The following is a 47,878-nucleotide window of genomic DNA, read 5'->3' as shown; positions in this document are numbered from 1 at the left end:
GAAGTAAAAGAATATTTGCCGAATTTTCTTATGATTGGAGATAATGGTGGAGGGGTTGCCATTCTGATGGATAATAAAAATCAAAATATTTTTGCTGTCAGCATGGGAGTAATGAGTGAAGACTCCTTAGAAAAAATATCATCTTCTTTAGAAGACTTTCTATTAGTAAAAAAAGGAATGTTTAATTATTAGTAGGCCGTAGCCCGCACAAAATCTTCAGTCCTGACGTAGGGGACGTGCGGTACGTACGCGGTTTCGCCTATCAAAACCACATCAACGAAGACGGAGAAAGCCGACAACAATCTCACTACTTCCACACCGACCAAATCGGCATACCGCGCGAGATAACCGACATCCACGGCAATCTGTTATAGTACGGCGAATATACCACATGGGGTCGTCTGAAAAAGGACAGGCGGGTTTACAAGGATGCACATTAGCCGTTCAGACTGCAGAACCAATACTTCGAAGAAGAGACGGGACTGCATTAAAATCTGATGCGCTATTACGAGCTTGAGGCGGGTCGGTTTGTGAATTAAGTTCCGATTGGATTGATGGCTGGGGAAAATTTATATCAGTTTGCACTGAACGAACAAAGATGGAACGACCCTGAAGGCTTGGCATTCGAAAGATAGGTGTAACAGGAAAAAATAATATGGTAAATGATAGAATTTCAAGTTTTGACGCTTTTTTAGAATGTAAAGATCTATCAATCAATGACTTATTAGAAAAACTACTACATTCTAATACTACTATTCAATATGAAGCAGCAAAAAGACTACAATTTTTTCAGTATAAAGAGATTATTGATATAATCAGAAATATCCTCTTAACAAGTCGATATAGTAAACATAGAGAAATTGCAAATTTTATCTTGGGACAAATACAAGAAGAACTTGGCACTACGGAATTGAAAGAAATTTTCTCTATATTAATTTACTCTATTCAAAATGACAAAAGTATTAAAGTGAAATCATCTGCAATATCTTCTTTAGGACATCTATTCAAAAAATATAATCTAGGAGAAGAAGAGTTTCGCACTATAGAAAATAATATTAGTTCTATTTGGAATATAAATAGATATTCTATAATTATTTCTATTGCATTTAGTTCTGCATATTTCCCAAAAAGAAATTATATAAAAGAATATCTTATAAAAAATTTAAATAGCAAGCATCACAAAATTATCTCATGGATATTATATGGATTGAAAGAAAAACATTATAAATCAGAATCAATTGAAAATTTACTAATACATAAACTAAGCCAATTTAATGAAAAATCTTATATTTACAATGAAATTATTGCATTTTTAATTTCAATTAGTTCTAAAAAAGTTATCCCTTATATTGAAAAGACACTATTCACTCAAAGTAAAATCGATGATGAAATTTATACTGAACTTAAAAATAATCTATCGGATGAATTTGCGGAATTAAGAAAAAAATTATTAGAAGAATTTAAATAGTTTCTTGACGTACGCCTCAACTGCAAACCTGTTTTCGTCTTCAATGCCAGTAAAACCAACCGCCTTCCGCCTGCAAAACCAGTACGCTGACCGTGAGACGGGGCTGCATTACAACTTCTTCAGGTATTATGAGCCTGATGCAGGGCGGTTTGTGAATCAGGATCCGATTAGGTTGTGGGGTGGGGAGAATCTTTATTTGTTTGTGCCTAATGCAAATGTCTGGGTTGATCCATTAGGATTATCCGTACAATCAGAGAGTGCTCAACGTGGAATTGATAAAGCAACTAAGTATTTAAAAAGTAGAGGTTTTAAAATTTTATCAGATGAAGTAACAATTAAAGTTTTCGATAGAACATGGAAAAAAATAATACAGGACGATTAACGAAAGGTCAAAAGAGATCAGGGTTATTCAATTTGAAAAAACGCACAATGCTGGAGGAAAATGTCCGAAGGCTGCATATATGGTTTCAACAAAAATAAGGATAAGCAAACGGATGTGGGTTCATCCAAAGGCGTTGCTCGCTTTATGACTTTAGTATTCAAAGATTGATTTTAAGGACGATAATTATGAAAAGTAAAGAATTTATTCAAGGTCTTATTGAATATTTGAAAAATAATTTGAATATTCCTGATGCTAATTTTCTAAAAGATAGAATTAAATTTAAAAAAGGAAAATATGTTTATGGTGAAATATCCTTTAGCAATTCTCGTACTTTCGAGGGGGTCATACTTCACCTATATGCATACAATTCTGAAATGGGAAATTTTTTCTCCCAAAATGTTCCTCCTTATGATAAATCGTCAAATCCTTATGATTTAGTATTTGTACAACCATCTATCTCGCAGGCGCATTTTTTTAAAGCTCCCCCTATTACCTCATTTCCTTATGGAGATACCATTAAATTACCTGAATCTGAGAATGATGCAAAAAACATCTATCCAGATGTATTAAAGCATTTGCAGCAAAATCATATTCCAATCATTATGGCCTTCCATTCCGGTAGCAAAGAAGTTTTAAAATATTTAGCACTTTATCCAGAGGCTTTTCGTTTTAAAGCATTAACTGCTATTTTTATTGTAAATAAGAATGAATTACCACTAAATGATCCTTTAATACAGAATATTTTATTGTTTGATAAAAAAGTATTAGAAAATGATAATGGATTGTTTAGCAAGCATGATTTGATCTTCCTGGAAAATTCTTTTGACCAAAAATTAAAACAACAAATTATGCAATAATTAGTCCTTGTAACAAGCCGTAGCCCGCACAAAATCGAAGTAGATACGATATGACTGATTCAATCGGGCCTAGACAGAAATTTAATTATGGTCATGACTGACCTGTAAAATATACATTTGACATTGTTTCATTTTTATTGAGGAGTTGTATGCTATGAATTTAGATGCAGTTAATCCAGAATTAGAATCAAAGATTAATGATTTAGTCTGTGAGGCTTATAATAAATCTTTTTTAGAACAAGAAAAGTTATTAAAAGAAGCATTTGAGCTAATACCCAAGCCAGTAACTCAATGGGCGCATCCAACGACAATGGTTACGATTGCTTTGTTTGAGTTATATTATAAAAATCAAAAATATGAACAGGCTAAGGAATGGCTGCGTATTGCTTTAAGTGTTGCTGACTTAGGAACCACTAATGCAGGGACGTATCTGTTAGCTGGTATTTTTTATTATGACCTTGAAAAATATGATGAAGCTTATAAATATTTTGATATTGCTTATAATGATGCTGGATATTATCCATTTAGTATTGAGGACAAAAAATATTGGCAGTTTTATAAACAGCGTAAAGACGAATTAAATCCTAAGAAAAAAAACCAAAAGTAAGATTCGATATTTTCAGACGACCTCTACCAAATCGCCATCAATATCACCGACACCGTCGGTTACACCACCAGCTACGGCTACAACGCCTGATGGCTGCCCGAAACCATTATCGACACTTACAATACGACAGCTACGACCCCTTGGCACAGGTATGCAACTGGACCAACGAAGACGGCGAAAGCCGCCAGCAAACCCGCTACTTCCGCTGCGACAAAATCGGCATTCCACGTGAGATGACCGATAAGGACGGCAACCTCATATGGTTCGGCAACTACACCGGCTGGGATCATCTGAAAAAAGATGAGTGGGTTTACAAGAACATGCACCAGTCGTTCAGACTGCAAAACCAGTATGCCGACCGTGATACGGGGCTGCATTACAACTTCTTCAGGTATTATAAGCCTGAGCGGGTCGGTTTGTGAATCAGGACCCGATTGGCCTTTCGGGCGGAGACAATCTGTATCAGTTTGCGCCTAATGTGTAGGATCGTTGTTGGTCATCCTCGCCCTCATAATGAAATGCATAATAGAAAATTTCATGAAAAGGTACGAGATAGATTAAAAAATGTAAGACTTAAGGAGGTAGCAGGATGAATTATTCTGATGATATATTTGAAAAGTTAGTTGCTACAATCGAAGAGGCAACAAGTCAGGCGGCTATAGATTTGTTCAATTCGACAAATGAAACTTTTTACTTCTTTGTGTTAAGTACCATAGGTGAGGCACTTGCTCCTTTTGTGAGTGCTTGGTCATATGAAGCATTAAAAAAACAAAGCATTGCTCAAAATTGGGATGCTTACGATATTGCAGATTTTAAATGGTCTTCGATAGATAGTCCTTACTTAGAGTTTGGTTCACAATATTTCCATCAAGTAAACCAAGCTTTCTTAGATCGTATTGATATTCACTCATTAAAAACAGAAGTGGAATATGAAAAAGAATTTAATTTCCGGATTAATGTGATGGAGGAAGCACTTCATCGGTGTGATATGAAGGGAATATTCTCCTTAAATCAAGCTCGTTCAGAAATAATGATTAATGTTGAAGTATTACCACCCGATTATACAAATACTATTCGTGCGAAAAAATTAAATCCTATCGAATCAATCCAACTTTGGTTAAAAGAAGCTGCTGAAACTGTGGAATAATTAACTTTTCTTGATAGTAAGTAAGCCGTAGCCTGCACAAAACTTCCAATTCCAACGTAGGGTGTGGGCGGTACGAACGCGGTTTCCGATTTTCAGACGGCCATACAGATTCCTGAGGTTACAGTTTTCAAATCAGACGACCCCAAAACTCAAGGTCGTCTGAAAAAGGATGAGCGTGTCTATCGACATTCCCATCAGCCGTTTAGACTGCAAAACCAATACTTCGATGAAGAAACCGGACTGCATTACAACCTGATGCGGTATTACGAGCCAGAGGCGGGGTCGTTTGTGAATCAGGATCCGATTGGTTTGTGGGGAAGAAGCAATTTTTATAACTATTCTCAAAATGTATAAGCTTGGGTAGATTTATATGGATTGTCGTCTGGTTGTAATGACGGAGATACAAAAGATAGTAAACTAATTAACCAAAAAGAATTGAAATGGATTTTAGATCAAATAGGCTCAGATCCACATGCGTTTAAAGCTGATTATGTTGGTAAACGAGCCGTATCTCATTATGATATTTATAAACAAAATAAAACTGGAGAACTTTTATTAAGAAGAAAAAATTCTTCTGAATTTATTAGAACAAGAATTGGTTGCGATGATGCTGAATAATTCAATTGAAGTAACATTTTATATGGAATCAAATGATTATATTAACATGAGAGAAATAGACAAAATACTTAATATTAAAAATGCTGAGTTTTATAGTAAGGGAGATTTATTTACCTCACCAAACAAAAAGGTTCAATTTATAATTGAACACTCTTACTATTCTTTTGGTATAGATAAAGAGGAAAATTTAAATGAAAAAATTAATAAAATTATACAAAAAATAGAAGACATAAAGAAAAATTTAGACTATATATTTAAAAAATATAAGCTAAATAAAGAGCTTATAATTTACAGCTGGGCCAACGATGAGGCTACTCGTGAATATAAAATCTCCTTAAAACAAATTCAATTATTATCTGAGTTAGGAATAGAGTTAAAAATCATTCATTATAATATTTAGTATAAGTGTGGATTAATTTCAAGATCTAACAAACCCCAAAAGCAGTCTGAAATTCTAAACCCTCACTTATCCATCCTTCAGTAAGCCTTCCTAATCGAAAGCCTTATACTATATATAGGGTTCTGAAACCAATTGATAATGTAGCTGCAAGTAAAATTATGCCGTTATTCGGAGAGATTGGATTAGGGACACAGTATGAATTACCAAAATCTGTTAAATCATATAGAATCCGGGCATCTGGAAGAGGTGAAAATAGGAAAATGTTAAAAATTAATGAATTGAATTCATATCTTAAAAATAAAGGAGTACCAGAAGATAGTTACTCAATCAATGAAGTAAATGATGAATCATTATGTATTGTTGAAGAAAATAAAAAATGGCATATATTCTATTCTGAAAGAGGATTGAGAACCGAAGAATATTGTTGCCAAGATGAACATTTGGCAATTCTATATTTTATAAATCGGTTATCAAAAATGTTAAAATTTTCTTTCGAATGAAAAAAAGCAAACTGTAGCCTGTATGAAACCTCCAGTCCCGACGTAGGGTGTGTGCGGTGCGCACGAGATTTCTATTTTTCAAACGATCTCTACCAAATCGCCTCCCCCGACGATGGCTACGGCGATTTTACCGCCGTTTACGGACGGGACGGTAAAAAACTGAACGGTTTTGCCTACCGCAACTACGTCATGGTCGATTACAGACACAAGCGCGACAGCGTGTACAAGATTTACAAGAAAGTTTGAAAAAACGGTTGAGTAAGTCCATATCTGTTGGAGGATGTTCATCTACCAACTCACCCAAACGATTAGATTAGGAGGAAAGTATGAAGAAATTAATGGTGTGGGGATATAGCGCACAAAGTTTAGATGAGTTAGCGAAAAGAAAAGTGCCTAAGGTTTCCTTAGGGGAAGTAGGGATATCAGAGGAATTTAACCCTAAAAAAACGCATCCTGATTTTGACTTTCCATGGAGTTGGTTCGTAAAGGGGCAAGAAATTCCTCCAATGCCTGAAAAGGTTTATGTCTGCTTAAAAAAAGCAAGGAGTGTTACTTTTGATTTTCTTCCATATAATGATTTCTTTATCATGTCAGCGCGTTTTTTGGAATTTATTAAAAAATACGGATTTGATCATGATTTTGGAATGAGTAAAGCAATTATTGTCAATACAAAAGGTGAGTTATTGACAAATGAAGTCTATTATTTGGTAAGAATAGTTAGCTGGGAAATTGAGGATGAAATTGTTTACCCGGATTTAGGAAGAGATGAAAAAGGTTTTTCGCTGGAGGCATATACTAATTCGGATAAGGATATTTTGCTGTCTTCCAAATATAAGTATATGGAAGCATTTATGGTGTCAGAAAATTTAAAAGAAAAAATATTAGAAATGTTCTCCTTACCTTTTCTTTATACTTTGAAGGAATGGAAGGAGCAAAATGATTATGAAATTATTGGATTTGATAAATTATAATAAAAAGGAAACTTAAATGTCAAAATTACTTTTTACTTCTTCTAAAACGCCACATAGTATTGGTTATATTGGAGGAGGACCTGAACATATTCCGTTAGAATTATGGCCTAAAGTTCCAAATTCTGATGCCTATCAAACGCATCTGTTTACTCTTTATTCTGATTTTTTACCTGAAAATGTATTCCCTCGCAGAAATTATTATATCTCTGTTTTTATTTCCATAGAGGAGCATGCACTAGGAGGGGTGAAAGACTCTATTTCATCTAAATATACTGTTAATTGTCAGGATGATTTAATTTTACTAAATGATGGTTTTAGTTGCGCTGTCCTTTATGAAAGGGAAGAAGCTATCAACAAGCAAGATTTAGGAAATATTTCTTTGGAAAGAAAGTTTTTTGAAAGGCTTGATGAAATTGATAAAGCAGCTGATGCAAAATACAATGAAGATGAACATTTATTCTTTGAAGATAATGGAATGGGATTGGATGTATCCAAAATTTTGGGGCAATCCTTATTTTGAACAAGATATAATATATCCTTCTCCTAAGTTTAATTTTTGCTTGCAATTATTAGAAGAAGATATAGATAAAAAGTTACATATTTTTCAGAATGGTATTGGTTATTTTTATTATGACCAAAATGTTAAGAAAAAACTTCTATCTGGAAGTCAAGCAGGTATTTTCTTTATTCAAAATACTTAATAATTAACATAAAACCTTCAGTCCCGATGTAGGGTATGTGCGGTACGCACACACGGTTTCTGTTTTTCAGGCGACCTTTGTTGTGCCGTAATTAACCGCTGCTACGCTTACGACAAAGCAGGCAAACTGATTCAAAATACTGACAAAAGAAGTGGCACGCTCTATTACGTCTACGACAAAATCGGATGCGTTCAGAAAGCCCAAAACAGCCAAGACGGACATAGCGAAAAATTCGCCTTATCAAAATATGTTGTAAAAAATATCAATCATGCGAAATATACCAAATGATGCAAAAGTTACTCGAAAAGGAATTTCTTGGGGCAGCAAGCAAAGAAATGCACCTTGTTCAAGATGTAAACCAAGTATTGACGGTGCTGGTGGTGTATATGATTAATGAAAGAATGAGTTATGAATATAGAATTACATATTGAAAAAGTACAATCTCTTTTAGATCAAATGGATCTACAAAAGAAATGTAAATTTGCAGCTTGGTGCTGTAATGCACTGATCATTGAGAAAAAAATAAATGAAAATATGACTAAAATAACTAATTCAAATGTGAACTACCAACTCTGTGATGCTATTATTAAAGCTGGTTGGTATGATTTCTCCCAAATAAATATTGGAATCTCTCTAAAAGCTATAGAAGATATAAATTGGGATGATGATGATCCATTAAATGATATGGTAGAAACACAAGGAACTATAGAATTATTAGCTTCGATTCGAAATATGTTACTAGGTATACAACAAAAATCATCTGATAGTTATTATTACTTTGCTGCAAGTGCTGAAAACGTAATTAACTGGAAAGATGCTTTAGCGAATTTCCCATACTCCGAAGATGGCAAAATAGAGGACGAAAATTTAAAACGTGAATATGAAATTCAATTGTTATTTTTAGATGATTTAAGAAATAGTATAATTACCTTACAGGATATTAAGAAATATAGATAAATGGATGCAAGCCTAAGTAGATTATTTAGAAAGATAGGAGTTGAGTTGATGGAGTCTGAGGAATTAACTTCTAAAATTTTGCTGGAAAGTGTTTTAGAATGTACAAATTTTGTAGTGAATGAGGTGCCAAACTTATACAGTGCAGTAATAGAGAGATTAAAGCAAGACGATGAAGTGTTCTTTATGAATTTTGTTGAAGATGAGGATGGTCAGGATGATTATTATGGATATGTCTATAATAAAACAAATGGAAAAATCTACGAATATGCGTTCCATGATGACAAATTAGTGAAAAATAGGAAGTTATCTTTTATTGAAAAGAAAATTGGAAAGCTAACAACGAAAGATATTCTTGAATTACCTATAATAGACTTACTGTAATCCTTCTTTGAGGTCATCTGAAATGTTTGCTCTTTAACAACCTTATCACTAGTCAGTATCAAGGTCGTCTGGAATCTAACTTTTAGACGACCTTTGTTGTACCGTATTCAACCGCCGCTACGTCTACGACAAAGCCCGCCGTCTGACCGTCCTCACTAATGAAAACGGCGAGAAACCTACCGTCTCGATTACGACCCGATTACCGGCAACTACACTGGCTGGGGTCGTCTGAAAGAGGAAACCAAGGTAACGGATAGCGGATATCACCCATTCCGCCTGCAAAACTAGTACGCTGACCGTGAGACAGAGCTGCATTACAACTTCTTCAGGTATTACGAGTCTGAGGCGGAGCGGTTTATGAATCAGGACCCGATTGGGTTGTTGGGTGGGGAGAATTTGTATCAATTCGCACCTAATACTTTAATGTGGATCGATTTATGGGGCTATCAGTTCATGGAGGTGGGAGTTGTGGGAGTGTTAGGAAGGCCAGTCCTGAAGGTGAAGTAAATCATATGCCTGCTTATAAGGCTGTTAAATAGGGGGGGATGTCTGGGAGAGTCTCTCACTATAAGAGTCTAGCAACATGGATGACAAAGGCAGATCACCGTAAAACAGCAAGTTGGGGAAGCTGGGCAAAAGCAAGTCAATGGCAATCACAGCCAGCTAAATTAATTGATAAAGATAAATTCGGAAAAGTAATGGAAATGGATATACGAGATATTAAGAGAAAATTTGGGAAAAAATATAATAAAGGTATAAGTGAGATGATTGATTATGCAATTGGTGAAGGGCATATAACTAGGGCAAAGGTCGTAGATTAAAAAGGAAACATACAAAATGTTGAAAATATTGAATAATTCTTTGGATGGAATTGTATTGGGTCAAAAAAAGGCTGACTTTGATGATGTTATTTTAAATAATCCTAATTATTCATTAGAGTTTGATAGAAAACACAAGATACAATCTGATTCAGAATTGATTACTGTATCTTCCTTGAGGAATTGTGATGAATTTTGCTTAAATGGAAAAGTTATTAACTTTTCAAATCTTGAAAAATTTTTAGAAGTGGGAGATCCTCTAATAGAAGTTTCGGATGAAGAAAATTACTTTTATATTTTTCCAAAATATAATTTAGTTTTATATGTTGACTATAAGGATAATTTGTTTCTGCAGATATTAATTTACGATGAGAGTATAAGAGATTTATATGATAATAAAGGGAAAAAGTACTCAGACTTTCAAAAAAGTAAACTTAAAAACCCAACTTTAAATCATAATAAATTAATATTTATTCCTTATAAGAGCATAGGCGATTTTGAATTAAATTGTTCTCTATCAGATGTTATAAGAAAATATGACATATCAAATAATGTTATCCCGAAGGTAAAAAATATTATAGAGATAAACAATTTTGTACTAAGGTTTGATAATGAAAAGTTAACTGAGGTTACAATTTTCAATGATAAGAAAGTAGAGTTTGCAATATACTATAATGAAATGGATATATCATCAAAAAAAGGGCTTACTGAGTTATTAAGTCAATATGAAGTTATTGAGAGAACGAAATCTAAATATCTTTTCAAAGAATTAGGTCTAGTTGTAGAAAAAGATCTGTCCGAATTTCGTTTTTTTGAACAATCATTATTAAAATTTTGGGTAAATTTGCATAGACCTATTACTAGCTGGTAATTACAAGTAAGCCATAGCAAACCGTAGCCCACAAAAAATCTTTAGCCCTGACGTAGGGTGTGTGCAGTACGCACGTACGTGGTTTCGCCTATCAAAACCACATCAACGAAGACGGCGAAAACTGCCAACAAACCCATTACTTACATTGCTACCAAATCGGCATCCCGCGTGAGATGTCCGATAAGGACAGAAATCTCTTGTGGTACGGCGAATGCACCGCCTTGGATCGTCTGAAAAAGGATGGCGGGTCTATCGGAATGCACATCAGCCCTTCCGCCTGCAAAACTAGTATGCCGACCATGAAACGGGGCTGCATTAAAACTTCTTCAGGTATTATGAGACTGATGCGGGCATGTTTGTGAATCAGGATTCGATTGGGTTGATGGGGGGGACAAACTTTTATCAGTTTTCGATGAATGCGCTGGGAGGGGTTGATCCATTAGGGTTAGCTAGAAATATCCATCAGATAAACCATCAAATAAAGTCCGAGAAGAAGGACGAGTATTAACAAAAATGGAAAAATTCAACTTAAAATTTGGCAAATGTGCACAAGTATTCCCTGGATTAAGTAGCTTAACAACCAGATTTATAAGTTGAGTAAGTCTTTTGTTATTGCCTAATTCAATTAGCCAATGTCAAGATTTAGATTTTCCATGAAAAATCCAGATAAATGTGGGGCAAAAAAGAAATGAATCTACATGACAAGGAAATTGTTGGTTTTTTATATAAGAAAAATGATCAATTACTCGTATTACTTTCATCTGATGAAAATAATATCTTTTTTAATTCAGTAATTTTTTTTCATTTTAACAACGTTTCGGACCAAAATATTATTTTTGATATATATGAATGGGGAAAAGAAGATATTCCAAATGAAATTATTAAACTTTTTCCTTGTATAAATCCCTTTATAGAAGATAAAGAAATATATAATTTTCATTATATAAATTCATCTGTTGGACTAGAGGGTATTGTTATCACTAAAAAATAACATTTCTGCGCAAAATATCGTTATGCTGAGATACTACTGACGTCTAAAGAGACCTTGACCTACGATAACCGGCTATCAGAAAAACGACTTAGAAGCTTCCAATGACAGCAGCTATTACTACGGCTACTTCGATGACCTGACCCACTGGGAACTAGCCAACGTAACGGGTGTCGTTGCATTATCGGAAAGCGATACATGTACAGGAAAATGCCAGGAAGAAAAAAACGTAAGAAATGTTTAGATGCTACAGTAGACAACATTAAAATGGTTACAGCAAAAACATCTTATCTAACATTACAAAAAGGTGTTTCCATCCCTGCTGTTGCGAGATACAACCAGACCCTATAGATTGGTGGTAATAAAAATGATATCAAATGACATTCAAGAATTACTTAAAAATATTACAAAGTCTCTAATTAAAATCGAAACAAAAGAATTAGATGCTTTAATTTCTAGACAGTTAACCCATATAGATAATATTGATTTTCACAGATACGAAATATCCCATAGGAAAATTGAAAGTCTCAAATTTTCTTTCTGTTCATTTCGTGGTGCTTTCATAAGCTATAGTTCCTTTACTAATTGTAATTTTATTAATTGTTCTTTTATTACGGCAATAATTTGTAATACAAAATTTACTAATTGTACATTTATTAATTGTGTATTCAGATCAATGCATATACAAGATAATTTAATATCTAGCTGCTCTTTTCAAAACTGTCATATAGAAGATAATATATTTTCTACAAATAAAACATAATATGAGGATACATCCTAAAACTGGCGAAAAATATGTAGGCCAAGCCAAATCTGGTCAATGTCTAGACCGATTGGAAGAAAATCACATTAAATTACAAGGCGGTATCAAGAGTCGAAGAGGACCTTTGGCCAATAAACGTCATCAGATGTCTGAACCTCGCTACCGTGCAGAAGGTGGAAAAATTCCCATGCCTTATTGAATTGCAGAAAGGGACTTTAAAAAATGGCAAGAAAAAAACAGAAATGGCAGGTAGGTGATTATTTTGGCATTCCCATAGAAGATGATTTTTTAGCTGTTGGACAGATTCTTGGAAGATATGATTGGATAGGTGTAGCCTGCTTAATTACCAAAATGAAAATTTCCTCAAAAAACCTTCCTTTATATGAAGATATAAAAATAGATAAAAACGATGTTATTGCTGCTATGTTTATTACTGAAGAATCGTTAGATAAAGGATTCTGGCCAATTATTCAACAAGGTATAGTAAATAAAAATATACTGAAACAATATTTTCCTAATATTGTTTTAATTGAACAAGGAAATATTATTGGTATTAATACCGAAGGTTCAGCTATTATTGATGATTATATTAAAGCTTATCCTGAAAGTAAAATGCTTCGTACCATTTGAACACAAAATACTAGCCGTTCCAATTGCAGAACCAATATGTCGACCGTGAGACGTGGCTGCATTATTGAAGGTAAAGCTGCACCTCAAGGTTTGGGGTTACGTGGTGGACAAACACAAAAATATATTAATGACTTAAAAAGGTTAATAAGACAATGAATCAGGAGCAATTTATAAAAAAGATTAATATAGTTTTAGTTGAAATTGATAAAATGATTAATAATTGTGATGAATATAGTTATACAAATAAACAGCAGTTGATTTCTATAAAAAATGAACTATATGACATGATTAATTATCTAAATTCAGAAAGTATTTTTCAACAAAAAAAAGGAAAAGAATTTTTATTGTCTCGGATAGTAATTGATTCTTGGCCATTTAATAATGAAGTTGGTAAACTCCTTGTAGAATTAGAAGAAGATTTCAATTCTTTGACAAGAGAAAATATAAAAATGTCTAAGTTGAAAATTTTGAATGAAACTCCTTTAGACTTTCAAGAAAAAAATTTTTTTGACGAATGGGAAGTCAGTTACCTTGATTTGATGGAAGTAAATCAAGGTTCTCCCTTAGTTGGAAGTCTATCCATTAACGGTCAATTTATTATTAAAGAACAGGGTTTTGGAGGACCTTTGTTGTATTTCAATAGAAAAATATATATTCCAGTTTTCATTAGACGATTTTGCGTTGTTGGATTTAGGCTTGCAATATTAAATTTAGATGATTTATCAATTGAGTATATTGGGGGGATTGAAGACTTGGTTTATCTGAAAGAGATAAAAGATAATAGAATTTATTTCTATACAGATATATATAAAAGCACAGAAAAGAATTTAACTTTATATGAACAAATATAACTCAAGGATATGCTATAAACATCATAGCCAAAGGACTTCCATGTTAATTAAAAAAATAGGAAATTAAGTATAACAAAGCTCAAACAGATAGATATATGAGTAAGCAATTAACTAGAATTGGTGGTAAGGTTTTTGGAAAATACGGATCACGTAGTCAATGTGCATAGAAACTAATTGATAACAAAAACTTATAAAAGGAACATTAAAATGAGTATTTTAAGTAATTATATAATTCAAGATTTAATCCAGAATGTATCTAAAGGAGTTACAGAGACATTTAAATTTGTATTAGAAAGATATAATTCTAATGAAGTTTTTGCCTATACATTATATATTGATGACTATTGTTCATATCTGGGTTGGGCTGCTAATACTATTTCTCACTACGAAATAGAAAAAGTAAACTACCCAAAAGAAGACCAGCCTTTTATTAAATGGTATTACCCTCAATTTGCAATAGGACTTGGAGAGGTTCCTGAGAAAATAGATAGTATATTTAATAATGAGATTCAAAATATTCTTAATGATGCAAATACATTAATATCAGAAGATAATTTTGAGCAATATCAGGCAGAAGTATATGATTCAATTATAGAAGGATTTAAAAAAGCGATAGCAAGCGTGGATAAGGAAAAAAGAAATAATGTAATATTTTTTGTTTCTATTGCAGATAGTGATAATGCTGAAATTATGGAAAATTATTCTGCTGAGCAATTGAATTCATATGATAAATTTCTTACGTTCAAAAATAGATTTCAAAGCAACCCGTAGCCCGTATGAAACCTCCAATCTCGTTTTTCATTAGACGATTTTGCGTTGTTGGATTTAGGCTTGCAATATTAAATTTAGATGATTTATCAATTGAGTATATTGGAGGCGTGAGTTCTGATACGACCAAGCTTTAAAAGAATTATCAAGAAGAGGTATTAAATGATTAGCCAAGAAACAATGAATTTGCTTATTAAATATTTTCAAGATGAGCCTGAGCTTAAAGGGATACCCGCTAGTAATGGGGAAATTAAACATGCTGAAAATATTTTAGGAATAAAATTTCACGATGATTACATTGAATTTATTAAAAAATTCGGTGGAGCAAGCGCTGGTTTGGATATCCATGCTTTCCATAATTCAACATTAATTGGAAAAGAAACAGTTATTGAATTAACTCAGGGATTTCAAAAACTTTTAGAATTACATGAACAACCAATGAATAAACTTTATGCAATATCAGATGATGGTTCAGGCAATCCCATTTTAATGGATCAACAGGGACATATTTTTATTTATTACCATGATTCATCGGAAATGGAAATGTTATATGAATCACTTGATAGCTTATTTAAAGAAACATTGTTGGGTGAATAGCAAGCTGTAGCCCGTATGAAACCTTCAATCTCGACGTAAAGTGTACGCGGTACGCACGCGGATTAGCCAATCGAAACCACATCAATGAATACGGAGAAAGCCGCCAGCAAACCCACTACTTTCACTGCGACCAAATCGGCATCCCGAGAGAGATGACCGATAAGGACGGCAACCTCTTATGGCTCGGCAACTATACCGGCTGAGGTCGTCCGAAAGAGGAAACCAAGGTAACTTAAAATGACTAACTTTATATCAACAGGTAGTACTTATTGGATTTCAGATGAAGAAATTCATATTCTCGAAGAGAAGGCCATTAATGGAGATAAAAACTCAGCATTTAAATTGTATCAATATCATATGTTTGTATCTTTAGATCAAGATTTGGAATTTAAATGGCTAGAAATCGCAGCAAAAAATGGACATCCAATTGCCCAATTCAATTTAGCTGATTTATTTTTCACACAAGGCAATAAAGAAAAAGCCATATTTTGGGCTAATAAGGCATATAGAAATGGTGCCAAACTACCAGACGAATTAAAAATATTGATAAATATCAATTAATTAATAAGATTTAGCGAATTATCGTTACAAACCTAAAACTTCTGGAGGATGATTAAGAAAAGAAGCCAAGAAATTTCTTAGAAAATTGAAAAGAGTAGGTAAGAAATGCCCTTAAGTTTTTAGGAGAATTTAAATGGAAAAAAATGGATACGTTAATTTTAACTTTTCAGATAGTAAACCCAATATAAATAATATATTAGTTGGGCTAGATTTAGACTATTCAAATAAAGTGATAGCGCCAGATGGTCATGAGTTAACATTGATTGCTTTTATGCCAATTGAAAATTTATTGACTATTGCACCTCAATTTAAAACAGATTTTCAGAATAAGGAATATAAAGATAAAGCAATTTACGTTTTTTCTTATTATGATAAAGAAGATTATTTTCTTGACTACATTACTGAAATTGACGATGCCATCCAAGGATACACGAAAGTTATCATTGGAGATAAAAATCAGTTCAAATTTAACCTAGATAAATTTTATCCGATTAATCCTATTGAGAATTTAGATGAAATGAGTTTTCTAGGAGGACAACCTGAATATTTACAACAAGAGAGTGATGATTTTCTAGAAAAATATATTTTCATAGGTCAAATCTTAGGAATGGATCTACCTGAAGAAGTAAATGAAATTTTTTATCTAACTGAGAACATAGGATATATTTTTATAAATCGAGATCTATCTGGTGGATTGTTCTTCGTACAAACGACTTAAACAAAACTAAAAAGGATTAAATTATGAATGAAAGTATTGAAACAGTATTAAATAGTTTTCTGATCTCCAACATTCAATCCGAATAACGAGAAAATCATTGAAATAGAAGAAAAAGGTAGCTCTATAACTGTAAAAAGTGATGTGCTTTACGCTGGAATGGAAGCGCAAAGACTTTATAAATTCAAAAAACAGGCAGGTCTCTGGAAATTAGATAATGTAAAAGAATTTGATAGTTATGATGGGAAATGGCATTCTATACATATCTAAATTAAAGTAATTAGCAAACTGTAGCCAATATGAACCCTCTAATCGATAGAGGGTTCTTTTTTATGTTATCCTTCATGCTTTGTATTTGAAAAATTATTTCTATTTATAGTATGATTACTTTATATGTTTTTATTCTGTAGAAAGGAGCTCGTATGAATCGACTTAGTTTCTCGCGAACTCAGATTTTAATTCTTGTCAGCGTGTGGCTAACATTTTTGATTAGCTTTGTTATGCGCTTATCTTGGGCATCTTTGATGCCTATTGTTAACGAGGCATTGAATTTCACGCCTCAAATGGGTACGGCCTATTTATCCGCCTTTTATATGGGCTATGCTATCATGGTTCTACCAGGTGGTATCTTAGCGGATCGCATTGGTTATCGTTACACCATTTTGGTAAGCTTACTTGCCATGGCAGTTATTACGGCATTGATGAGTACCATAGATAATTACACCTATGGATGGGTATTACGATTCTTATTAGGTATCGTATCTGGTCCTGTACAAGCATCTTGTTTAAGTGCTATTGGGGATTACTTTGGTCCTAATCAACGTGGTGCTGCAGTTGGTATCTTTATGTCCTGTACATCCCTTGGATTGACCACTGTAAACCTTTATGCACCATATGTGGCAACTAACTATGGATGGCAAAATGCATTTCTTTTAACAGCTGTATTACCAATCCTTGTTTTCATTCTTAGCTACTTTACAGTTCGTAAACCAAGTGCTGACATCTTGGCGCAACGAGAAGCAGAGGTGAGTGCTGCATCTGCTCATGTAGGTGAAACAACTTCCTTAAAGGAAAATTTGCTACATGTTTTAAAAAATCGCAACATTTGTTGCCTTGCCTTTGCAGGCTTCTTTGCTACCGGTGCTACCTGGGCCGTAGCGCAATGGTCAAACTTGTACATGGTTAAACAGCTCGGCGTTAATGCCATCTATGCAGGTCATGTGATGTCCGCCTTTGGTTTAGCCGCGCTTATTGCGAAACCGACTATCGGTATTTTGTCCGATATTTTACCGATTAAGAAAAACCATTTGGTAGCGCTTGTTATGTTCTTATTTGCACCAGCATTGATCCTCTTTGCGAGCACCACAAATCCAGATATGCTCTTTATAACAGGTCCAATTCTTGGTATTGGTGCTTTCATGCATAGTGCTTTAACAAATGCTCTCGTAATTCAATCCGCAGAACCTCATTTACGCGGTACAACTGCAGGCTTTGTAAACTTGTTTAATCAAATCGGTGTTATGTTAGCACCTATGATTTTAGGTAGCATGTTGACTGCTACAGGTAGTTATCAATCTGCATTGATGACCCTTGCTATTGCTCCAGTTATCGGTGCTATTGCATTGTTCTTTGTACGTCTTAAATAATGTGAAAGCATTATACAATAGGTTCATCTGATTGTATGGAAACAAATAAAATATGAAACAAAAGAGACTGAACTAGATCTCCTAAATAGGGGACAGTTCAGTCTCTTTTTATACGTTACGAGTAACTATATTTTTTGATTATGGTTTTTGCGGTGCATGATAATCAGGTTGAGGCCTCCAATCACTCATAGGTGTATTTGGATCGGGCATGTCCTGATTTTGAATGTCGAGAATCCAATCACTAGGTCGGGGCCCTTGAGGCGGTGGTGGTGGAACGGGTCCATATATACCTAATTTAGAAGGAAATAACCGTGGTTGATTAGATGTATAAGGAGATTCTAATTGGTTTAGCGGTTTATAGATACCTTCTGGTGGCTGAACTCCAAATAATGGCCTACCTTCTGTTGGAGCCGGTGTACTTAATGGTTTATATGGACGAGGTGGTACGTATGGGTTCTTAGATGTATAGGTAATACGCTCTAATTCCAATGCATTATGTAAAATAAATTGACCTATTTCAGCTACAGGAGAACCCTTTGTAGCGACGTGAGCACCTGTAGATAGAACAGAACGTTGATTGTTAGCAGTTCCTATAGGTGCGCCATTTACTTGGTAGAATTTCGCCGGTGCTACATGCCAATCCATGAGGTAAATATCTTTAGATGTGTTACCACGATGGTATGTATAATTAGTTGAATAATCAGCAATAATATTCTGCTTTTTATATAGACTAATTGTACGAGCGTGAAGCGTACTATATGTAGGACCTGACTGTGCTAGACTAAGTGTACTTAAGTCGATATACACAGTCTCCGAAGGGCTATTATAAGCAACTTGGTATTGAGTAGGCTTGTTCTCTAATTCATATTGTGAAATCGCACTAGCTGATTGTAATGTTGCTAATGCTAGTATTAAAAAGGGATATAGTTTTCTCATCTTTGACCTCTCTTATGTGGAATTAGTATACCATAGTCAAACATGTAATTCTATAAAAAATGCATATAAAAATCCATAGTATGTATATTGTATATAATTGTCATTTTGTTATATGATTAATGCATAGTACAGGAGGTCTAGATATGGAAATTATCTGTTTTGGCGATAGCATCACCCGCGGTTATGATGTGCCTTATGGCCAAGGTTGGGTTGAAATTTGTGATGCATCTATAGAGGGTGTACATTTTACAAATTATGGTGAAGACGGCTGCTCCGTTCAGGGCATGATTTATAACATTGAAAAATGGCTACCTACAGCTGTAGCTGATTCAACGCGTCATATCTTCTTAATGTGTGGTACTAATGATATTTTGCAAGGTCGAGATAGCACATATGTGTTCAAGACCTTGGTGAAAGCTATTGAACTAGCGAGCACAAAGGGGAAGGTTATTATTGGTTTAGAAACACAAATCGATAGTGATATGGATGGACTCGACATTGTGGTGCGAGAGGTCAATGAACAACTGAAAGCCTATGCTGCAGAGCATGATTTAAAGGTTATAGACTTTTATACATCATTATACGAAGCAGATCAAATCGGGCAAATTGTCTTTGCCGGTGAAGTACATCCTAATGCAAGAGGCTATCGTTTGATGGCTTATAAAGCGTTAGAAGTATTTACAAGATTATCGTAAAAAAATAAATCTAAGAATTCAATTGGTAAGATGCATAAAAAAGCCCCGAATAAGATACCTCATTCGGGGCTTTGGTGATTTATATAGTCTTTATGTGTGAAGGCTTGTAGCTTTCACATTATATTTAATTCGTCACGAATTAGTCGTTAGAATTAGCGAGTACGTGCGTTAGATACGCGAGCAGATTGTGCAATTGCGTATGCAGTACCTTTAACTAAATCGTAAGCATCAGCAGTGTTGCCAGATACTGTTACAGCAGCTACAGTATCGTCAGTTACTGCGAACAATGCAGTTGCATAAGGGTGTTGTGCACCGTTTGGTACAGTTACAGCACCAGATTTAACAACGATGTAACGGTTGCCGTTGTTGAATACGTCGTAATGAGCAGCTTGTTTTACACCATCATAGCTTTCATTGTAAGCGAACAATGCAGCTACTTCACCGCCTGCTACTTGACCAGTTTGTTGCATGGAACGCAATTTAGCAGCTGCTACAGCTGTTGGTTGAGTCATGTTAACAGTGATACGCAAGGAGTTGTTGTTTACAACTGCTTCAGTGATTACGTTTGTAGAGAATACATTTGCAACGCCGTCGCCAGCACGGTTGTAGGAGCTAGCAGTTTTCACTTGGTAGCCGTTAGTGTATGCAGGCAAGTCGTAAGTGTAAGATTTGCCGTTCAACAACAAGTCGAATGCGTTTAATTGGTTAGTTTTATAACGGGAAACATATGCACTGCCGTTACCATTAGCTGTTACGGAAGTTACAGTTTCTTGGTATACAGGTTGGCTGTTAGTAGCGATAGGGTCCATGATTTGAAGACCTACAGCTGTTGTTTCAGGTGCTACGAAGATTGGATCGCCCAATTCTTTGGATACAGGCATTTGTTGAGCCATGTCACCTGCTGTGTAAGGTACCGCTGGCAATGGTTTGTAACCAGGGCGTGGTGCGCTTGTTACATAACCAGATTGGTACGCTGGTGTAGCCGCTTGAGGTGCAGCGTAAGTATATTGCTCAGCTGCAGCGCGTTCGTAAGCGCGTGCGTTAGCATCAACAGATGCTGCGAAAGCAGAGAAAGACATAGTTGTAGCTGCAAATACTGCAAAAGCAGCCGCTAAATGTTTTTTGTTCATAATAGTTCACTCCTAAATACATGATTTTTACAAATAACACAAATACTAACATGTATTATATATGAAATTCTGTTAATTGTAAATAAAATATAAATTTTTTTCTTAATTATAAACAAATATAATCAAATGAGTCAAATTTTGTACAATTAGCTTAAATTAACCCCAGAATTAAGCACAGAATATCATATTACTATATAATAGTATTTATGTATAATGACATTATTATATCGAAAAAAATAGTTTTAGGCTATACCTAAGAACAAGAAATATATAAATAAGATGAAATTTGTGAATTATATAAATTATATAAACTGAGATGGTGAAAGTTTCACTAGGGAGGTCTCATGAATATTAGCGTCTATTATGGACGAGCGGGATCAGGCAAGACGCGTGCCGTATATGAACGGATACGCCAAGTGATGACCGATTGTCCAGGGGAACCTATAATCTTACTCGTTCCTGAACCAGCTACCTATCGGGTGGAGCGGGAACTTGCTGAATTTATGCCTGAAAAAGGCTTTACTACGGTCCGTGTCGTAGGCTTTGGTCGTTTGGGTTACCAAGTATACCAATCAATAGGCTCCAAAGGGGCCGGTCAATCAAGCTTATCTAGCTTTGGCCGGTCTATATTGTTGCGCCTTGTTATGAAGCGAAAACAAAAGGAGCTGGGCCTATTAGAACAGGCTACTAAACGTCCTGAGTTTTCTTCTGTATTGCAACAGCTCTTTTCTGAGTTTCGCGCCTTCCGCATCGGTCCTAATGACCTTGAACGTGGGGCGGAGTCCGTTAAAAATAAAGTATTACAAAAGAAATTGCGTGAACTTGCCATCTGTATGGCCGCCTATGAAGAGGAAATCAGTCGTCATGGGGAGCGCGACATCGATCCTATCATGGAAATCGTTGAGGCGTTGCCTCAATCTCCACTAATGGAAAATAGCCACGTCTTTATCGATGGCTTCCATTGGTTTACACCTACTCACTACGAGTTGATCTATACCTTGTTTGATTTGGCTAAGGAAGCCGTTATTACTATCGATTTGCCAATGGCTCCAAAGGCTTTAAATATTGCACGTCGAGGGGAGCATCTCTTTAGCCGCCCTTTAGAGATTTACGATACCTTAGTTGCCCGTTATGGATCTAGCATTAATTGGGTTGGTTTTGATGGGAAACGGGGCCCTCACATCGTACAAGAATTAGAAGCTAATTACTTTACTAGTCCTAGTAAGCAAAATTCTACTGGTTCTACTATTCCGCTCATTCGTGGTTACAACCGTGAACGGGAAGCCGATGCGGTGGCTCGCCGTATTTTAGCCTACGTAGAATCCTCTCCAGAGGCACGTTACCGCGATGTATGTATCATGCTTCGCGAGTCGGAAACGTACGGGGATACCTTAGAGAAGGTCTTCGGTCGGTATGGCATTCCGCACTTTATCGACCGCCAGCGGCCTATGAAAAATCATCCATTAGGCGAATTGTTGACGGCTCTCTTTGATATCGTGCGCCATAGCTACAGTCGAGACAGCGTGTTCTTATTGCTTAAAACAGACTTGATGCCACTCAGCCGTGAGGTCGTAGATGAACTAGAAAACTACGTGCTCGAGTTTGGTATTGACCATTATAAATGGGAACGTGAAAGCTGGCCGTATTTACGAGGCTTCCATGAAGGGCAAGATGAAGAAGGTCACGCTGACGCACCGCGTAGAGCGCGTGTCAACCAAGCAAGGCAAACCATTATGGACATCCTATCCCCGTGGTTTGATTTTGCCGCTCATAGCGAAGGACACACGGGGGCAGAATGGGGCGAACAGCTGTATGGTTTGTTAGAAACCTTGCAAGTGCCTGAGCGTCTATATGAATGGGCGAAAGATGCAGAAACGGTGGGGGATCAAGAGTCGAAAGCCAGCCATGAACAGATGTACAATGCTGTTATTTCTTTCATAGATGAAATCTCTATGGTCATGAAGGATGAAGTGTTGACCCTAGATGAGATGATGCTACTCCTCGAAGAAGGCTTGAGCGATGTAAATTATTCTATGATTCCTCCGTCCTTGGATCATGTGGTAATCACCACCATCGAACGCGGTTATAGCCAATGGTGGCCTAAGGTGTTTGTCATGGGCCTCAATCAAGGTGTATTCCCACAAAGCATGGGCGATGAAGGTCTTATTAAGGATAAGGAACGTCAAGAATTAGCCGATGCAGGTATTACCCTTGCAGAAGGGGCTTTGCCGAAGGCTTTCAACGAGAATTTCCTATTATACCTAGCTATGACGCGGGCATCCGATTCGTTGACGCTGTCCTATGCAAGTTCTGGCGAAGATGGAACCGGTCTGGAGCCGTCCCTCGTGGTGAAACGACTAGAGTCCCTAGGTTATGTAGATAAGGCTGTAGATATTCCTCTATCCATTGCACCTGATACAGAGGCGGAGTACGTGTGGCGTCCACTGCAAAGTTTATCCCTCTTATCTGAGCGCTGGGGTGCTCTCTTTAGCGGCCAAGAGGTGAATCCATTGTGGTGGGGCTTATATAACTGGGCTCGTAACAGCGATACCTACCGCCCGCGTTTAAGTGAGGTGTCTCGTGGTATTCGAGATAATAATGATGTGCCAGTTATTACGAAGGATTTAGTGAATGGATTGTTCCTATCTAAAGGCTATATGTCTGGTTCTGTGACGCGTCTAGAGCGATATCAGCAATGTCCGTTCAAGTTCTATGCGCAGTATGGTTTGAAACTAGAACCGCGTCGTGTACGCTCCTTTGGTGCTCCTGAAATTGGTACATTCCTTCATGCTAACTTAGAGCGTTTAGGTAATTATCTATTAGATAACAATAAACAATGGCGTGATCTCAATGAAGAGGAGCAACAAAATTTATGTCGTTCTGTAGCCGATGAGATTTTACAAGAAAATCATGGTGGCGAGGAAACGAGCGATGCCTACCAAAAGGCCATTGAGCAGCGGGTACAACGAACATTACATGTGACGGTGGACCGCCTCGTAGAGTGGTCGAAGCGCAGTGATTTTGATACGAAATACTTAGAGCAAGATTTTGGCCGTCAAGGCGGTTGGGATCCGATTCGCGTACCCCTTGGAGAGGATCGCTATTTACGGCTCATTGGCCAAATTGACCGCATCGATGAATATACAAGGGACGGTCAAACCTATGGCATGGTTATCGACTACAAATCGGGCGGCGCACATGTGACGGCCCAAGATGTATACTATGGCCTTAAATTGCAGCTTATGACCTATCTATTGGCCTTGGAATCTGCTTATGGTAAAAACCAAGGCGAGTCTATAGCTCCTGCGGCTGTGGTGTATTCCTATGTGAAAAATCCTAAAATTCCTGCCGATGCACCTATATCTTATGAGGATGCAATAGCACTAGCCAAAGAAAGCGATGCATGGCAAAACAGTGGATACTTCTCTGATGATATCGAGTTGTTGACGCATATCGACAATAAATTTTTGTCCTATGGATCTAAACGAGGACCATATGTACCAATCGCTACGAAAAAGGATCAAACTATTTCTAGTAGAGATTTGCGTAAGGTTAAGAATTCTGGCGAATTTGACGTAATGTGTCGTTACACCAATCACGTAATGGCTGACATCGGTCGCCACATCGGGGATGGTCAATTCCCAATTCAGCCTTACCAGTTAAATAAGAATAGACCTTGTACATACTGTGATTACAATACTGTATGCCGTTTTGACTCTAGCCGTAATAAATATAATTATCTGTCCGGCTTATCTGAAGAGGATGCATTAGAACGGATGAAAGAGGTTCTAAATGACGGAAATGACAGAAATAACAGTAGCGATGTAAATAAAAGTAACTTAGCAGATAGTAGTAACGAAGGAGGTGAAGACTGTGGGTGTTAAGTGGACGCCAGAGCAGGAGTCTGCCATCATAGCGCCTAAGGATTCGTCCTTAGCTAATCAAACCTTGCTTGTGGCGGCTGCGGCCGGCTCAGGTAAAACGGCAGTTCTCGTAGAGCGCATTATTACCCGTTTAAAAGACATGGATAATCCTTTATCTGTGCAAGAGCTCATGGTTGTAACCTTTACAAAGGCGGCAGCTCAAGAGATGAGTGCTCGCATCGGACTTGCCTTGGCAAAAGCCATGGAGTCTACTGATGACGAGGCTATGCAAGAGCGGCTTGAGCGACAGCTCAATCTGTTGCCATCTGCTCATATTTCTACGTTGCACTCCTTCTGCCAATGGGTAATTCGTTCCTATTTCTATAAGCTAGATATTAACCCAACCGCTCGCATTGGCAATGAAGCAGAAATGGCATTGTTACAACAAGAGGTGCTAGCCGATTTATTGACTAAATCTTACGAAGAAGGCCTTTATAATATCTACGAATTGGCGGATTTCTTTAGCGATGATAAATCGGATGCAGGCTTAACAGCGAAGATTATGTCTTTATATAACTACGCCATGTCCCTTGCCAACCCTGATGGATGGTTACGAAAAGCCTTAGAGCCTTATAAAGAGGCCATGACTATTAACCCTAGTGATACGCTGTGGGGTCAATACATGTGGGATAACCATGTAGCTGTTATTGACCGAATTCGTGAGCGCTTAGAGCGGATGGAACAAATCTTGCTCGATCCAATGGGGCCTCATAAATGGCAAAACATTTACGACAACCAACTAGCTGCACTAAGCATGCTTTCATCAGCTGAAAATTGGGATAATATGGGTGAAGCTTGTAAGCACACGGACACCTTTATTAAGGATCAGTTCCGCATGGGGTCAAAAGAGGTACAAGCCTTTGATCCTATATTGGTAGCAGAGTTTAAATCCTTAGGTTCCCAAAATAAAGATGATCTCAAAGCAATGCAAGCATCTGTGTTTACCGTATCAGAAGCTACCTTACAAGAGCAGTTCAAGGCTCAATATCCAATCATCGAAGGTTTAGTAGAGCTAACCATTGCGTTCCATAAGGCGTATCGCGATATGAAACAAGAGCAAGGAATCATGGACTTTAGTGATTTGGAGCATTTATGCTTGGCCCTTCTCGTGGAGCCTGGTATAGAGGATGACCCTCAGCCGTCCGATGTAGCAAAGGAACTGCAAGATACTTTCAAAGAAATCATGGTCGACGAATACCAAGATACGAACGGCGTACAAGAGACGATTATCAATTTGATTTCTCGCGTCGATAATCGGTTCTACGTAGGGGACGTGAAGCAGGCGATTTATAGCTTCCGTATGGCCGATAGTTCTCTGTTTATGGAGAAATATAATACGTACGGCGATACTGATGCGGTAGAACGCCGTATCGACCTAGCAAAGAATTTCCGGTCTCACGAAAATATCTTAGCCGCAACGAACTTCTTGTTCTATCAAATCATGACGGAAGAGGCGGCAGAGCTCAATTATACAGAAGCTGAATCTCTCATTCCTGGCCGCATCGTAGAGGATGCGCCTGAGGATTGGGTTGGGGGCGACGTGGAATTGCAGCTCCTCGATGTGAGTAAGGATACGCTCAGTGCTAGTGAAAGCGACGAAGATGAAGGGGACGATCCTGAAAATAACGAGCGTGAGCTCGATTTCATCATCCAAAAGATTAAGGAAATTCACGCTGCTAAGAAACAAGTACAAAATCCAGATGGTACGTTCCGTCAAATCGAGTGGCGTGACTTTGCTATTTTGCGCAGATCCTTGGCTGGTTGGGGCACTCGTGCCGTAGAGGCCATGCGCCAAGCGGGCATCCCTGCGGTGGTAAACGAACGAGATGGCTACTTTGAAGCACAAGAAATACAACTATTGTTAGCGTTGCTATCTATCATAGATAATCCAGAACAAGACTTGCCAATGGCGGCGGTGTTACACTCTGGTCTCGTAGGTCTTGATGCAAACGAACTAGGTGCACTGCGCCTATCTGGAGAGGGTTCTCTGTGGTCCCTCATGCCAACCTATGCTAAAGAGGCTCAAGATGAGCGTTTATTAGCTTTTATTGGCCATATGGAGCGGTGGCGTACCTTGTCACGCCGTCACGGTGTAACCGATTTGTTATGGGATATTTACGAATCTCAAGATTATGTAAACTATGTAGGTGCTATGCCGAATGGCCTCGTGCGCCGTGCCAACGTGCTCGCCTTATACGACAGAGCAAAAGGCTATGAGGCCTCTGGCTTCCGTGGTCTCTTTAGATTTTTGCGCTTTGTTGAAAGCTTGCGTGATAGCAACCAAGATATGCCTCTTGCCAATGTGGTGAGCGAAGCGGACAATGTGGTGCGCCTCATGACCATCCATAAGAGTAAGGGCCTTGAATTCCCTGTGGTATTCTTATCTGGCGTTCAAAAACGGTTCAATATGATGGATCTTCGTTCAGAACTCCTTATCGATAAAAACGCAGGACTTGGTCTTAAGGGGTACTTCCCAGATATTCGGGTGTCTTTCCCAACTATGCCGTGGTTCTACGTGAAAGACGTAAAAGAAGCAGCCCTTAAAGCAGAGGAACAGCGTATTCTTTACGTAGCCTTAACACGAGCTCGAGATAAATTGTTCCTAACGGGCTTTGTAAAAGGCTTTAAAAAGTCTAGTGGAGGGTTGAATACATTAGGTGAACTCATTAAGAATTCTGCCTCTGTAGAGGGTCGACAACTACCTACGGATATTATCACTCAAGCTAATACGTATCTAGAATGGTTAATTATGGGCTTTGCTCGTCATTTGGACGGTGGTAATCCATTGCGCGTAGCCATTGAGTACGAAGGACCGACCTATTTTGACTTACCAGATAAAAAATGTCGCATCAAGGTCGAAGTCCACGATGGTTCTCTCTACGGTGATCTCGATTATAAAGCAGATATCGATGAAACTACCATCAATAAGGTACGCGAGTTGAAAGCAGTTAATGCTGTAGAATTGCCACAGGAAATCGAAGACCGATTCAACTATACCTATCCATACAGCGATGCTACGCGACGCACGGCTAAGATTTCCGTCAGTGAATTGAAACGACGATTCCAAGAACGGGAACTTGAAGCAGGCACTATTGATACCCTAAACGAACCAATTGTAACGGTCGATACAGGCGCTAAACGAGCTGTTTCAGATGCAATCTTAGGTCAAGCCATTAAGCTAGATGTTTGTAATGCTGATGATTTAGCTAATTCCGTATTCGGTCGCAAGCCGCAAGCACTGCAGTCCGAAGAGGATGTGTTGACAGGGGCTCAATGGGGTACCTTGATGCATGAGGCCATGCAATGGCTTCCTCTTGCGCAGTATACTCAAGCTTCTTTAACGAAAGAGCTTGATGCACTCGTAACGAAAGGGACTTTCACAGAGGAAGAACGAAATCTATTAAGCGATACAAGTCTATATAAATTCTTTAGTTCTGACCTTGGGAAGCGTCTTATCAATGCGAAGCGCATAGAACGTGAAATGCCGTTTAGTATGCTTTTTGAAGGTAAACGCGTATATGATACCTTAGAGGACGGAGAAAATCTATTCCTCCAAGGTATTATCGATACTGCCTTTGAAGAAGATGGTGAGTGGGTTCTTGTAGATTACAAGACCGATCGCGTCAAATCTGGGGAGGACCTCATCAAGCGTTATAAAATACAAATGGACCTCTACAAAGAGGCATTACAACGATTGACGGGAATGCCTGTGAAAGCTTGTTATATTTATAGTTTCCGTTTGCATGATGCTATCATTATAGATTAGCCTTTGATAAGCCTATGATTAATTTAGTGCTATGAATGAGAAATATGCAGGGACTAGGTAGGTATTTCTTATAAGGTAATGAACATAAAAAAGCTCTCTATCCTTGGATAGAGAGCTTTTGTGTTATAGATTGTTATATATTTTGTCTTGTAGATTTCTCTACAATTTATTAAATATGTGGTAGTTTAGGCAAATTTAAAGCCTTTTTCTTTTTGTGTTTTGATGGGGCAAATACTTTTAGAACCCGTGGCAATACTTCGATATCTACCGGCATGGATGGACCTTGGTCGCCGTCCATATTAGTAGGTAGATCACCGGCATTAGATAATAGTTCTATATGAGCTTTTTTTACAGTTAATGAAGTTGTATAACGGGAGTTATAGATGGCACCGCTAATGATGAGTGGTAATACGCTAAGAATATCAAGGATAAAGTATTCCTTGAATATAATGATACGCATATAACCATCGTCTACAGAGGCTTCAGGCATAAAGCGTTCAAAGCTAGATACTACATTGGTAAGTAATGCCAATACGAGTGGTGATTTACAAATGAAATCATCATTTTCTGTTTGGATGCGGTATGTGTAGTCCTTGGTTGTAAATAATGCTTGGCCTGCGCGTAAAAAATAGGCAAGAGGACCTAAAATACTTTTTTCTTTTGGTGTAACCTCTTCGATTACTTTTGGAATAACACCAGCTGCGATATTATTGCAGAAATATTTGTCGTTACAACGACCGATATCAATGGTACGTGTTTGGTTGATATCAATACGTTTGATCGCCTGTGTTGGATTCTGATGAATACCAAGGGCACGAGACATATCGTTTACAGTACCAACAGGAATGAAACCAAAGGTAGATTTAAAGCCACCTTGGGCAATACCGTTAACGGTTTCATTTACGGTGCCGTCACCGCCCATGCAGAACACAGCATCGAATCCGCGTTCGCAAGCATCCTTTGCGAAACGTGTAGCATCGCCTTCACCAGTAGTGAATTTGACCTCAATCGTCTCAAACAAGGTGCTCAATTTCCATTGTAAATCGAGGGCATAGCGACGTGCCGCACCGCCACCTGATACAGGATTTATGATAACTAAACAACGGCTCATGGTACAACTTCCTTACTTTCAAAAATGAGATATAGCTATTATTTATCGTTAAATTGACAGTCTTAGATGTGAGCTCTATAATTATATTGTATGCACTAAATTACATATGACATATTTATTCAAAATACAAAATATATCGTATAATATATTATACTCATTTTAGCCGTTCTTTGAAAGTACGAAAGAGATGACGGGATATAAGGTTAGGGGATAGTAATGGGAAGACAAGATTCAAAAGATAAATACAAATTGTCCGCTGTGGACTCCATTGAAAGATTACCGCTTAGTGAACAAGTTTATTTAACATTAAAAACAGCTATCTTAACAGGCGAATTAATGCCACAAGAAAAGCTTAACGAAGTAAAAATTGCAGAACAATTGCAAGTGAGCGCTACACCTGTACGTGAAGCATTCCGTAAATTGGCTAAAGATAATCTCGTAGTTATTGTTCCTTGGAAGGGTGTTACTGTAAAGGCGGATACTCCTGAAGAGATTATTGCATTGTATCAAGTGCGTGAAGTAATGGAAGGCCTTGGTGCGCGACTTTGTGCCCGTCATGCGACTGATGAACAAATTAAAGAGTTGCGTGAAATTTGTAAAGAAATGCATCAAATCGAAGAGGCTACAGAACGCGTTGAAGTAAATAGTCGCTTCCATACTATGATTGCTCATTATTCAGGTAATGAACGCGTTGTAGAATACTTAGCGAGCTTCCGTGAACGCGTTAACCGCGACATGTACATTAGCTCTTTTAATGCAGTGCGTACCCATGATTGCGACGATGAACATGATCATATCGTAGATGCTATTGAGCGTCATGATGAAGTGGCAGCAGAAACTGCTATGCGTCAGCATATTAATAATGCATTTATCTTCAAAAAAGCAAATGCTGAAGTGCAACACAAAAAACTTAATGAAGTATAATGCCTATTGTTAGCATGCTTTATGAAAGGCTCCGCCGTTGGCGGGGCTTTTTCTGTACGAGCGTTAATACTGTATTTGATTGGCTTAACTTAGCTTTGGCTTAACTTTAGTTAGCGCGCTGTTCCTCGTATGATTTAGAAATTCTAATCGTTTATAGTGTGACGTAAGATGAGCATTGCAACTTTTATAATCTATGATACGCAACCTTACAAGCTGAGCTACATCAATTTGGAATGCTTGAGCGATTTTAAATAAAATTTCTAAAGACATGCCCGATATGCCTGTGCCACACTCTAGCTTGCTCAAATAACTGCGGCTAATCCCAACGTGGCGTGCTAGCTCGTGTTGGGACATATTTAGCGATATGCGAATGTTGGCAATTTTATGACCTAAACACACATATTGATGTTGTAAAAATGGGTCTTCGTAGGTATTTATTCGTAGCTCAGTTAACGGTGTTGTTAGAGGTTTCATAGGGATTCCTTTCTTTTCCCTGCTCTCTAAATATAGTATACTGAGACTGTTGGTCGTTGACTAATATAGAAAATTAGATATTTATCGGTTATTTCAGATAATTACACGGATTGTGAAAATCGTAGGATACTACTGTAAGTATAGGAGGCAATATGGAAAAATACATTGCAGTTGCCATTGGTGGCGCAGTTGGTGCGTTGTGTCGCATGGCTCTTGGCGAATGGGTTATGACAAAGGTGAGTTCCTTTCCATATGGAACGGTTGTAGTAAACCTCATTGGTTGCCTTATTATTGGCCTTGTACTAGGTCTATATATGCAAAAGCCAGATTTATCGCAGTTGGCGAGATTTTTCCTCGTTGTTGGTGGTCTCGGTGCATTTACAACATTTTCAACCTTTGCCTTTGAAATGCTGCAACTCATGATGACGGAGTCTTATGTACAGGCTTTTTTCTATGGCTTTGTACAAATTGTAGGGGGCTTAATCCTTTGCTGGATTGGTGTACTACTTGCGCGTATACTCTGTGCACTCTGATCTTACCAAATAAGGTGACTTGAGTTACAGCATATATAAAGCTATTTTTATATGATTAATACATAAGACTATTTAGGTCTTATTCGGAAGATATTTATAAACTAATTTGCAAGAAATTTAGAATAGGATTAGGTACATTTTGTTGTTATAACATACATTGTATAGAGTTCAGAATTTAAAGTTTGAAGAAAATTTTGAGTATAATACATTACATAGAATTCTAGATTATAAAGGGAGATATTATGAAATCCATTAGAACACAAGATGCCGTGGGGCATGCATTAATACATGATTTAGTACGCATTGTTATCGGTGAGGTGAAAGATACGCCGTTCCGCCGTGGCCATGTTATTACGGAAGAGGATATTCCGAAATTACTAGACCTTGGTAAAGAGCATATCTTTGTGATGGAACCTGAGGATGAAGGATTCTTGCACGAAGAGGACGTGGCACGTGCTTTGTACAATATGGCAGGTGGCGAAAATATGCATGACGGACCTATGGCGCAAGGTAAAATTGAAGCCATTGCAGACGTAGATGGTCTCTTTAAAGTTGACGTAGAGCGACTACATGCTATTAATAGCATTGGCGAGCTTACCATCGTAACAAGATTTAATAATACACCTGTGAAAGCAGGCGATAAATTAGCAGGCATGCGTTGTATTCCATTGTTATTAGAGGAACAACAAGTAGAGGATGCGAAGAGAATTGCTAATGACAAGCCTTTACTCAATGTAAAACCATTCGTACGCAAAACAATGGGCATCGTTACTACAGGCTCCGAAGTATTTGAAGGCCGCATTAAAGATGCTTTCACCCCAATCATTGAAGAACGTTGTGCTGAATTCGGTGTAAAAAAAGTAGCTCATGAAATCGTAACGGATAATACAGACGATATTGTGGCGGCTATCGACAAGGTAAAAGCAGCTGGCGCGGATATTATTTTCTGTACTGGTGGCATGAGTGTTGACCCTGACGATTTAACACCAGGTGCCATTAAACGCTATGCAGATCGCGTAGTGACTTATGGTTTGCCTGTATTGCCAGGTTCCATGGTTTGTATTGCTTACTGTGCTGATGGTACACCGATTCTCGGCGTTCCAGGTGGCGTATTGTTCAGCAAACCAACGGCATTTGATGAAATCTTGCCACGCCTCGTAGCAAATGATGAAATCACAAAAGAGGATTGTATTCGCATGGGCCATGGTGGATTCTTGGGATAATCCTTTTATGGAACATCTAAAAACTGTATAAGTCCATACAAAAAGCGGGTAGATATCTACCCGCTTAATTTGTTAATGCCATTATATTATTAAAATGATTTTTTCCCTAGTGCAGGATGGCTACAACGTTTTAATGTAAGGGTGTCAATCATGTGGACTGCCTCGTCCAACGTAATGTCCTCACGCTTTGTCGGTGTTTCCAGAACTGCCAAAGGATAGTCAGTACCTACCTCACCAGAGGGCAAGTAAATATATTCTTGGTTAATAGTATCGCCAAAAATATAGCCCGCTTGTAAATGTTCTTTATGAATGCGACTCATGGTCTCTCCTTACATAATTTCTTTCAGTCTAAAGTCTAGATAGTCTGCAGATACTAGCTCTAATTTTGTGGAGCCAAACTCCTTTGGAATACGTTTAAATGATATTTGATCGTGTAAATGTCCAAAGATACATGTATCTACATTGTATGTCTCCATGAGATCCGTAAAACCAGAAGGCGTATTGGATTCATTGAATGGAGGATAGTGTAACAATAGGATTTTTATTACTGGTCTGTTGTGTATATCTATTGTTAATGGCTCTAATGTTTCAGAATCTGTTGTTTCCATGTTTGTTTCAGCTGTAAGCTGTTCTAGAAGTGTTTTCACAGAGCCATCCATTTCTTGTAATGCTGCTTCGGTGCGCATTAGTTCTCTATCGTAAATGGACTGGTCTGTTTCAGGAGTGAAATGGGAGTCTCCAGGGCAGAGATAGGCGCGTGTGCCACCAAAGGCAATGATGCGAGGGCCTTCTTCTGTTTGAATAAGCTGTGCTGTACCATGACCTTGCAAGAAGGTGATAGCATCGCCCATGAGGTTTCGCATCTTGTTGGCAGAGGCCCACCAGTAATCGTGATTGCCTCGAATCATATATTTCTTACCCGGCATGGATGCGATTTCTTGTAAGTCGCAAGCCGCTTCATCTAGGCGAAGAGCCCAACTCATGTCACCTACGAGAAAGACTATATCTTCATCTGTTACACGGTCGATCCAATCTTCCTTGATGCAGCTCCAGTGGTTATCCCAATGGGGACCAAAAATATCCATCGGCTTCGTCGGAGGATTGCCAGATAGATGGAGATCGCCGATGGCAAATACTTTCATAAACATCCTTTCAAATATATCATCAAAATTATTTAGATACAATTTGTATATTAAACTATTTAGAGGCGTGGAAGTACGGCGCAATGTCTTGAATGATTTTTGCAGCTCGTTCCTCATCGCAAGTTTGAGGAATTTTGTAACCCACGTAAAGTGGTGTTGTGACATAACGGGCTACTACCTTGATGTAGTCGTAGCCGTCCTCAAGATTATATACAAAATAGTTGTAGGACTGGCTATAATTGGCGATGCTGCGCAATACATAACGCAATACTTGCTGTAATCTTAACGCTACGGAGCGCACAGGTGCATCTGGTTTAAAGCGTATATTGTACTCAAAGAATCCAATTATAGGCTGTGTAGATAAGGTGATGCGCACATCTTGATCTTCGTACAAGAGCCAGCCTTCCATATTTTGGGCCGTAATATCTTCGTGGTAATCGTAATCCTCAAGGCCTATAATTTGGCTATGCGGATGGCGGATAGAACCGCCAGACATGTATCCGTGATTTTTGAAGAAGAGTACTGATTTGAACTCTTTCCGTTCTCGTGTTTCACGCCATTTATCTAGACCAAATTGGAGAATGCGAGCCGCTTCATCGGCAGGCAATGTAGAAAATTCGCCTTCGTCTGTTTCTGTTTCAATAATAACCGTTGGCCATGTTTTATCTAATACAGGATATTTGTTCATGAGCCATATGATATGACCTGATGTATCTAGAATATCCGTTAATTTTGAACGATCACAGAAGGGGCAGCGCACTTCTTCGTTGCGAATATTAACAGGCTTTGTGCGCCCTAGTGCGATGTTAAATCGTAGTGGTTTATTCATCATGTGCCTCCTTCCGTATAAGAAAATCTATACTCTTAATCATACCATAATTAGCCCATTCGTACATGAAATAATGGTATAATAATAGGGTATTATTTTAACGATTAAGGAGGCCCTATGAAACCGACGACGCTCGTATTTCCTATTGATGAACAAAATCGCATATTGCTAGGTCGTAAGAAACGTGGTTTCGGGGCTGATAAATATAATGGATTTGGTGGTAAACTCGAGGCTGGTGAAAGCTTCCGAGACTGTGCTATTCGCGAATTATTTGAGGAATCTGGACTTCATGGTCGCCCCGAAGATTTAGAATGTGTGGCTGCTTTTGATTTTCAATTTCCTTTTGATGAAAGCTTAACACATGTAGGTTATGTGTACTTTTTGCGTACTTTCACAGGCAATGTAGAGGAAACAGACGAAATGGAACCTCATTGGCTAACAGTAGACGAAATTCCTTACAAGCATATGTGGGATGGTGATCGCCAATGGTTGCCAATGCTGTTAGAAGGCAAGAAGTTAAAAGGACCTATCGTATTTGGCCGAGACAACAGTACGGTAGATAAGATGGATCTGACCACTGTGGATACCGTTCTTGAAAGCGAACACTTGGCACGCATTGATCTATATATTAATGGATAACCTGTACCTTATTGGCTGCAACATATATGCAATATGCTTGTAATATGCCTATAGTCATGAACGTGGTACTAGAGTCCTAAGTTTATAATATTTTGAGGTAATATGACTGATAAAAAGAACCCTAAGTGGGTGCCACAGCTATTGGCGTGGTATGATGTGCATAAACGGGAATTGCCGTGGCGCGATTGCGGAGACCCTTATAAGATTTGGGTGTCTGAGGTGATGAGCCAGCAGACGCGCATTGAGGCGATGAAGCCCTATTATGACAACTGGATGCGTTTATTCCCAACTTTAGAGGACCTAGCAAAGGCCTCTGAGGATGAGGTGGTTCACGCTTGGCAGGGGCTTGGTTACTATAGCCGTGCTCGTAACTTGCGCCTTGGCGTAAAGGACGTCGTGGAAAACTACGGTGGTATTGTGCCCCGTGACCGCAAGACGATGGAGTCCTTGAAGGGCGTAGGATCTTATACGGCTGGGGCCGTGCTATCTATGGCGTACAACGAACCAGAGGTAGCTGTAGACGGCAATGTGCTGCGTATTTACGCTCGTTTATATCGCATCTTTGATGATATTTTGAGCACTAAAGGTAAGAAGGCTATAACTGCTATTGTAGAGGAAACATTACCTCACGATCGCCCTGGTGATTTTAACCAAGCCTTAATGGATTTTGGCTCTGCTGTGTGCATTCCAAAAACTCCGCGCTGTGGAGAATGTCCTATTGTAAATATGTGCGAAGCATATCAACACAAGGATACGGACAAATTACCAGTGCGTATCAAGAAAACAAAGGTTGTAGAGGTTCCAGTATTTGTAGGTATCTTGCAATACGAAGACTATTATCTATTGCATAAACGCTCGAATCGTGGGTTGTTACGGTCCATGTGGGAATTCCCTTCGGTGGAAATGGTATCTGCCTTTGACGAAGGTGAACGAGGCCTTGAAGAATTAGTTAAGGACCTAGGTTTTGAACTAGCTTTACAACCTGTATTGGTAAAAGAAATAACACATATTTTTTCTCATCGAAAATGGTTTATGAAAGCATTTCGGGGTGATTTAACGTATGCAGGAGATGCTAAGAATATAACGATCGGAGCTATCCAAAAGCAATTGCCAAAGGACTGGATGCTCATCAAGCGCGACGAGTTCGCTAACTATGCTTGGGCAGGTCCTCATGGTAAATTGACGGAGATGGCAAAATAATTTGTAGGAGCAATGAATGAGAATTCTATTTAATATCATTTTTTCTGCTATCCTCGTAATAGGATTGGTAGGATTTTGGGCGCTTTTCCTCAACTTGTGGAAGCCTAAAAAGAAATGGCCTGCTTGGGTAGGTTATCTAATTATTATCGGTGCGTGGTTCGCTGCCATCCGATACTATATACTCAATCAAGTGGATCTATACGGAACGATGTATTATCCGTTGATGAATCTATTCCGTACTGAAAGTTACGGTTTTCTCTTCGGCTTATTCTTGGCTATTCCTGTATTCATCGTCCTAGGTTTACTATACTGGGTGGTCAATAAGATTTGGAGCAAAACGCCGGAGGAAAATAGGACGGGCCGTCGCGCCTTCTTTAGGACGGCGGCAACAGTGGTACCGTTGGCAACAATTGGTGGTTCTAGCTATGCTGCCTATGTAGGTCAACATGAGATTGAGGTTACTCATGAAAGCTTCGGTTATACAAACTTACCGCCTGGGTTAAAGGATTATAAAATCGTTCAACTCAGCGATATCCATGTAGGGCCAAGCATCGACTTAGATGATCTTGATGAAATTTTAAAGCTCGCCCTTGTAGAAAAGCCTAATCGTGTTGTCATCACTGGTGATTTAATTGATAAACTGGCTTGGTTGCCACAGGTTTGTGAAAGATTAACAACCTTTGCAAAGCAAATTCCTGACGGTGTTGATTTCATCTTAGGTAATCACGAATACCATCACGATGTGAATAAGGTACTAGATGAACTAAAACACAATACACCAATGAATATCCTTGTGAATAGCAATATTCAAATTATGGGTGGTAAACAACCGGTATATATTGCGGGGGTTGCGTATGACAATGATCGGGAAAAAGAAAAACGTGAAGCTATGATTGATAAGGCTTTATCTGGTATTCCCGACTATGCCTTTGTAATTCTATTGGCCCATCACCCTGAATTTTTTGAAGAAGCTATTGAACGTAAAATTCCGTTGACCCTCTCTGGTCATACCCACGGTGGTCAAATTGTATTTATGGGCGTGCCTGTAGTGCCAACTGGCACTCCATATACAAAAGGTCGATACGTAGAAGAACAAAGCGTGTGCTACGTCAATAACGGATCAGGACACTGGTTCCCAATCCGTATCAACTGCCCACGAGAAATTACAGTTATTACATTCTTTGACGGAGTAGCTTAGAAGTAAAGGTGAGCTCCTTAGAATAAAAGATGAGCTCACTATAGGGATACAAAAATGTATAATACATCCTTTATCCATAAATTTCTTATATGTATCATTCTACTTGCGCTATTTGATATTTCTCTAATCTACGAGATGACAGCAGATATATATAAAGGATATCTCAAAATAGCAATACTAGTGGCAGTTGGATGCCATTTAGATATATACCTGGAACTCAGTAAACAAGAAGAACTGATAATACAAGCATTCAAAAATGATACATTTAACGAGACCTATGAACTATTAAGTACGAAACAGCTGGTTTTTATCATATCCTTTGTCGTATTAATGACTATAAACCTTGTGAAATATTAGAAAAACATAGGATACAAAAGAGTATTTATATAGAGTATTTTGTTTTGTGGGAGCAGTAAAGTGAAAGGTGTTTTTAAGTTTTTATTTTATAGTATTATAATCGTAGCTATTTTATTTCCTATAGTTCAGATTTTATATCGTCTTTTAAATGGTATTCCAATTAATGGATTATTAAGCTCATTACCATATGTATATCTTGGTGTGGGAATATTTTATGTTTTAGGTTTTCTTCTTATTAAATATGTAATGAAGTCGTAATTTAAAATAAAGCCCCGATACGTTTTGTGATATGTACCCATTTTCCTGGACAACCAGTAAAGGGGGTACATATCAATGTATCGGGGCTTTTTCCGTTCATTTGAGGTATGAGAGGATGTTACAGATATGTCATAGAGATGAGAGAGATTTTATTTCATGCGAACTGCTTCAGCGAATTCGTCTTCGGTCATGAGTTTTTCTTCCAAGATGATTTCTTTAATAGAGCAACCGCGTTTGTACGCTTCCTTTACAACCTTAGCGCTCTTATCATAGCCGATGTATGGTGTTAGGGATGTAGCGATCATGAGGGATTGTTCTACAAAGAAGTTGAGTTTTTCAGGTACGAATTCGACACCGTCGATACAGTGTGTTGTGAAAGAGTTCATCGCATCTGCGAGGAGGCGACAGCTTTCAACAAAATCATAGATCATGATAGGCATGTACACGTTCAATTGGAACGCACCGCTGCCTGCACAGAGAGTCATAGTTGTATTATGGCCAAATACTTGGGCGCATACCATGGTCAAAGCTTCACATTGTGTAGGATTTACCTTGCCTGGCATGATGGAGGAGCCCGGTTCGTTTTCAGGTAGATGCCATTCGCCGTAACCGCAACGAGGGCCAGAGCCTAAGAAGCGAACATCATTAGCGATTTTGAATAGTGTAGTAGCCAACGTATTAAGTGCACCGTGGGCCATCATAAATGCATCTTTCAAAGATAGGCCTTGGAATTTGTTATTCTTAACACGGAATGGCGCACCTGTTACCTCTGGCAATACAGTTTCCATAACGTCTAGATAGCCTTTAGGTGTGTTTACACCAGTACCAACGGCAGTGCCGCCGAGGGCTACGTCGAGTAGGTGGTCAGCGTTTTGAACGAGCATAGTTTTAGCAGTTTTTAAGCCCTCTACAAAGGCGCTGATTTCTTGGTCTACCATGATGAAAGTCGCATCTTGTAGATGTGTACGACCAACTTTTTGCAAGCCTTTACCTTTTTCTTGTAATTTTTCGAAGGATTGGATAAGGCCGTCTAATGCAGGGATTACGCGTTTTGTAATTTCAAAGTATGCGCAGATATGCATTGCCGTAGGGAATGTATCGTTTGTACTTTGGCCGCGGTTTACATCGTCGTTAGGATGGAGCGGGTTGCTTTCATCTAACTGTTTAGCCCGGTGAGCGATTACCTCGTTCACATTCATATTAGTCTGTGTGCCAGAACCTGTTTGGAATACAGTTAATGGGAACTCATCATCCCATTTGCCGTCCACGATCTCATCTACTACTTGAGCGATGAGTTTCGCTTTTTCCTCCGTTACTGCTCCACACTTAGCATTAGTTAAAGCACATGCTTTTTTTACAAGCGCAAGCGCTTTGATTTGTTCAATAGGGATGCGGTGGTCACCGATCTTAAAGTTATTGAACGAGCGTTGCGTTTGAGGTCCGTAAATTCGTCTAGCGTCGACTTCGACAGGTCCCATTGAATCGTATTCAATTCTTGTTTCCATAATGTTTACAACCTCCTTAAAAGACATGCCGACCTTACTGTCGGTACTTTAATTATATAAAATCCTGTATATTTGTACAGAATAAAAGATAATGATTTCTATTTTCATATAGAAGGGAGTTGTATATGCGATTTGTGCATATACAGCTTTTCTCTTCTCCCAATATATATGCGATGATTTATATTAATTTGTATATATGTTTCATATAAGGTTGATTTGAGAGGAGAAAGGCGATAGTCCAAAAACGACTTAGCGGCCCCGCGTAGCGGGGTGGGTGGCTTTGGAGGCTTTTGGACTATTGCCTTTTCCTTCATAGTTAATGGTCTAATGAAATATGTATACATTATAAATATCGCATATATATTGAAATCATCGCTTTAACACGTTAAAATGGAAGTAGCTTATTATATTGTTTTAAGCTCTAGTTTCACAGAGGAGGTAAGTACTTATGAAACATGACTTTATGAGCCATGACCTTCATCTGCCGGAACTGACACTACGTGGGATGCTACTTGGTGCATTGATTACTGTAATTTTTACAGCATCTAACGTATATCTCGGTTTGAAGGTTGGTTTGACATTCTCGTCATCCATTCCGGCAGCCATTATTTCAATGGCAATTTTACGTTTCTTCAAGGATTCTAACGTTCTTGAAAACAACATGGTACAAACTCAGGCTTCTGCAGCCGGTACTTTGTCCGCAATTATCTTTATCTTGCCAGGTCTACTCATGCTTGGGTATTGGAACGGCTTCCCATTCTGGCAAACATTCTTGCTCTGCGCATGCGGTGGTTCTTTAGGTGTGTTATTCACCATTCCATTGCGTCGTGCCATGGTAGTAAATAGTGATCTACCATATCCGGAAGGCCGTGCAGCAGCAGAAATTTTGAAAGTTGGATCTCACAATGCTGGCCAAGGTCCACAATCTAGCTCCGGTATGGGTGATATCGTATCCGGTGGTTTGGTAGCTGGTATTATCAGTCTTTGTGCGAACGGCTTCAAAGTTCTTGGGGACAGCATGAGCTTCTGGCTTCCTGTTGGTAGCAAGGGTATTACTCAAATTCCGTTGGGCTTCTCTACAGCATTGTTAGGCGCTGGTTACCTTATCGGTATCGCTTCTGGTATCGCTATCCTAGTTGGTGTACTCATCGCGTGGGCAGGTTTTGTGCCTTACTTAACTAATATGTTTGCTCCAGACGGCGGTGCTACTGCTAAATTTGCAATGGCTGTTTGGAAATCTAAAGTTCGTTTCATCGGTGCTGGTGCTATCGGTATCGCAGCGATTTGGACTTTGATTACATTGATCAAACCTATCATCGAAGGTATGAAAATTTCTGTTAAATCCATGAACAGCAGTTCCGCAGAACGTGAATTGCATCGTATGGATACAGATATGAGCACAAAATCTGTTATCATCGTGTTCGGTATCATCCTTTTAGGTTTAGTTCTTACATTCTGGGACTTCGTATCTGCAGTACCTATTAGCGCAGGCTTAATGTGGACACTTGTTATCGTAGGTGTTGTAGTAGCTTTGCTAATCGGCTTCTTTGTAGCTGCTGCATGTGGTTACATGGCAGGTCTTATCGGTACATCTGCATCTCCAATCTCTGGTATTGGTATCTTGGCGACTATTATTTCTTCCTTAGTAGTGTACTTTATCGCTGCTGAAAATAACTTGTTCGCTACAGAAGCAGGCGTACAATTCGCTACAGCTATGGCTATCTTCATGACATCTGTAGTTATCGCGATTGCATCTATTTCTAACGATAACTTACAAGACTTGAAAACAGGTCAACTCGTTGGTGCTACACCTTGGCGTCAACAAATTGCGTTGTTACTTGGCTCTGTAGCTGGTGCAGTTGCAATTGCTCCTGTTCTTAACTTGCTTTACCAAGCATATGGCTTCACAGGTGCGTTACCACGTGCTGAAATGGACCCTAATGCTGCATTATCCGCTCCACAAGCAACTTTGATGACTACAATTGCTCAAGGTATCTTCAGTTCTAGTATGGATTGGGATTACATCTTGATTGGCGTTGGTGTTGGCGTAGTAGCAATCATCGTTAACTTGATCCTTAAGAGCACAACAGCTTCTTTAACATTGCCTCCATTGGCAGTTGGTATGGGTATTTATTTACCTCCAACATTGGAAGTACCTCTCATTTTAGGTTCTTTCATTAGCTATTTCGTAGGCCGTTACCTAGTAGCTCGTGCTAAAATGCGTGCTGGCGAACTCGCTGAGTACGATGTTGAACAATCTAACCGCCGTGGTGTTCTCTTCGCTTCTGGTTTGATTGTTGGTGAAAGCTTGATTGGTGTAATCATAGCTGTTATTATTGTATTGTCCGTTACAACTGGTGGCGGTGAATCTCCACTTGAATTAGTAGGTCCTGATTTTGAAAGCACAGCACAATGGTTAGGATTGCTTGCATTCATCTTCTCTGGTCTCTATCTTGTTCGTCGTGTTGTAACCCACAAATTCAATAAAGAAGAAGCTTTAGCTATGAAAGCTGAGCAAGAACAACAATAAGAGGTTAAACAATGAAATTAAAACAGTCTGTACTCATCATGATGGCTGCTGCATTGCCAGTAGTATCTTTCGCAGCAAGCGAAATTCCTGTAACTAAAGACAATGCAACAGTGCAAACAGTTCAAGCTGATACGAATAAAGTAAATCGCAATGATTTAACATACCGTATCTCTAGTACTGCTACACCGGAGCAAAACCGTGCGTTGCGCTCTGTAGCATCTAAGGTTGATCGCGATGCAGTTGAAGTAGTAGCACCTAATGCGGATCGCTATATGGACCGCAAAGAGGTAGCTGTATCTCCAGTAGAATCCACTACAGATCATCTTGATCTAGTGTTCCCAACAGTTAAATCTGTTAGTCCAATTGTAGAAAAAGCAATCAATAATACTATCAAAAAATACGTTGCTAAAGTACAAAACGACGTAGAAAAAATGAATGCCAAAGAAGCTGATAAAACAAATGTAGTTATGTACTACGATGTTAAAACAGATAAAAATGGTATTCTTAGTGTATTGATTCATACGTACACAATGCGTGATCGCGATGCTAATGGTGTTAACTATGTAAAAGGCTTCACATTCAACACTACAACTGGTCGTCAATTATCCTTGTATGACCTTGGTGGTCTTAACAAAAAAGAATTAGTGAATGCTATCGAGAATAATCAAGATGTGAAGAATCAATTGGGCGGCGAAGTAAACATCGAAAAAATGCCTACTGAATTCTACACAACTGATGACTATTCTGTAGTAATGGTATTGCAACAAGACGTGGATACAATCCACAGTGCAGGTACCGTATATGTACCAGTTGGTAACTTACGTGACCGCCAAAATGATGTAACAAAAAAATAATCGAACTGTGTGAATTCGATTATGTGTGTATAGTAACAGCTGTTTAATTGTGAAAGAACCGCTCCTTCGGGGGCGGTTCTTTTTTTTGCACCATAGATTTAATAATAGTCTTATAATACATTTTGATGGGGATACAACAAAAAGCCGTGTAAGAACACGGCTTTTTATTATTGAGGTTATTTAATTATTTATTTGTTGTATCGTAGTAGTTTACGCGTGGAGGCAATGGGAATTGGATTGCTGCATCCGCTTTTACTGTCTCTGGTTGTGGTAATTGTACTACTACATTGTTTTTGAATTTCTTTTTGAAAGCTTTCACAGTGTCCTTTTGAACGGAGTCTGCTGTGATGATAAGAGCGCTTGTATCGTCATTAGGACGGATGGAAATGATATTACCTTTTGGCTCTTTAGCTTTGTATAAATCAAGAGCATCGGATTGATAATCTTCAAGTTGAGCTTGATTTAATTTACCTTGAGATACTACAAGAGCACTTTCAAGTTGTGGATCTTGAGTTTCAGAAATTGCATGCGCCACAGCATCAGCTTTTTTCTTATCTGTTAAAGAAGCATGTAATTTTCCACCATCCCAGAAGAGGGCACCGTCTTGACGGAATTTAGTGAAGTCATTGCCATAGCCTAATGTTTTGTCGATAATAGTAGCGGTTTTGCTTTCTACTTGTTGTTTGAACAATGTATTGTGGAAGGCAAGTGCTTGCTCTGTTTGTGTCATGCGGTATGCAATCTCAGCTGCTTCAGCACGAGTTACATATTTTTCAGGGTTGAATAATGTACCAGGAGCGTAGTTTGTGAAGCCAAGGTATGCAAGTTCACGAACTGCGTCTTGAGCCCAAGGAGCTACGAATTTTTGGTCTCCATAAGCAATACTATCAAGTGCTGTTGGATCCTCTGTTGTGTATCCTAAGTAGTGAATGTAGTTGTCTGCTACTACAGCAAATTCTTGGCGAGACATATATTTTTCAGGTTTATATGTGTTATCGCCATAACCGCTGATGATATTTTTGCGCGCTACAGACTCGATAGCAAGAGCGGACCAACGATCAGATGTAATATCTTTAAATTTGCTAGATAAGAAGGCTGCTGTACCATCATCTGTGATGTTGTTGAAGAGCGCAGCTACTTCTTCACGAGTCATAGGTTGGTTAGGTCGGAATGTACCGTCAGAATAACCTTTCATAAGATTTGCTTTTGTTACAGTACTGATAGAATTGGCAGCCCAGAAATCGCTAGGTACATCAGAGAAGATGTGTGCACGGATTTTTTGAATATCTTGAGGCGTACCAATAGATGTATTTACAACTAAAGGTGTGGCAGCTTTAGCAGCATCAAATTTAGGAGACTCTACTTTAGTTGCTTCTACGTTAGAAACATCTGTTTTTGGTGTAACTGCTCTTGAGTTGTCTACTGTAGACGCTTCAGCTTTAGTGGAGGCTACTGCAGAAGCATGAGTTGTAGTATTAGCAGAAACAAAACTAAGGCCTGTTGTAGCTAATAGTGTGCCTAAAACAAGGGCACGTAATACATAAGGGGTATTCTTGTACATAAAAATCCTTCCTAATTATGGTAAATGGATAACGTTCTATAGTTGAAGAATATAAACTTTCACCAACAATAAAATCTATATCCATTATATAGCGAATAATAAGGCATGCATAGTGATATAAACAAAGCAGCGTAATACTAAACGTATACGCTGCCTTGGCTAGTTGAGTGAACGCCGATTAGCGTTTAACTGTCATTTTTACTTTGGAACCGAATAATTTAGACATCCCTTGTTGAGTTTCTTTAGATGCAGTTGTTACAACAGCATAAAGTTGGTTGTTTTCTACATCAGGGAATGTAGCTAGGATAGTACCAGCTTTTTCATTTTTGTTGTAGTAGTTGCGGAAGTTCGCATCGATTGCATCGTATTCAGTTTGGCTGTATTGGGATGGCTCAACTACAACATAGTTATTTACAGTGGAATCACCACGTGCTGCAAGGTTAGCTTTTACTGTGGAGATATCGCTATCTGTTTTCAATGCTACGTGCAATTGATTATCGCGCCAGTACATTACACCGTAATCTTGGAACGCTTCTTCTGTTTTATATGTTTTATTCAATTCATTGAATACTTTATCTTCTAAAGCAGCTTGTTGTTTTTGATCAAGTGCTTTTAAAGTGCTACGACGAACAGGGCGAACTGTGCGAGTAGGTTCAGTTTTTTGAGCTACTGCTTCGTTTTTATTGTGTTTTACGTCTTTTTCTACTTTTTTAGCATCAGCTTTAGTAGCTTTTTCTGCTTTCTTAGCATCTTCTTTTACAGCTTTATCAGCTTTTGCAGCGTCTTTTTTTGCATCTTTATTTACTTTAGATGCATCTTTTTCAACTGTTTTTTCTACTTTTTTAGTATCTTCTTTTACAGCTGTTTCAGCTTTAGCTTCAGTTGTAGTATGTTTTGGTGTTGCAAGACCTGCACCGTTAAGCATGCGGTTCAAAATTGTAGCCGCTTGTGCTCTTGTTACAGGTTGTTTAGGGTTGAAGTTTTCAGTCGCCCCAGATGCTACAATGCCACGTTGTGCCATGTATTGAATATCTGCCAAGTAAGCAGAGGAAATGCTAGCTTCGTCTTTGAAAGTAACCTTTTCTGTTTTTACAGGTGTAGAAAGGTTTAATTTCTTAGCCAAGCTTGCTGCGGATGCTACGAATTGTTCGCGGTCCATAGTTTTGCTAGGTGTGAAAGCTGTTTTAGATGTGCCTTCCATTACGCCTGCAGTGCTTACCAATTTGATAGCAGAGCTAGACCAACGATCTGCTTCTACGTCAGAGTAGGAAGTAGCGGATTCTTTTGTTACGATATCAGCTAATTCTTGTTCGTTTAAGTTATGTTGTAATACTTTGCCGTAAATAGCAGCTGCTTGTTCACGAGTGATTTGAGCGCTAGGTTTGAATGTGTTATCTGCGTAACCAGAAAGGTAACCGGCTTGTGTCATTGCTTGGATAGCATCGCGAGCCCAGTTATCTTTAGTGTCAGGATATACACCAGCAGGTAAGTTTTCTTTAGCTTTTACAGCTTTTTTACCTTCTACTTTAGCAGCATCTTCTTTAACATCATTTTTTACAGATGTATCAACGCGTTTAGTGTCGTTTTTAACGGAAGTATCAACGCGTTTAGCGTCATTTTTTACAGATGTATCTACACGTTTAGCGTCGTTTTTAACGGAAGTATCAACGCGTTTAGCGTCGTTTTTGGCAGATGTATCAGCATGCTTAGCATCGTGTTTTACAACTGTAGCTGCGTGTTTAGCATCATTTTTAACAGATGTATCAACGCGTTTAGCGTCATTTTTTACAGATGTATCAACACGTTTAGCATCATTTTTAACAGATGTATCAACGCGATGTTCGTCAGATTTAGCAGCTACTTCAGCTTTTGTAGCTGTACTAGATACTTCAGATTTTACATGAGCCGCAGTTGTTTCGGCGTGAGCCATGCCGAATGTGGAACCGAGGGCTAATGTAATTGCCAAGGATAAAGATAATTTATTTAGTTTCATTGAAAAGGCTCCTTTCAAACTATACTTATATAAAATAAATTATAACACTTTTTAAATTTATACACTACTATAAGAAAATGTAATATATAAGGATAAAAATTACATGAATTTGAAATTTAAAGCCTATTTATATAAATATTCAATGAATTATAGGTAAATAACGATATGAGAGCTATTGAAAATGCAAAATGATAAACATTCCCAAAATCTAGAATTTAAGGGACTTTTACAAGAATAATTTATAAATAAGGAGGTGTTTGTGATAAAATTCAATGTTTGTTATTACAAAAAGTCATAACGATATGAGAAATAAAAGGGTACATACTAATATAGCAATCCTTTGGACATTTTCTATATGATTAATTTATAATTATATCGATAAAGCTTTTGAATATTTATTTGAAAGCATAAGTAATGTTTCGGGCGGAAAATTATTGAAAAACTTTCACTAGAATTCTTGCCATAACACATACATATCAAAATTTTTTATTAGGTTAAGTACTAGAAAAGACGAGGACGATAATATGAAAATTCATCTTTTCCAACAGTGTTTGATTGACATGTTCTACCCACATGTAGGCATGGCTGGTGTAGAAGTACTTGAAAGATTAGGCTGCGAGCTCGTAGTGCCTAAGAAACAAGTATGTTGTGGCCAAATGTTTACTAACTCTGGTTACAATGAAGCAGCTATGGACGCTATTAAGAACACAATCGAATGCTTCGAGAACGCTGAATATGTAGTCAGCATGTCCGGCTCTTGCGCATTTGCAATCCGTGATGAATACCATCATTTCTTGAAAGATCAACCTGAGTGGTTGGCACGTGCAGAACGATTGAGCGGCAAAATTTACGAGTTCACTCAATTCATTACTGACGTATTAGGTGTTGAAGATGTAGGCG

The 47,878-nt window shown here is 38.2% G+C and carries 52 protein-coding genes and 3 pseudogenes (1 of these 55 running past the window's edge); 44 read left to right on the top strand and 11 right to left on the bottom strand.

Annotation, left to right across the window (positions count from 1 at the left end):
* The 6 genes and pseudogenes from KH109_RS04125 to KH109_RS04105 all read left to right on the top strand — a co-directional run.
* Positions 1 to 192 (top strand): annotated as a pseudogene (locus tag KH109_RS04125) (SMI1/KNR4 family protein); the annotation flags it as partial.
* Between the two features lie 44 nt (positions 193 to 236).
* Entirely contained in the window at positions 237 to 374 is a 138-nt protein-coding gene (locus tag KH109_RS09790) for an RHS domain-containing protein (RefSeq protein WP_363158550.1), read from the top strand.
* Between the two features lie 281 nt (positions 375 to 655).
* Complete coding sequence (locus KH109_RS04120) at positions 656 to 1,468, top strand: hypothetical protein (RefSeq protein WP_295216104.1); 813 nt, start codon at positions 656 to 658, stop codon at positions 1,466 to 1,468.
* A gap of 43 nt (positions 1,469 to 1,511) precedes the next feature.
* The gene (locus KH109_RS04115) at positions 1,512 to 1,850 is read left to right on the top strand and encodes an RHS repeat-associated core domain-containing protein (RefSeq protein WP_295216112.1); all 339 of its coding nucleotides are present in this window, start codon (positions 1,512 to 1,514) and stop codon (positions 1,848 to 1,850) included.
* Positions 1,851 to 2,035: 185 nt separating this feature from the next.
* A complete protein-coding gene (locus KH109_RS04110) occupies positions 2,036 to 2,707 on the top strand; it encodes a hypothetical protein (protein WP_295216101.1) in 672 nt (223 codons plus the stop codon).
* Positions 2,708 to 2,861: 154 nt separating this feature from the next.
* On the top strand, positions 2,862 to 3,314 hold the full coding sequence (locus KH109_RS04105; RefSeq protein ID WP_295216098.1) for a tetratricopeptide repeat protein: 453 nt from the start codon (positions 2,862 to 2,864) through the stop codon (positions 3,312 to 3,314).
* A 12-nt stretch (positions 3,315 to 3,326) separates the two neighbouring features.
* Here the strand turns inward: KH109_RS04105 and KH109_RS04100 are convergent, their stop codons facing one another.
* A complete protein-coding gene (locus KH109_RS04100) occupies positions 3,327 to 3,461 on the bottom strand; it encodes a hypothetical protein (protein ID WP_295216096.1) in 135 nt (44 codons plus the stop codon).
* Here KH109_RS04100 and KH109_RS04095 point away from each other — a divergent pair.
* The 26 genes and pseudogenes from KH109_RS04095 (at position 3,455) to KH109_RS03995 (ending at position 18,197) form a co-directional block, all read left to right on the top strand.
* Positions 3,455 to 3,736: an RHS domain-containing protein gene (locus tag KH109_RS04095; protein ID WP_295216093.1), complete on the top strand. Its 282-nt coding sequence runs from the start codon at positions 3,455 to 3,457 to the stop codon at positions 3,734 to 3,736. The two genes, KH109_RS04100 and KH109_RS04095, sit on opposite strands and share 7 nt — an antisense overlap.
* 167 nt (positions 3,737 to 3,903) lie before the next feature.
* On the top strand, positions 3,904 to 4,461 hold the full coding sequence (locus KH109_RS04090; protein ID WP_295216090.1) for a DUF4303 domain-containing protein: 558 nt from the start codon (positions 3,904 to 3,906) through the stop codon (positions 4,459 to 4,461).
* A 63-nt stretch (positions 4,462 to 4,524) separates the two neighbouring features.
* Positions 4,525 to 4,815: an RHS repeat-associated core domain-containing protein gene (locus KH109_RS09785; protein WP_363158547.1), complete on the top strand. Its 291-nt coding sequence runs from the start codon at positions 4,525 to 4,527 to the stop codon at positions 4,813 to 4,815.
* Between the two features lie 21 nt (positions 4,816 to 4,836).
* Positions 4,837 to 5,079 (top strand): hypothetical protein, encoded by a 243-nt coding sequence (locus KH109_RS04085; RefSeq protein WP_156719305.1) that lies wholly within the window; start codon positions 4,837 to 4,839, stop codon positions 5,077 to 5,079.
* A gap of 22 nt (positions 5,080 to 5,101) precedes the next feature.
* Positions 5,102 to 5,479, top strand: coding sequence for a DUF4279 domain-containing protein (locus tag KH109_RS04080; protein WP_295216085.1), 378 nt, complete (start codon positions 5,102 to 5,104; stop codon positions 5,477 to 5,479).
* A 68-nt stretch (positions 5,480 to 5,547) separates the two neighbouring features.
* Positions 5,548 to 5,979: a glycohydrolase toxin TNT-related protein gene (locus KH109_RS04075; protein ID WP_295216110.1), complete on the top strand. Its 432-nt coding sequence runs from the start codon at positions 5,548 to 5,550 to the stop codon at positions 5,977 to 5,979.
* Between the two features lie 326 nt (positions 5,980 to 6,305).
* Complete coding sequence (locus KH109_RS04070) at positions 6,306 to 6,950, top strand: Imm43 family immunity protein (RefSeq protein ID WP_295216081.1); 645 nt, start codon at positions 6,306 to 6,308, stop codon at positions 6,948 to 6,950.
* A 16-nt stretch (positions 6,951 to 6,966) separates the two neighbouring features.
* Entirely contained in the window at positions 6,967 to 7,470 is a 504-nt protein-coding gene (locus KH109_RS04065) for a hypothetical protein (protein WP_295216079.1), read from the top strand.
* Positions 7,436 to 7,651: a hypothetical protein gene (locus tag KH109_RS04060; protein ID WP_295216076.1), complete on the top strand. Its 216-nt coding sequence runs from the start codon at positions 7,436 to 7,438 to the stop codon at positions 7,649 to 7,651. The genes KH109_RS04065 and KH109_RS04060 overlap by 35 nt, the downstream gene beginning before the upstream one ends.
* Positions 7,652 to 8,059: 408 nt before the next feature.
* Positions 8,060 to 8,608, top strand: a complete 549-nt coding sequence (locus KH109_RS04055; RefSeq protein ID WP_295216074.1) for a cation:proton antiporter — start codon at positions 8,060 to 8,062, stop codon at positions 8,606 to 8,608.
* A gap of 48 nt (positions 8,609 to 8,656) precedes the next feature.
* Positions 8,657 to 8,989: a hypothetical protein gene (locus tag KH109_RS04050; protein WP_295216071.1), complete on the top strand. Its 333-nt coding sequence runs from the start codon at positions 8,657 to 8,659 to the stop codon at positions 8,987 to 8,989.
* Positions 8,990 to 9,289: 300 nt separating this feature from the next.
* Positions 9,290 to 9,496, top strand: a pseudogene (locus KH109_RS09780) (RHS repeat-associated core domain-containing protein); the annotation flags it as partial.
* A gap of 80 nt (positions 9,497 to 9,576) precedes the next feature.
* Positions 9,577 to 9,810 (top strand): hypothetical protein, encoded by a 234-nt coding sequence (locus KH109_RS04045; protein ID WP_295216069.1) that lies wholly within the window; start codon positions 9,577 to 9,579, stop codon positions 9,808 to 9,810.
* Between the two features lie 16 nt (positions 9,811 to 9,826).
* Entirely contained in the window at positions 9,827 to 10,678 is an 852-nt protein-coding gene (locus tag KH109_RS04040) for a hypothetical protein (protein ID WP_295216063.1), read from the top strand.
* A gap of 337 nt (positions 10,679 to 11,015) precedes the next feature.
* Positions 11,016 to 11,186, top strand: a pseudogene (locus KH109_RS09775) (hypothetical protein); the annotation flags it as partial.
* Between the two features lie 180 nt (positions 11,187 to 11,366).
* Positions 11,367 to 11,669 (top strand): hypothetical protein, encoded by a 303-nt coding sequence (locus KH109_RS04035; protein WP_295216060.1) that lies wholly within the window; start codon positions 11,367 to 11,369, stop codon positions 11,667 to 11,669.
* Between the two features lie 364 nt (positions 11,670 to 12,033).
* On the top strand, positions 12,034 to 12,429 hold the full coding sequence (locus KH109_RS09770) for a pentapeptide repeat-containing protein (protein ID WP_363158542.1): 396 nt from the start codon (positions 12,034 to 12,036) through the stop codon (positions 12,427 to 12,429).
* A gap of 1 nt (position 12,430) precedes the next feature.
* Entirely contained in the window at positions 12,431 to 12,628 is a 198-nt protein-coding gene (locus tag KH109_RS04030; RefSeq protein ID WP_295216057.1) for a hypothetical protein, read from the top strand.
* A gap of 23 nt (positions 12,629 to 12,651) precedes the next feature.
* Positions 12,652 to 13,059 (top strand): hypothetical protein, encoded by a 408-nt coding sequence (locus KH109_RS04025; protein WP_295216054.1) that lies wholly within the window; start codon positions 12,652 to 12,654, stop codon positions 13,057 to 13,059.
* Positions 13,060 to 13,211: 152 nt separating this feature from the next.
* Positions 13,212 to 13,910, top strand: coding sequence for a hypothetical protein (locus tag KH109_RS04020; protein ID WP_295216052.1), 699 nt, complete (start codon positions 13,212 to 13,214; stop codon positions 13,908 to 13,910).
* 207 nt (positions 13,911 to 14,117) lie between these two features.
* Entirely contained in the window at positions 14,118 to 14,681 is a 564-nt protein-coding gene (locus KH109_RS04015) for a DUF4303 domain-containing protein (RefSeq protein ID WP_295216049.1), read from the top strand.
* 159 nt (positions 14,682 to 14,840) lie between these two features.
* Positions 14,841 to 15,275 (top strand): SMI1/KNR4 family protein, encoded by a 435-nt coding sequence (locus KH109_RS04010; RefSeq protein ID WP_295216046.1) that lies wholly within the window; start codon positions 14,841 to 14,843, stop codon positions 15,273 to 15,275.
* A complete protein-coding gene (locus tag KH109_RS09765) occupies positions 15,272 to 15,478 on the top strand; it encodes an RHS domain-containing protein (RefSeq protein WP_363158552.1) in 207 nt (68 codons plus the stop codon). The genes KH109_RS04010 and KH109_RS09765 overlap by 4 nt, the downstream gene beginning before the upstream one ends.
* A 34-nt stretch (positions 15,479 to 15,512) precedes the next feature.
* Positions 15,513 to 15,836: a sel1 repeat family protein gene (locus tag KH109_RS04005; protein ID WP_295216043.1), complete on the top strand. Its 324-nt coding sequence runs from the start codon at positions 15,513 to 15,515 to the stop codon at positions 15,834 to 15,836.
* Positions 15,837 to 15,969: 133 nt separating this feature from the next.
* Complete coding sequence (locus KH109_RS04000) at positions 15,970 to 16,554, top strand: hypothetical protein (RefSeq protein ID WP_295216040.1); 585 nt, start codon at positions 15,970 to 15,972, stop codon at positions 16,552 to 16,554.
* 419 nt (positions 16,555 to 16,973) lie between these two features.
* Complete coding sequence (locus KH109_RS03995) at positions 16,974 to 18,197, top strand: MFS transporter (protein WP_295216038.1); 1,224 nt, start codon at positions 16,974 to 16,976, stop codon at positions 18,195 to 18,197.
* A gap of 138 nt (positions 18,198 to 18,335) precedes the next feature.
* Here the strand turns inward: KH109_RS03995 and KH109_RS03990 are convergent, their stop codons facing one another.
* On the bottom strand, positions 18,336 to 19,133 hold the full coding sequence (locus KH109_RS03990) for a hypothetical protein (protein ID WP_287537100.1): 798 nt from the start codon (positions 19,131 to 19,133) through the stop codon (positions 18,336 to 18,338).
* A 143-nt stretch (positions 19,134 to 19,276) separates the two neighbouring features.
* Between KH109_RS03990 and KH109_RS03985 the strand changes: the two genes are divergently transcribed.
* Positions 19,277 to 19,828, top strand: a complete 552-nt coding sequence (locus KH109_RS03985) for a GDSL-type esterase/lipase family protein (RefSeq protein WP_105093666.1) — start codon at positions 19,277 to 19,279, stop codon at positions 19,826 to 19,828.
* A gap of 152 nt (positions 19,829 to 19,980) precedes the next feature.
* Here KH109_RS03985 and KH109_RS03980 read toward each other — a convergent pair whose 3' ends face one another.
* Positions 19,981 to 20,958 carry a hypothetical protein gene (locus KH109_RS03980; protein ID WP_295216035.1) on the bottom strand — a complete coding sequence of 326 codons (978 nt, stop codon included), beginning with the start codon at positions 20,956 to 20,958 and terminating at the stop codon, positions 19,981 to 19,983.
* 344 nt (positions 20,959 to 21,302) lie between these two features.
* Here KH109_RS03980 and KH109_RS03975 point away from each other — a divergent pair, with 344 nt between their 5' ends.
* Positions 21,303 to 24,842: a PD-(D/E)XK nuclease family protein gene (locus tag KH109_RS03975; protein WP_295216032.1), complete on the top strand. Its 3,540-nt coding sequence runs from the start codon at positions 21,303 to 21,305 to the stop codon at positions 24,840 to 24,842.
* Positions 24,832 to 28,647, top strand: coding sequence for a helicase-exonuclease AddAB subunit AddA (gene addA, locus KH109_RS03970; RefSeq protein ID WP_295216029.1), 3,816 nt, complete (start codon positions 24,832 to 24,834; stop codon positions 28,645 to 28,647). The genes KH109_RS03975 and addA overlap by 11 nt, the downstream gene beginning before the upstream one ends.
* Positions 28,648 to 28,816: 169 nt before the next feature.
* Here addA and KH109_RS03965 read toward each other — a convergent pair whose 3' ends face one another.
* Entirely contained in the window at positions 28,817 to 29,758 is a 942-nt protein-coding gene (locus KH109_RS03965) for a diacylglycerol kinase family protein (RefSeq protein WP_295216027.1), read from the bottom strand.
* A 216-nt stretch (positions 29,759 to 29,974) separates the two neighbouring features.
* Here KH109_RS03965 and KH109_RS03960 point away from each other — a divergent pair, with 216 nt between their 5' ends.
* Entirely contained in the window at positions 29,975 to 30,682 is a 708-nt protein-coding gene (locus KH109_RS03960; protein ID WP_119209183.1) for a GntR family transcriptional regulator, read from the top strand.
* Positions 30,683 to 30,766: 84 nt separating this feature from the next.
* Here KH109_RS03960 and KH109_RS03955 read toward each other — a convergent pair whose 3' ends face one another.
* Entirely contained in the window at positions 30,767 to 31,156 is a 390-nt protein-coding gene (locus tag KH109_RS03955; protein WP_295216025.1) for a helix-turn-helix transcriptional regulator, read from the bottom strand.
* Positions 31,157 to 31,308: 152 nt separating this feature from the next.
* Between KH109_RS03955 and crcB the strand changes: the two genes are divergently transcribed.
* Positions 31,309 to 31,689: a fluoride efflux transporter CrcB gene (crcB, locus tag KH109_RS03950; RefSeq protein ID WP_257846886.1), complete on the top strand. Its 381-nt coding sequence runs from the start codon at positions 31,309 to 31,311 to the stop codon at positions 31,687 to 31,689.
* A gap of 242 nt (positions 31,690 to 31,931) precedes the next feature.
* Complete coding sequence (locus tag KH109_RS03945) at positions 31,932 to 32,912, top strand: molybdopterin-binding protein (RefSeq protein WP_295216021.1); 981 nt, start codon at positions 31,932 to 31,934, stop codon at positions 32,910 to 32,912.
* Between the two features lie 89 nt (positions 32,913 to 33,001).
* Here KH109_RS03945 and KH109_RS03940 read toward each other — a convergent pair whose 3' ends face one another.
* The 3 genes from KH109_RS03940 to KH109_RS03930 are packed head-to-tail and all read right to left on the bottom strand — an operon-like array spanning position 33,002 to position 34,883.
* Positions 33,002 to 33,232, bottom strand: coding sequence for a hypothetical protein (locus tag KH109_RS03940; RefSeq protein ID WP_295216018.1), 231 nt, complete (start codon positions 33,230 to 33,232; stop codon positions 33,002 to 33,004).
* A 9-nt stretch (positions 33,233 to 33,241) separates the two neighbouring features.
* On the bottom strand, positions 33,242 to 34,054 hold the full coding sequence (locus KH109_RS03935) for a metallophosphoesterase (protein ID WP_295216015.1): 813 nt from the start codon (positions 34,052 to 34,054) through the stop codon (positions 33,242 to 33,244).
* Positions 34,055 to 34,109: 55 nt separating this feature from the next.
* Positions 34,110 to 34,883, bottom strand: a complete 774-nt coding sequence (locus tag KH109_RS03930; protein WP_024066419.1) for a DUF4931 domain-containing protein — start codon at positions 34,881 to 34,883, stop codon at positions 34,110 to 34,112.
* Positions 34,884 to 35,000: 117 nt separating this feature from the next.
* Between KH109_RS03930 and KH109_RS03925 the strand changes: the two genes are divergently transcribed.
* From KH109_RS03925 to KH109_RS03915, 3 genes are all read left to right on the top strand, one after another.
* The gene (locus KH109_RS03925) at positions 35,001 to 35,522 is read left to right on the top strand and encodes an 8-oxo-dGTP diphosphatase (RefSeq protein ID WP_295216012.1); all 522 of its coding nucleotides are present in this window, start codon (positions 35,001 to 35,003) and stop codon (positions 35,520 to 35,522) included.
* A 102-nt stretch (positions 35,523 to 35,624) separates the two neighbouring features.
* Positions 35,625 to 36,722 (top strand): A/G-specific adenine glycosylase, encoded by a 1,098-nt coding sequence (mutY, locus tag KH109_RS03920; RefSeq protein ID WP_295216010.1) that lies wholly within the window; start codon positions 35,625 to 35,627, stop codon positions 36,720 to 36,722.
* 16 nt (positions 36,723 to 36,738) lie between these two features.
* The gene (locus KH109_RS03915) at positions 36,739 to 37,920 is read left to right on the top strand and encodes a metallophosphoesterase (protein ID WP_295216007.1); all 1,182 of its coding nucleotides are present in this window, start codon (positions 36,739 to 36,741) and stop codon (positions 37,918 to 37,920) included.
* Positions 37,921 to 38,684: 764 nt separating this feature from the next.
* Here KH109_RS03915 and KH109_RS03910 read toward each other — a convergent pair.
* Positions 38,685 to 40,040 carry a class II fumarate hydratase gene (locus KH109_RS03910; protein WP_295216004.1) on the bottom strand — a complete coding sequence of 452 codons (1,356 nt, stop codon included), beginning with the start codon at positions 40,038 to 40,040 and terminating at the stop codon, positions 38,685 to 38,687.
* Positions 40,041 to 40,488: 448 nt separating this feature from the next.
* Between KH109_RS03910 and KH109_RS03905 the strand changes: the two genes are divergently transcribed.
* The gene (locus KH109_RS03905) at positions 40,489 to 42,570 is read left to right on the top strand and encodes an oligopeptide transporter, OPT family (protein WP_295216002.1); all 2,082 of its coding nucleotides are present in this window, start codon (positions 40,489 to 40,491) and stop codon (positions 42,568 to 42,570) included.
* An 11-nt stretch (positions 42,571 to 42,581) separates the two neighbouring features.
* Complete coding sequence (locus tag KH109_RS03900; protein WP_295216000.1) at positions 42,582 to 43,424, top strand: hypothetical protein; 843 nt, start codon at positions 42,582 to 42,584, stop codon at positions 43,422 to 43,424.
* Between the two features lie 184 nt (positions 43,425 to 43,608).
* Here the strand turns inward: KH109_RS03900 and KH109_RS03895 are convergent, their stop codons facing one another.
* The gene (locus KH109_RS03895; RefSeq protein ID WP_295215998.1) at positions 43,609 to 44,985 is read right to left on the bottom strand and encodes an S-layer homology domain-containing protein; all 1,377 of its coding nucleotides are present in this window, start codon (positions 44,983 to 44,985) and stop codon (positions 43,609 to 43,611) included.
* 178 nt (positions 44,986 to 45,163) lie between these two features.
* Positions 45,164 to 46,978 (bottom strand): S-layer homology domain-containing protein, encoded by a 1,815-nt coding sequence (locus KH109_RS03890; protein WP_295215996.1) that lies wholly within the window; start codon positions 46,976 to 46,978, stop codon positions 45,164 to 45,166.
* Positions 46,979 to 47,502: 524 nt separating this feature from the next.
* Here KH109_RS03890 and KH109_RS03885 point away from each other — a divergent pair.
* Positions 47,503 to 47,878, top strand: the 5' portion of a protein-coding gene (locus KH109_RS03885; protein WP_295215993.1) for a (Fe-S)-binding protein. It continues 362 nt past the right edge of the window; 376 of the gene's 738 nt are visible here — the first part of the coding sequence; it begins with the start codon at positions 47,503 to 47,505; its stop codon lies beyond the right edge, outside the window.

Origin of the sequence: Veillonella sp., from assembly GCF_018381775.1 — a bacterium.
Taxonomy (GTDB): domain Bacteria; phylum Bacillota; class Negativicutes; order Veillonellales; family Veillonellaceae; genus Veillonella.
The sequence above is the reverse complement of the archived record's forward strand: the minus strand, read 5'-3'. Positions and strand labels throughout refer to the sequence as shown.

Excerpts from the sequence above, each read along its gene's own strand:
- KH109_RS03985 (WP_105093666.1), top strand. The coding sequence starts at position 19,277 with ATGGAAATTATCTGTTTTGGCGATAGCATCACCCGCGGTTATGATGTG.
- KH109_RS03905 (WP_295216002.1), top strand. The coding sequence starts at position 40,489 with ATGAAACATGACTTTATGAGCCATGACCTTCATCTGCCGGAACTGACA.
- KH109_RS04020 (WP_295216052.1), top strand. The coding sequence starts at position 13,212 with ATGAATCAGGAGCAATTTATAAAAAAGATTAATATAGTTTTAGTTGAA.
- KH109_RS04065 (WP_295216079.1), top strand. The coding sequence starts at position 6,967 with ATGTCAAAATTACTTTTTACTTCTTCTAAAACGCCACATAGTATTGGT.
- KH109_RS04030 (WP_295216057.1), top strand. The coding sequence starts at position 12,431 with ATGAGGATACATCCTAAAACTGGCGAAAAATATGTAGGCCAAGCCAAA.
- crcB (WP_257846886.1), top strand. The coding sequence starts at position 31,309 with ATGGAAAAATACATTGCAGTTGCCATTGGTGGCGCAGTTGGTGCGTTG.
- KH109_RS09770 (WP_363158542.1), top strand. The coding sequence starts at position 12,034 with ATGATATCAAATGACATTCAAGAATTACTTAAAAATATTACAAAGTCT.
- KH109_RS04090 (WP_295216090.1), top strand. The coding sequence starts at position 3,904 with ATGAATTATTCTGATGATATATTTGAAAAGTTAGTTGCTACAATCGAA.
- KH109_RS03890 (WP_295215996.1), bottom strand. The coding sequence starts at position 46,978 with ATGAAACTAAATAAATTATCTTTATCCTTGGCAATTACATTAGCCCTC.
- KH109_RS03990 (WP_287537100.1), bottom strand. The coding sequence starts at position 19,133 with ATGAGAAAACTATATCCCTTTTTAATACTAGCATTAGCAACATTACAA.
- KH109_RS03975 (WP_295216032.1), top strand. The coding sequence starts at position 21,303 with ATGAATATTAGCGTCTATTATGGACGAGCGGGATCAGGCAAGACGCGT.
- KH109_RS04120 (WP_295216104.1), top strand. The coding sequence starts at position 656 with ATGGTAAATGATAGAATTTCAAGTTTTGACGCTTTTTTAGAATGTAAA.
- KH109_RS04005 (WP_295216043.1), top strand. The coding sequence starts at position 15,513 with ATGACTAACTTTATATCAACAGGTAGTACTTATTGGATTTCAGATGAA.
- KH109_RS04040 (WP_295216063.1), top strand. The coding sequence starts at position 9,827 with ATGTTGAAAATATTGAATAATTCTTTGGATGGAATTGTATTGGGTCAA.
- KH109_RS03925 (WP_295216012.1), top strand. The coding sequence starts at position 35,001 with ATGAAACCGACGACGCTCGTATTTCCTATTGATGAACAAAATCGCATA.
- KH109_RS04050 (WP_295216071.1), top strand. The coding sequence starts at position 8,657 with ATGGAGTCTGAGGAATTAACTTCTAAAATTTTGCTGGAAAGTGTTTTA.
- KH109_RS04110 (WP_295216101.1), top strand. The coding sequence starts at position 2,036 with ATGAAAAGTAAAGAATTTATTCAAGGTCTTATTGAATATTTGAAAAAT.
- KH109_RS04015 (WP_295216049.1), top strand. The coding sequence starts at position 14,118 with ATGAGTATTTTAAGTAATTATATAATTCAAGATTTAATCCAGAATGTA.
- KH109_RS03935 (WP_295216015.1), bottom strand. The coding sequence starts at position 34,054 with ATGAAAGTATTTGCCATCGGCGATCTCCATCTATCTGGCAATCCTCCG.
- KH109_RS03895 (WP_295215998.1), bottom strand. The coding sequence starts at position 44,985 with ATGTACAAGAATACCCCTTATGTATTACGTGCCCTTGTTTTAGGCACA.
- KH109_RS04080 (WP_295216085.1), top strand. The coding sequence starts at position 5,102 with ATGGAATCAAATGATTATATTAACATGAGAGAAATAGACAAAATACTT.
- KH109_RS04070 (WP_295216081.1), top strand. The coding sequence starts at position 6,306 with ATGAAGAAATTAATGGTGTGGGGATATAGCGCACAAAGTTTAGATGAG.
- KH109_RS03900 (WP_295216000.1), top strand. The coding sequence starts at position 42,582 with ATGAAATTAAAACAGTCTGTACTCATCATGATGGCTGCTGCATTGCCA.
- KH109_RS04025 (WP_295216054.1), top strand. The coding sequence starts at position 12,652 with ATGGCAAGAAAAAAACAGAAATGGCAGGTAGGTGATTATTTTGGCATT.
- KH109_RS03915 (WP_295216007.1), top strand. The coding sequence starts at position 36,739 with ATGAGAATTCTATTTAATATCATTTTTTCTGCTATCCTCGTAATAGGA.
- KH109_RS03995 (WP_295216038.1), top strand. The coding sequence starts at position 16,974 with ATGAATCGACTTAGTTTCTCGCGAACTCAGATTTTAATTCTTGTCAGC.
- KH109_RS03945 (WP_295216021.1), top strand. The coding sequence starts at position 31,932 with ATGAAATCCATTAGAACACAAGATGCCGTGGGGCATGCATTAATACAT.
- KH109_RS04115 (WP_295216112.1), top strand. The coding sequence starts at position 1,512 with ATGCCAGTAAAACCAACCGCCTTCCGCCTGCAAAACCAGTACGCTGAC.
- KH109_RS03955 (WP_295216025.1), bottom strand. The coding sequence starts at position 31,156 with ATGAAACCTCTAACAACACCGTTAACTGAGCTACGAATAAATACCTAC.
- KH109_RS04000 (WP_295216040.1), top strand. The coding sequence starts at position 15,970 with ATGGAAAAAAATGGATACGTTAATTTTAACTTTTCAGATAGTAAACCC.
- mutY (WP_295216010.1), top strand. The coding sequence starts at position 35,625 with ATGACTGATAAAAAGAACCCTAAGTGGGTGCCACAGCTATTGGCGTGG.
- KH109_RS04010 (WP_295216046.1), top strand. The coding sequence starts at position 14,841 with ATGATTAGCCAAGAAACAATGAATTTGCTTATTAAATATTTTCAAGAT.
- KH109_RS04060 (WP_295216076.1), top strand. The coding sequence starts at position 7,436 with ATGTATCCAAAATTTTGGGGCAATCCTTATTTTGAACAAGATATAATA.
- KH109_RS04055 (WP_295216074.1), top strand. The coding sequence starts at position 8,060 with ATGAATATAGAATTACATATTGAAAAAGTACAATCTCTTTTAGATCAA.
- KH109_RS03980 (WP_295216035.1), bottom strand. The coding sequence starts at position 20,958 with ATGAACAAAAAACATTTAGCGGCTGCTTTTGCAGTATTTGCAGCTACA.
- KH109_RS03910 (WP_295216004.1), bottom strand. The coding sequence starts at position 40,040 with ATGGAAACAAGAATTGAATACGATTCAATGGGACCTGTCGAAGTCGAC.
- KH109_RS03930 (WP_024066419.1), bottom strand. The coding sequence starts at position 34,883 with ATGAATAAACCACTACGATTTAACATCGCACTAGGGCGCACAAAGCCT.
- KH109_RS04045 (WP_295216069.1), top strand. The coding sequence starts at position 9,577 with ATGACAAAGGCAGATCACCGTAAAACAGCAAGTTGGGGAAGCTGGGCA.
- KH109_RS04035 (WP_295216060.1), top strand. The coding sequence starts at position 11,367 with ATGAATCTACATGACAAGGAAATTGTTGGTTTTTTATATAAGAAAAAT.
- KH109_RS03940 (WP_295216018.1), bottom strand. The coding sequence starts at position 33,232 with ATGAGTCGCATTCATAAAGAACATTTACAAGCGGGCTATATTTTTGGC.
- KH109_RS03960 (WP_119209183.1), top strand. The coding sequence starts at position 29,975 with ATGGGAAGACAAGATTCAAAAGATAAATACAAATTGTCCGCTGTGGAC.
- KH109_RS03965 (WP_295216027.1), bottom strand. The coding sequence starts at position 29,758 with ATGAGCCGTTGTTTAGTTATCATAAATCCTGTATCAGGTGGCGGTGCG.
- KH109_RS04105 (WP_295216098.1), top strand. The coding sequence starts at position 2,862 with ATGAATTTAGATGCAGTTAATCCAGAATTAGAATCAAAGATTAATGAT.